Source organism: Bacillus sp. JJ1566 (assembly GCF_036962685.1).
GTDB lineage: Bacteria > Bacillota > Bacilli > Bacillales > Bacillaceae_L > Ferdinandcohnia.
Map to the genome: position 1 here is coordinate 8,412 of NZ_JBALOP010000059.1, position 51,638 is coordinate 60,049.

The window sequence follows — 51,638 nt, forward strand, 5'->3', positions numbered from 1 at the left end:
TGGCATCCGCCGGAGGCATAAAAATACACAGTCGGGGTTTGAACCCTGACTGTGTATTTTTATCACCTACTAAAACTAGTGGGCTATAAAACTTCTTTCTTCTCTTTTAATTGCTTTGAGGAAACTAAAAATTCGTATGACAAAATCATAAACTCAATCGCAAGTCTTTTTTCGTGACTCATAAAATCTGAGCCTAAGAGTTTTTCAATTTTTTGAATACGGTGATATAATGTTTGCCTCACAACAAATAAGCGCTTTGCTGTTTCTTGCTTAGAGCCGTTACATGATAAATAGGTTTTAAGAGTTTCCATTAGTTTTCCATTATATTTTTTATCATAGGCAATGACCGGTTCCAAATACTCTAAAACCACCTCCTGCAAATCAATATGTCTATGAAGCAAGGAAATAAGCCGGAAAATATGTAAATCATCATAAAAATAACTCTGTGCTGGAATGGATAGCCGATTTTGGATTCTAATCGTTTCTAACGCAGTTTGATAGCTTTTATGTACATCTGTTAAGTCTTCTACAAATTTTCCAATGCCGAATACCGGTTGGGCTTTGTTATTTCTACGTTGCAATTCGGAGTTCGACAATCTTCTGATTCCCTCCTCAACTCTCGTTTTCCATGTTGTCGTGTTTCGTTCATTAAGAATGATCAAAACGATTGTGTTTCTTTTTTCTGCGACAAAAAGGGTAAAGCCCTGTTGTTCAAAAATGGCCCGAAGAAACATCTTAAAATACGTAAAATCACTTGTTGAATACTCATTAATTGGGTCAATTTTACAGATACAAACAACGGCTCCTTTTGGTTTCCTTGTTGAAGTCAGGGCTAAATATTCATTGATTGACTCTTCGCTTTGTTCGCCTTCTAACCAATCATTAATCCATTCAGTAGCTTCTACCCTTTGTTTTTCCTCCACATAAAGGTTACGAAGGAAAAGCTGTGCAAGGGCAGTTGCTGTTCGATCTAATATAAGGTGGTCAAATTCGGTTAATTCTCTTTCCTCAGAAATAATCGCTAATTCTGCATAATGATCCCCTAATAAATGGATCGGAATCTTCGCCACACAGGTAGAATCGTCTGGCTGAGACCTCATTAACTCTAGTAGTTTGATTCGTTTTTGTTCGTTAGCTTCTGGAATAAATTGATTTTCATTGTTTTTAAAGAGGATGATTATTTGGACTTGGAGGTAGCTTCTAATAAATTTCAGAATGTCAATATAATGATCGATTGATAATAATCTTTTATTTAATGCTTGTGAGTAATTTTCAAGATTGGTTATCATTTGGTATTGGCGGTTAATAAGGAGTCCATGGATGTCTTGTGTAATTTCAACAAACGGTACTTCTTTTAAAAAAAGGATGATTGGAAAGTGTGACTTGTTGGCGATGTCAATAATTTCTGGTGGGATCGATGAGGTGTATATTCCTAATTCAATACAAATTCCTGCTGCATGTGATTCAATTAATTGCTCGATGACTGAGATAAATTTCTCCTTATTGTCCCTCCAAGCTACACCTGTTGATAGAATTAATTCATTTCCATTTAAGAGATTTCGAATATTTGTTACTTCAACTACGTGGACCCATTTCACTTGTCTTCCGAGTCCCTCTTTACCAGCAATCACTTTACTATTTTCAAAGTGCTTTCGACCTAAAATATCTTCAACGGTAATAGATGATTTCAATCTACAGCTCTCCTATATTGAATTTTCAGACTAATACCATTATAAACGATAATGTGAATGAAAGGGGCGTTTTTCCAAATATTTTTCATGAGAAAGCCAGTATCCTTTAAATTGCGATACTGGCTTCCCTTCATTTTTCGACGTCAATAAACGCTTAAGCACCCTCCTTTTGTTGCTTGATGAGCATCACCGCAAAATATTTTCGCCCTTCTGGTGTAATAATGTGTAAGGTCTCCTTTTCATCGTTATTCTCAAATTCTACGAATGCCCCACTCAGGTTTTCGATTATATTTGTCATTTTATAGCCTTTTTGAAGTAAAAAATCTATTTTGTCTCTCTCTTGTAAAAAAACTTGATATTCTGACATAGATTAACAACTCCTTTGATCACATCTTATTGAGCAGTGGTTTTATGATTTAGCTCAACCTCGTACATATTAATGTCTTCTTCGACTGCTCCACCAGGTATGGCCCAATTTAAAAGAACTCCCAAAATTGCTGACAGTGCCATTCCATGAATTTCAAAGTTCGCTGAAAACTTCATGATGGCTCCACCAATCCCAACAACTAAAATAACCGATGAAATAATCAGGTTACGCTTATCATCCAAATCTACTTTACTATCAACGAGCATCCTTAATCCGGAGGCAGCAATAATCCCGAATAATAAAAGGGAAATTCCACCCATTACGGCTGTTGGTATAGAACTAATGAGTGCTGTTATTTTACCGATAAACCCAAACAGAATTGCAAACACGGCTGCTCCACCAATGACGAAAACACTAAATACTCTCGTAATGGCTAGTACTCCAATATTTTCACCGTATGTTGTATTCGGAGGGCCACCCATTAACGCCGCTAGCATCGTGGCAAGACCGTCTCCCATAATCGATCGATGTAAACCAGGTCTTTGGATTAAATCCTTATGAACGACTTTACTTAATACCATTTGATGTCCAATATGCTCAGATAATGTAACGATTGAAACAGGAACCATTAACGCAATAATACTTAAAGTGACACCAGGGGAATAATGAACAAATGGAAAAAGAAAATCGGGCATTTCGAAAAATTTCGCAGCCTTCACACCGGAAAGATTAACTAACCCAACTATGGCAGCATATATATATCCTCCAACAATCCCAATTAATACAGGAATTAAATTTAAAAAACCTTTTAGAAAAATTGAGCTTAGTATCACAATCAGTAAGGTTACTAGTGCTACGGAAAAATGAAGAAGGCTATATTCTCCAGTAGCGTTATTCATTGCCATACCTACTGCTGTTGGAGCTAGGCTAAGTCCGATTACGATGATAACGGGTCCAACCACAACTGGTGGCAGTAATTTAATCAGCCATTTATGACCAGTTGCTTTGATGGCTAAAGCAACAATTCCATATACAAGACCTGCTAAAAAACTTCCAATCATAGCTGCACCTGGACCATCTGCCGCCGTTGCGGCTATGATTGGTGCAATAAATGCAAATGAGGAGCCAACATAAGCAGGAACTTGCCCCTTTGTAATAATGAGAAAAGTGATCGTTCCGACCCCACTTGAAATAAGTGCTACACCCGGACTTAAGCCAACAAGATAAGGAACTAAGATGGTTGCACCGAACATGGCAAACAAATGCTGGATACTTAAAACTAAAAACTTACCTGGCGGCGGAGTCTCATGTATATCCAAAACAACCTTCTTCGAATCTACACTGCTCATTTTCCAATCCCCCTTTACCTTTGTTATTGCTAAAAAGGTTTAACTAAAGTTCCTGTGGATACTTCCTTTTCCGAAAAAACTACATTTTCGAATCTACTGTTCCTTCTGCTACTATCACATCTTTTTCATTCTCTGTGATTTCCCAATCTCGCCCCACTGTGATACCTAAATATTTTTCATCATCTGGGTCTACTATTTCAGCTTGTGTATACTTTTTGAAATACCAATGCTTTGCTAACACATAATAAATAATCGCTCCAACACCGAATCCGACAAAGAAAGAATAGGCAGAGAAGAAATAGGATGCAATCCCTCCAATGATCCAAGCAATCATACCTGCCCAGTTGATTCCATTTGAATATCTATACTGTCCCTTTGTTTCATAAAGCTCTGGAACATTAACCCTTCTTTTTCTTAGAAGATAGTAATCCGTAAATAAAATACCGACTATGGCTGATAGAATTCCCCCAATAATAAGAAGAGCTGGAATGATGACTCCAAATAATTTCCAAGGTTGAACGAGTAAACCTATAATACCTGCTGTAATGACCCCTGCCCAAAATGGAAATTTTGGTCCTCCAACGTTCGAGAAGATGGTTGCGGCAGGTACTACGTTGGCAGCAGTGTTTGTGGACCATTGTGCGAGTATAATCATTAATAAGAGGATGACTAATACGAATCCTCCTGCTGCTTCCTGTAATGCAACAACAGGGTCATAATTTAAAACTGCCACGTATGCAACCGCACCAATGATAATCATTAATAAGTTAACAATTGGCATAACGACTACATTACCTGCAATTTGAGCCTTGTTTCGTTTAAACCAATTTCTTTCATACTTTGGAGCTTTAAAGAATCTGGATAACGAAGGCATATCAGCAGCAAGTGTGGCCCAAAAACCCATGTTTGCCATTACAACAACCATAAATGCAGTTAACGCAGCAGTTCCATTTACTGGACTTTCCACCCATGTCCAAATATCTCGACCTTGGTCAGCTGCTTTTCCTGAAAGGGAAATGAACATCCAAAACGAGATGAGTAAGATAATTGGAGCAGCTAAATCTGCAAATCTCTCAATTGCTTTCATTCCAAGAGCGGTGTTCACTAACTGGGCGGCGGCAAATAGTAAAAAGCAGATAAACCAGTTATCAAATCCAAAAAGAATGTTTAAAATCGCATTCATGGCGGTTGCACCAAAATAGGTATTAATTCCAAACCAACATGAAGCTGTGACACCCCGTACTACTGAAGGTATATGAGTTCCAATTGTTCCGAAGGGAGCCCGCATATAGACCGGAAACGAGAGTCCATGCTCGACTCCGATATCACCTATAAACGTCATGAAAAGCCCAATTAACACAGAGCCTATGATAGTTGCAACAATCACCCATCCAAGTGGTAAATGCCTAATGCCGTCTCCACCGATTGCAAAAGCCGCTAGTACTATCGCCATCCCTACCCAAATTAAGGAGAAACCAAACGCACTTATCTTCCTAGCGCCATGCCCAATTGGAAACAAATCCGGAGATTTCAAAGAATTACTACTTTTTTTCATTACAACACCCTCTCTTGATATTATTTTAAATATTCTGAATTATTCGTGTCCAGACTCACCTCATTTCCTATTCTTAAATAAAGGAAGGAGTTCTTACTCCTTCCTTCCTAACTCTTGCACTACATTGTGGCCGTTTTATCCTTCGCAATTTCATAACTTTCACCGTATTTCGCACGTTTAATAAATTGACCTGCTCCTAGTTTTCCAACGAACTGTTTATCACGGACAACAAATTCCCCTCTAGAAAGAACAGATACTGGTTCGCCGGTAAACTTCATACCTTCAAATGCATTGTAATCGACTGCCATATGATGGGTTTCAGCTGAAATTGTTCGCTCGACATTAGGGTCAAAAATTACAATATCAGCGTCCCCTCCGACCGCTATTGTACCCTTCTTCGGATACAATCCAAATAGCTTAGCAACTCTAGTAGAGGTTAAGTCCACAAACTGATTTAATGAAATTCTCCCTTTTTTGACACCTTCTGAAAATAGAACCGTTAGGCGATCTTCAATCATTGGTCCTCCATTAGGGATTTTCGAGAAATCACCTAAACCAAGCTCCTTTTGTCCTTTAAAATCAAACGAACATTGATCTGAACCAAATGTTTGAAGCTGCCCTGTTCGAAGTGCATTCCATAATACATCTTGATTCCATTCCTCACGTAATGGTGGTGACCAGACGTATTTTGCCCCTTCAAAATTTGGCCTTTCTAGATAGGATTGATCGAGAACTAAATATTGTGGACATGTTTCTCCCCACACATCAAAGCCCTTTTCTCTCGCTTCGGTAATGGCTTTAACAGCGTCTGCACAGGTAACATGGACAACATAAAGCTGAGAGTTTGCAAGTCCTGCAAAGGTTGCGGCTCGCTCTGTCGCCTCCCCTTCAATTTCCTGTGGTCGAGTCAACGCATGATAAATTGGTTCCGTCTTTCCTTCTCTCAAAGCCTTTTTCACAAGATAGTCAATGACATCTCCATTTTCAGCGTGAACCATAACAAGGGCACCTAAGTCTTTAGCGGCAACTAGTGTTTTAAATAAGGTTTCATCATCTGCCTGAAGCACATTTTTATAGGCCATAAACACTTTAAAAGATGTAATCCCTTCATTTTCAATAACGGATGGAAGTTCATTTAAGACGGTATCTGTTACTTCTCCAATTGAAAGGTGAAAGCCGTAGTCAATAACTGCTTTGCCCTGTGACTTCCCATGCCACGTATTAATAGCATCCTTTAGAGGCTCTCCTTTATTAGATAAGCAAAAATCAATAATCGTCGTTGTTCCTCCAAAGGCGGCAGCAATCGTCCCAGTTTCAAAATCATCCTTTGTAACAGTCCCTCCGAAAGGCATTTCTAGGTGGGTATGAGGATCAATTCCCCCTGGAAAAACATAACAACCTTTTGCATCAACTACTTCTGCACCTTCAGTAGAGAGATTCATCCCGATTTGACTGATCACACCATTTTCCACAAGAATTTCTGCTTGATAAGTATCTGTTGCAGTTACAATTGTTCCATTTTTAATGACCTTCTTCATCATAGCCCTCCCCTAAAAATACGATTATTTTACTGAGTCTATTTTACAGCTCACTGCACCTAGAGCAGCCTGACGCTCATTCCATGTCATTGGAGGTAACCCGCTTGGGACTTCAACCATATCAATCGCACCGTCTACCGGACATACAATCGAGCATAGGTTACAACCTACGCAGTCTTCCTCTCTGACTTTTAAAATGTTGTAGCCATTTCCGTCCTTAAGCATATCGATACATTGATGTGAAGTATCTTCACATGCAATATGGCATTTATTACAATTGATACAAACATCATTATTGATTCGGGCAACAATTTTATAGTTTAAGTCAAGGTCACCCCAGTCAGAATACCTCGGAACCGTTTTTCCAACAATATCCATGACAGAAGCAATCCCTTTTTGATCGAGATAGTTATCTAACCCTTCAATCATGTCCTCAACAATTCTAAATCCATGATGCATAGCAGCGGTGCACACCTGAACACCGGATGCACCCATTAACATATATTCAACAGCATCCTGCCACGTCGAAATTCCACCAATCCCGGAAATTGGAATATTGATATGAGGACTTCTTGCACAGTCAGCTACCATATTGAGTGCGATTGGTTTTACGGCAGGGCCACAATATCCACCATGTGCCCCTTTACCTCCGACATGTGGAATGGTGTTCCACGTATCCAAATCAACTCCTGCTAAACTATTAATTGTATTAATCATACTAATTGCATCAGCACCGCCTCTAGTGGCAGCCTCTGCAGTAGCCGTGATATCTGTAATATTTGGCGTAAGCTTTACAATGACTGGTGTTTGCGCAACTTCTTTTACCCAATAAGTTTGCTGTTCTACAAGTGCTGGCACTTGCCCAGATGCAGAACCCATTCCTCTTTCAGCCATTCCGTGTGGACATCCAAAGTTGAGCTCTAAGCCATCAACACCCACTTCTTCAACTCTTTTTACAATCTCATGCCATTTTTCCTGTTTAGGCTCTACCATTAAAGAGGCAATAATCGTATGGTTCGGAAAAAGCTTTTTCGTTTCTTTAATTTCTTTTAAGTTAACCTCAAGTGGACGATCAGAAATTAATTCAATATTGTTAAAACCCGCTACTCGTTGCCCATTAAAACTAACTGCTCCAAATCGTGAGGTTACATTTAAAATGGGGTCACCTAATGTCTTCCACACTGCTCCACCCCATCCAGCATCAAATGCACGTTGGACTTGATAACCGGAATTCGTTGGAGGTGCAGATGCTAACCAAAACGGATTAGGGGATTCTATACCTGCTAGATTAATACGTAAATCTGCCATTGATAAACCTCCTTTTCGATTTTTTATGCGATTTCTGAAACTGCACCGAACATTACCTTATGAATGGCATATGCCGCATCCTTTCCCTGTTGTGCAGCAGAAACTACCATCGCTTCACCTTGACCCTTTCCAAAAATCACATCCCCACATGCAAATACTTTTTTATTGGAAGTTTGGAGGGTCTCTTGATTAATTTTCACAACTCCACCGTCATGCTCAAGACCGAATTGTTCAATAAGCCCTATAAATCTTGTTTGCCCAATTGCCTTTATAACCGCATCAACCTCTAAAATGAACTCCGAGCCCTCAACTGGTACAGGACGTTTTCTGCCATCTTTCCCTGCCTCACCAAGCTCCATTTTGATGCATTCGATTGCTTTAACACGTCCCTGCTCGTCACCAATAATTCTCTTAGGTGCGGTTAGCCATCTAAATTCAACACCGTCTTGTTTAGCAAATTCATATTCAAAATCGTAGGCCGTCATTTCTTCAATCGTTCTTCTATAGAGGATTTTTACATTTTCAGCCCCTAATCTGACTGAACATGTCGCCCCATCAATAGCTGTATTCCCAGCTCCTATTACAACAACCCGACTTCCTAAGAAACGGTCTGAAATTGGTTTTGTTTTTGTTTCTTTTACAAAATCGATCGCATCATACACTCCTTCGAACTCTTCACCTTCAATACCAAGGGAAGGGACCTTGGACATTCCAATTGCTAGAATGACAGCATCGAAGTTTTCAAGGATTTCATCTACTGAAATATCCTCTCCGACTCTAGTATTCGTTCTTATTTTCACATCTACACTCTCTACCTGCTTAACCTCCCAGTAGGATATTTCCTGCGGAAGTCTGAAAGAAACAATACCGTAAGTGTTTAGGCCACCAGCCTTTTCCTCCGCTTCAAAAATAGTAACATCATAGCCAAGTAAACCGAGTTCTCTGGCTGCGGAAAGTCCAGCAGGGCCGCCCCCGACAATGGCAATTGTTTTTCCATTTTTCTTACCTGGCTCAAATAGCACCTGTTCATTGCGGATTGCCCAGTCCGTTGCAAATCTTTGTAAATCACCAATCATGATTGGTTTTGTGGAATGATTTAAGACACAAGCCCCCTCACAAAGCTCCTCTGTTGGGCAAACGCGGGCACAGCTTGCTCCGATAGGATTGGAGGTCATAATGGTTTTAGCTGATCCTTTTAGGTTTCCAGAAGCGATTTTTTTAATAAATGTAGGAATGTCAATACCAGTAGGGCATGCAGTTATACAGGGGGCATCATAGCAATAAAGGCAGCGATTGGATTCTTCAATGGCTTCACGGTTCGTTAGTGCTGGATTCACTTCTTTAAAATTCAATTTTAAATCTTGATACGAAATTCTTGCGCTTGAATGACTCATAGTTTACCTCCTTCATATAGTAAAAATTGCAAATTACAGAGGCACTCTATTTGCAATTTTATAATCCTTTAAACGGAAAGCGTTTTCATATTTATTTAGGATTTTCTACCACTTATTACTAAAACATGAATATTGTCCTAAAAATATGAACTTTGTGTCTATTTTACTTTCTTCCTGCTACGATTGCATTATACAGAGTGTTAAAAGATATAAGCTGTTAACCATTCACAATGTAAAAAAGAGCGTTAAATTTGAATCACGATCACTGTGATTTCAAATCTACGCTCTTTCTACTTTTAAATGTTCATTTTCAATTTGTATTTTTTTCGAAGAACTACTTTGCTTTTGATTCCTTATAAATCAATTTATTTACAGTCGAACTATATTTCTCAAAGAATTCACTCTTAAATGATTCCCACTCACCTAGAGAATCATAATATTTAGCCATGGTATTTTTCTTGCCTATGTTTTTTCCTCTAACCGTAAATTCCTTTGAAGGATAGTAATGAATCTCTCCATTCTTTTGGAGTTTTAAAGGAATGATTACAGAAAAATCAAATCCCATTTTTTTATCCCGTACCACCATCTTCTTGGTCACATTATTTTCCGTTCGCTTGATTACCTGTGTCAAACATAGAGCCCTCTCATTTTCAAATGTAAATCTGTTGGCACCCTTACTTTTTACGTTAGTCATTTATTTGTCCTCCTCAGGTAGTTACTCCTTTAATCATAACACATAAAAAATATTTAGCTAATTTATGTAAAAATACCCATTTTTGACAAAATGAAAAAGGATGAAATCGAGTTGATTTCATCCTTTGAATAATCGTCCGTCACTTTAGTGATTAGTTTTTGCCGTTACCATTGTTGCCTTGGCCATTTCCGTTGTTACCTTGTCCATTGCCATTGTTACCTTGACCATTACCATTGTTACCTTGTCCATTGCCATTGTTTTTACCGGCATTTTGATTTTGCTTATGTTCTTTAGCTTTTTGTTGGTTCTCAGCTTTTTTCTCTTGTGCTTGTTGTTTCTTTTCTTGTGCTTTTTGCTGAGCAGCTTCACGCTTTTCATTTACCTTTTCTTGTTTCTTTTCAACTACAGGAGTAGCTACTACTGGCTGTACCTCTGCTTCAGTTGTTTCTGTCTCTTCAACTACTGGTTCTGTCGCTACTTCTTCCACTACCACTTCTTGCTCAACAACTGGTTCTTCTGTTGTTTCTTCGATAGCTTCTTCTTCATGCTTAGCTGCAAATTTCGCTGCTTTTTTCTCTAGTTTTGCAAGCTTTTTATCTAATTTTGCAAATGATTTTTGAATGTTTTTCATTAATGCTTGCTGAGCAGTTGGATTTTTCACCTTTGCCAACGCAGCAGATAATGCATCAATGTTATTTGCAAGCTTTACTTCTACTTCTGTTTCCTCAGAATCCTCAACTACAGTTTCATCTTTTACATCATCTTCAGCCACTACTTCTTCAACATCAACAGTTTCTTCTTCAACTGCCTCTTCTTCTGTTACTTCTGTTTCTTCAGTTGCAGGCTCTTCAGACTCTGTTAAACTTTCAGTTGCAGCTTCTTGAGTTTCGATTGCTTTTTGAAGAAGTTCTTCAGCCTCTTCTGTTTTACCTTCAGCAAATAAAGCATTTGCTTCTGCGATACGCTCAGCCGCAAAATCAGCTAATAGCTTTGCTTCTTTATAATCATCAACAGTTACTGCAAGTCGTACTTTTTCAATCATAAGTTTTACAAAATAAAAGAAATCTCCAGGTACCAAAGAAGGTACTTCTTCAGCTTGAATTTCTTCTTCAGTTGCCTCTTCTTCAGTTACTTCTTCTTTTTCTTCTGATTCGACTTCTTCAGTTGGTTCTTCCTCTACTACTTCTTCACCTTCAACTACTTCCTCAGTAGCTTCTTCACTTACATTGTCTTGGACTACTTCTTCTTCAGCAACAACGTCTTCAGCTGTACCGTAATTAACCTGAATTTCTTCAACACCTGTTTCTTGTGTTACGTCTTCGTTAGCAAAAGCAGCAGGTGTTGCTAATGAAAGAATAAGTGCTGATGCTACAGTTCCGCTAATGATAGACTTCTTGAACTTACGTTTTGTCATGTACTAGTTCCCCCTAATTTTGAATTACGCTAAAGCATTCGACGAAAGCTGACAGGAATATGTCCGTCTATTACTAAAAAAATAATATATGATTCATAAGTCTAATGAAATGCTAAAAAATTTCCAAAAGACCTAGTGCAAAGGGCACTAGGTCTGATTAGTTTATTATTATTTTGTTGGGGCTTTTGTTATTTTTTCCGCAATAAGTTCTTCGATTAATTTTGTTGCTTCATCTACACTTTTCACGTGTAAGACTGTGCTGCGATCTTCTGATACTTGTTCCGCTGTATAATGATACCTCGGGTCGTAATAATATTCCAATAGTAATTTAACAGCCGATTTGTAATCACCGGTTTCTAGATCTTTTTCAATCTGTGTTGCAATTGGAGTATGAATTCTTTTTTTGATGCGTTGGAAGGCTGCCATACATTCATTCGGAAATTCCCACGGGCGGTAATCCTCTAAAATGTTTAAGACTCTTTCATCCATCGGCAAGTCAACAAAAATATGATATCCCTGTTCTTTTATTGTTAGTAAAAAATCCGGGATTGTTGCTCTACCAACTCGTTTGCTCTCCGCCTCTAGCAAAACATACGGAGATTCCTTTAGCTGAAGTACCCGCTCCACAAACATCAAATCAAACACCTTTTGATTATGCGGCTTTTTCCCAATCATTCCGAACACTGACCCACGATGATTCGCCATGCCTTCTAAATCAAGGACGGGATATCCCTTTTCCTGAAGCGTAGTTAAGATTTTCGTTTTTCCCGATCCTGTATACCCATTTATCACCAATGCCTTCGGCTTAAATTCTCTTGCAAGCTCTTCTAATGTTTCAACGACCCAGGTCCGATATCCACGGATTCCGCCAATCAGTCGTTTCGCATTGATTCCCATTAAATCAATGAGCGTTGCGGATGTTTTACTACGCATCCCTCCGCGCCAGCAATATACTATCTTCTCGTCCTCTGGGAGTTTTGCAAACTCTTTAATAAAGTTCGGCAGCTTGGCCGAAACAATTTCGAGGCCTTTTTCCTTTGCTGCATCAGGACTCACTTGCTTATAAACCGTACCAATTTCCGCCCGTTCTTCATCCGTAAAAATTGGAATATTCACACTGCCTGGTATATTGGATTCGGCAAATTCAGAAGGGGATCGCACATCAACAATTGCGAGTGGTTTTTCCTTCTGCAATTCTCGTAATTCATCAACAGATATATCTTGAAACATCTAATTTTCTTCCCTTCAATAGTATCTATCTACACTATGTCCACATTCTCTATCCTCTATTATAAAACACAAATACTTCCTTCGCATAAAAAACGCAATTACAACCATATTTAGAAATGATAGAATGGATATTATGCTTGAGAACGGAGGTTTTTTTATGCTCTTACCTTCACTTGCTAAAAAAATTATTAGCGAAGTACGAAGATTAATCGATGAGGATATTATTATCGTTGATATTTCAGGAACAATTATTGCAAGTACTGATACAAGTCGAATCGGAAGTTTTCATGAAGGTGCACTCCTTGCAAGTCGTGACCATAAGAAAATAATCATTACAAAAGATATGAAGAAAAACTTAAAAGGGGTAAAGGCGGGCATCAATTTACCTATTCTGTATCAGGAAAAGGTTGTTGGTGTTATTGGGATAACCGGAAATCCTGAAAAAGTTTCTGCATATGGAGAACTTTTGAAAAAAATGACTGAACTTTTAATTAAAGAGAGCTACTATGCTGAGCAGATGGAACTGGAGTCTCGTACCCTTGAAACATTTGTTTTTGATTGGCTTCAAATAAAGGAAAAATCAGAGGAATTTAGTAGTCGTGCAGAGCATTTAAATATCGATATAGATATGAATCGTCAGGTTATAATCGGGTCCATTAAGAGTGAGACAGAAATCCCACTTCGAGAAATATCCAATCAACTACTAAAAAGTTCATTTTTAAAAGAGAAAGAAATTTTTGTAAGATGGGGAAATGAACGCTTTCTCCTCCTTTTAACGGACCGTTCAAAAGAACGAATTCAAAAAATTCTTCGAAAACTAAAAATGGAATTAGAAAGTATTTATTCTGTGCAAGTATCTTTTGGCATTGGTAGTGAGGTTACAGGCTACACACTAAAAAATTCATTTGATGAAGCCGAACGTGCCCTAAAGGTTGCAAAACGGACTGGCTCGATTCAATTCGATAATGACTTAAAATTGGAGATGCTTGTTCATGAAACAAGTGGCAAAGTCCAATTAGAATATGTTAGGCGTACAATCGTTATGCTTCTGGATGATACCGAGCTGGTTAGGACCCTACTTGAATATATCAAACAAAATCAGTCTATCAAAGAAACCGCAGAAGCCCTTCATATTCATGTCAATACATTATCCTACCGTTTTAATAAAATCGAAGAAAAAACTGGCCTTCACCCAAGAAATTTTGTGGACCTTGTAACACTTTATCTTGGCATTTTACTATTAGATAAACCCACAAAAGTGTTTGAATAAAACTAATAATTTTTGTAGGTTTCTATATAGCGGAAATTTCCGCTTTTTTTTATGCTTATAAATAAGAAGATTTAATTGGAGGCGTTCACATGATTGATGCAAATGCAAAACAGCAATTTTTAAAAATTGTCGGTTCACAAAACTATGATGATTCAAATACAGGGCGACTCGTGTACTCCTATGATGCAACCCCGCAATTCCAGTCCATGCCTGATGCTGTGATTTCTCCTCGAAACAAAGAGGAGATAGCGGAGGTCGTCAAGGTTTGTAATGAAAATAAAATTCCAATTGTTCCCCGTGGTTCTGGGACAAATCTTTGTGCTGGCACTTGTCCAACGGAAGGTGGAGTTGTCCTTCTTTTTAAACATTTAAATCAGATTTTAGAGATTGATGAGGAAAATTTAACAATCACAGTCCAACCTGGCGTGATTACACAGGAAGTAACAAATGCTGTTGAGGCTAGAGGATTATTTTATCCACCTGACCCTGGTTCGATGAAAATATCCACTATTGGTGGCAATATCAATGAAAATTCGGGTGGATTACGCGGCCTTAAATATGGTGTAACACGTGATTATGTGATGGGGCTTGAAGTTGTGTTAGCGAATGGAGAAATCATTAAAACAGGTGGTAAGCTTGCGAAGGATGTAGCGGGATATGACCTTACCCGTCTATTTGTCGGATCTGAGGGTACTCTTGGCATTATTACTGAAGCAACGCTCAAACTCATACCTATGCCTGAATCAAAGGAAACGATTCTTGCACTTTATGAGGATTTGGAGGCCGCTGCCAAAACAGTTTCAAAGATCATCGCCAGTAAAATCATCCCGATTACGCTTGAATTCCTTGACCAGCCAACTATAGAAGCAGTCGAGGCTTTTGCACAAATCGGGCTACCGACTGATGCAAAAGCAATTCTTCTGATTGAACAGGATGGTCCTCCAGAAATTGTAAAACGGGATATTAAGAGAATCATCGAGATATGTAAGGAGGAAAATGCCGTTTCCGTGAAATCGGCTGAATCTGAAGAAGAAGCTGAAAGCTTGAGAACGGCAAGACGGGCTGCTCTTTCTGCTCTTGCACGGTTAAAACCTACAACTATTTTAGAAGATGCTACTGTTCCTCGTTCTGAAATTGCAAACATGGTAAAAGCGATTGGTGAAATCGCAAAAAAATACGATTTAAATATTTGTACCTTTGGTCACGCGGGAGATGGAAACCTCCATCCAACCTGCTTAACAGATGTTAGGGACCGTGAAGAAATTGAGCGAGTAGAAAAAGCATTCGAAGAAATTTTTGAAAAAGCAATCGAGCTGGGCGGAACAATCACGGGTGAACATGGGGTTGGCGTAATGAAAGCACCTTACCTAGAAATGAAGTTAGGTGCCTCCGGGATTGCGGCGATGCAAGCAATCAAAACGGGTCTTGATCCGAATAATATTATGAATCCAGGGAAAATGTTTGCGAAGGATTCAAGAAAACGTGTGGTGGTTTCAAAATGACAACAGCTCTCGAACAACAAAAAATCAAAGACGAATTCCAAACACGCATGGATCAGAATGAGCTATTAAATTGTATGCGTTGCGGGTTCTGCCTTCCAACCTGCCCAACCTATATCGAATCTGGCTATCAGGAATCTCACTCACCACGCGGAAGAATCGCATTAATGAAGGCTGTTGTGGATGGTCTCATTGAGCCCGATGAGGACTTCGAAAAGTCATTGAATATGTGTTTAGGCTGTCGCGCTTGTGAGCCTGTATGTCCATCTGGAGTCAATTACGGGCACCTTTTAGAGGAAGCGAGAGATATCGTCAATCAAAATAAAAAGCATTCCCTACCTGTAAAAGCTGTAAGGAAAACGGTCTTTGAAGGACTCTTCCCTCATCAAAATCGTATGCGTACCCTAACAGGATTACTTGGCGTCTACCAGCGTTCTGGGATGCAGAAAGTCGTTCAAAAAAGTGGGCTAATGAAGTTTTTACCCGATAGCTTGGCTACCATGGAACGCGTTCTGCCGGAGGTACCAACCTTAAAAGAACTAAAAAATCGTCCATACCATCTTGAGCCCATTGGAGTTCAAAAGAAAAAGGTTTCCTTTTTCACAGGCTGCTTGATGGATACGATGTTCATGAAAACAAATGATGCAACAATGAAGCTGCTTCAATTAGCTGGTTGTGAGATTGTGATTCCTAAAACACAGGCTTGCTGTGGGGCATTGCATGGTCATAGCGGTGAAAAACAGAAAGCAAAGGAACTTGCGAAACAAAATATTATCGCGTTTGAAGAAATCGAGGCAGATTATATCATTACAAATGCGGGTGGCTGCGGTGCATTTTTAATTGATTATGGACATCTTCTAAAAGATGAGCCCGAGTGGGCAGAGCGGGCGAAAGCATTTTCGAAAAAGCTTAAGGATATTTCTTCAGTTTTAGTAGAATTAGAGTTTTATAAACGGAAGCTTTCTCTTCCTGCACAGTTTATCACTTACCAGGATTCTTGTCATTTACGAAATGTAATGAAGACATCATCTGAGCCTAGAAAGCTCCTTCAAGCCATTCAGGGCGCAACGTATATGGAAATGAAAAATGCGGATAGCTGTTGTGGGTCAGCCGGAATCTATAATATCGTGGAGTCTGAAATGTCGATGAAAATATTAGATTCGAAAATGAAAAACGTAAAAGATACTCAGGCAAAAACGATTGTTACAGCCAATCCGGGTTGCTTGCTCCAGATGAAACTCGGCATTGAACGTGAGGGATTATCCGCTAAAATGCGGGCTGTCCATATTGTTGATTTATTACTTGAAGCAGTTGAAGGATAAATAAAAAACAAGAATCGTCAATGGGAACAGGACGATTCTTGTTCAGTAATAAACTTAATTCGTTTGAGTGGTATGAGTCCGAAATAACATTTCTGAAACAGTTACAAATTCATATCCGTCCTTTTCCAGTTTAGTGAGTATTTGATCTAGTGCTTTAATGGTTTGAGTTCGATTTCCGCCTGAATCATGAAAGAGGATAATGTTTCCTGGCTTTATACCCGAAATAACCCGCTTTGTTATTGTGTTAACCCCTGGATTTTTCCAATCTTCCGTATCTTGATGCCATGACCATAAAACAACATGATAGCCATTCTCGGCAGCAGTGTTAATAATGATATCATTATAATTCCCACCCACCGGTCGAAAAAGAGTTGGACTAAACCCTGTTATTTCCTTAAGTGAGTCAGTAGTTTTTACGATTTCATTTTCAAGTTTTTGGGAGTCTCTGATAATATTTGAATGATTGAAGGTGTGATTAGCAATTTCATGCCCCTCCAATACTTCTCGACGAATAATCTCAGGGTAAGAATTTGCATGTTTTCCTACAACAAAAAAAGTTGCTTTTGCTTTATGCTTTGCTAAAACATCTAAAATATCAGGTGTATAGACTGGATTTGGTCCATCATCAAAGGTGATAGCCACCATTTTCTCATTTGTCTTCACTTCCCACGTAATTTTCCCCGTTTTTTCATAGTCAAAGCGTTCTTTTGCCAATGTAGGATTATGATTGAAGGACAGTAAAAGGACAATCAATAATATGCATCTTCCCACGGAAGTTCCTCCTTTTCTCATAAGGATGTATTGGGTAGTTTATGGATTTTTTTCGATAATTATTTAAACTGAATCATTTTATTTCATAAAAAAATGACGAGACTTTACTCGTCATTTGGTACGTGTTTTATTTAAGGAAATATTTTTCTACATAATATTTCGTGACTGACAAATACTCACGACCATATGCTTTTAGCAATGTAATTTGTGGCGTTTTTGCTGGCAGCCCCTCCACTTCTAATCCGGCGTCTCTTGCAATTTGGGTCGAACGATAAAGATGATAATCGTTTGTCACAATAATCCCAAGCTTTGCATCCGTAGGAATAAATTCTTTCGAGAATTTAATATTTTCATAGGTGCTTGTTGACCGGTCCTCAAGGAAGATTCTTGCTTCCGAAATCCCTTTGTCCACTAGTTCTCGTTTTATCGCTTCAGCCTCAGTGATATCCTCCCCTGGACCCTGACCGCCTGAAGCAATCAAAATGGTATCCTCATTCTCCTTTGCATAGTCTGCAGCCGCATCAATTCTATATTGCAACGCAATGGATGGGATTTCACTGTTCACCTTTGCCCCGAGAATAATCAAATAATCAGCGTTTCGGGGTGGCGTAGCATCCGCATAATGTGAAATTTTATAATGAATTCTTCCGAAATATCCAACACCAATAATGAGTAAAATTCCAATTAGTAGTAGCATCATTTTCCTCTTTTTCAAAAAGTAACAACCCCTTTAGGGATATTCTACCATTATACCAAATAGACAAAAAAGGAAAACTTTAGGCATCAGATCAAAAATGATGCCCTGTGAAGTGCAGATGTTTAGTTAAGCCAATTTTGATTTTCCAAATCGTAGGATGGGATTGAGGGATTCAACGCGATTTCGGCCAGACCCATTACGTCCTCCGAATTCAGCTTTGAGATAAATCCAAGCTCACGTGTAGCATTTTCTGTTGACCATGGTTTATCTTTGTTATCTGAAACGCCATAATACGTACCAAACTTGACGGTGGATTGGATGGCTAAATCAAATAACTGGATCACATCCTCGTGACTTAATAATGTTTTATTAGTGCGTGGGATTGTTTGTAAATCTTTCACTTCATCCCTTCTAACACTGCCAATTCGCAAATTTATAACAGACAGATTGTTTTCTTCCTCAAAGGCTAATATATGGCCGATGTTTTCAGATGCCAATTTTAGCGTGCCATATAATGACCTTGAGTAGGGATAATCCTCAACTGTGATTTCACGACTGAGTGCTGAAACTCCATCTTTTTCATAAAAATCGGTCACATGATTGCTGCTTGCATAGACCACTTTTGGAATTCCAAGCTCAATTGCGGCTTTTAAAATGTAAAAGGATGCAAAAAAATGAATTTCGGTCTTTTTTCGAAATTGAGCTATTTCTTTAAAATCATTTTTAGTGTTTACATTAAGTAGGTTAATAAGCGCGTCACAGTCAGATGGAATTTTTCTTAAAAGATCGTCAAAATTTGTTGCATCGACCTCGATGTGGTTTGGGTGTTCGCCTACCTTTTTATCAAGAATGATGATTTCGTGTTTGTCGTTTAGCCCTTCTTCAAGGATGGAACCAATTAGACCAGTTCCACCGATGATGGCAACCTTCTTTTTCAATGTATTGCTCCCCTTTTTAACGAGTCATATTTTTTAAAGTTTGTAGTTTTTAGGAAAACATACATGAAATTAATTTGCTTTGTGAGCATAAAGGACGTTTTGACTGTGGTTTCGGTCTGTTTTGGTCTTCATCAGGCTTATGAAGGACATTTCAACTGTGATTTCGAACTGTTTTGGTCTTCATCGAGCTTATGAAGGACATTTCGACTGTGATTTCGATCTGTTCAGGTCTTCATCAGGCTTATGAAGGACATTTCGACTGTGATTTCGATCTGTTCAGGTCTTCATCAGGCTTATGAAGACCTTACCCATCATCATTTCGTTGCGTTCGGGCTTTCAACTTGCATCCACTTCAACTTTTTCCAGCTAAACCCCGACAATTTTATTCGGAGTGACGAAGTAAAGCTGTTTATCCGCCACACTTTCACCCGTCATTCGTTCCCAAATTTGCTGGTACAGGTCGATTTGCTTTCGATAGTAATTCGTAAGTTCAGGTAGTTGTCCAATGTCCTTTGGGCGATCTGTTTTGTAATCAACAATCTTCCATGCGCCATTTAGCTTGTACACGAGATCAATAATTCCACTTACAAAGATCGATGCTGCATTATCTCCTTTTTCAATCAACTCAAACAAAGAATCACCAGCATCCATTTTTAGCATAAACGGAACCTCTGTTAAAACATGGTCCGCAATTTGAAGCTCTGCCCAAATCATCGATTGTTTAAATCGGTCGACAGCTTGAGCAACTTCATCAAGTCTGCCTAATGAAATTTCATGATTTTTTAACGTTGAGATCATCACTTCTTCAGCTTCTTCCCCTTTGACAATCCTTTCAAACACCTCGTGGATAGCAGTTCCCCATGCCTTTCCCCCGCCTTCTTCACGCTCAATCCCAAGCGTGAAAATATCCTGTTTGTCTTCAGTCGGACTAAATGTTGAAAAAGATGGTTGTTTCCGATCATCAATCCAGTCAAGTAATCCCTGTGTTTCTTCTATGAATTCATCGCGCGTTATTATTGAACTCACTACATCTTTTTCCTCATAAAACAGCTCAGGTACTTCAATATCCCGAAGTCCAGGTATGCCATCAAGAAGTAGATTCCACGGGTTTTTATTATTTTTTGATTCGAATGCACTGATAATCATGGCTTTCTCCGCTCTTGTTGCTGCAACATACAGAACGCGGGTTTCCTCGGCAAGCAGATACGCTTCCTCTTCATCGAGGTAATCCTCCCAATGTCGCGGCTGTGCAACAGTTTTTCTCGCGAAGCCTTGCTTTCTTTCGAACATATAATAACCCGTTGATGATTGTTCTTCACGTCTAATATGGGACCAGATTTTATTGCGAATTTCTGGTTTTTTCCCAGGATGAGCTAAGAAAACGATAGAAGCCTCCAAACCTTTTGCTTTATGGACATTCATGATTCGTACCGCATTTTCATCTTCCTCAAGATTGATGACCTTTGTTTTTTCTTCAATTTGCTTTTTAACAAATTCGACAGCATGACTGAAGGTTGTTGCCTCGTCTTCCTCTTTACCACGCATTGCTTCAATAATTTGCAAAAGATTCGTAGCTTCTCGTTTTCCATAGCTTTTAGCTAGAAACAATGGGTACAGCCCGATATCCTCGATTATTTTTTCAATGACCACTACTGGTGAAAAGGATGTTTTCCACTTTGCATATTGTTTGAGCTTTGATAGCGCCCCTTCAATATGCCGCTTCGTACCCTCATTTACGTTTTTCGGAGTCTGGGCATACATGAAAAAAGCTCCCCCTGTTTGACCCCATTGATAAAGCTCTTCATCACTAATGCCAAACCAAATACTTCGTAATGCCGCTACCAAAGCAACTTGATCGGTCGGATCAACCAGAGCTTCAAGAAGTCGAATAAGATCCTGAAATTCAAGAATTGTACCAATTTCCATTTCCCCGCTGACGCTAACGGGGATTCCCGTTTCTTCAAGTTTTTTGGCATACACATCCATTCCGTCTTTTTGCCTTGTTAAAATCATAAATTCTCGTGGCTCATGACCTTCATTTATTAATTTTTGTATGTATGCCGTGATACATGTTGCATCTTCCTCAACCGTGATTGTTTTATTTTTCGCGAATTCGTCTGCTAAAACTAGCCTTTTAATCCCAGTAAAATCAGAGCTACTTGCTTCCTTATAGGAAGAGAGCGGTCGATAGGCAGCCTGGTGAACCGTCTCTTCTGCTGGCAGCTGCTCCTGAAATACTTGATTCAATAAGCTTGTTACGGTATCAACAGTTCTAAAATTCATGATTAACTGAAGCACTTCTCCGCCATGGGCTTCAATCAATTCCTTCACGAGATTGTAAATATCAATATCCGCTCTTCGGAACCGATAAATCGCTTGCTTCGGGTCCCCCACAACAAATAGCGAACCGGGACGTGGTTTGCACTTTGTCCAATTTTGTTCCGTGATATCCTCGCCCGTTAAATAAAACATAATCTCCGCTTGAATTGGATCGGTATCTTGAAATTCGTCCACAAGCAGCCTTTTATATTTACCTTGAAAATACGCACGCACTTCTGGATTATCTTTTAAAAGTGCAGCAGTTCTCATTAACAAATCCTGAAAATTCATTAACGAGCGTTCCTGCTTTATTTTTTCATACTCTGACAATGCTCCTTGAAACAAATCAATCACAAATGGGTGGCAATATTCACTCCATCGTACAAGCAATGGCTGGATATGAGCCTCGAAAAAATCTGAGATTCGCGCATGATATTCCTTTGCATCCTCTTTTGACGACCATTTATACTGGGTAACCGTCAATTTTTTATCAAACAACTGAAAAATCTTAATCTTTAATGCATCCGTTTTGTCATCGTATTTCACATGACGGAGGGCATCTTCAATTGCTTCCTGAAGATTATCAGGACCTTTTGGAATATCCTTCGGAATGCAGCGACTTGCTTCGTTTAATAGCTGAATGAAACGACGAAACACCTCATCGAGATTTGGCTTTTCAATCACTTCACTCGCCCATTCCACATCAGGGTAGTTCTTCATTTGGCAAAAGCGCTCCAATAAATCTTTTTCCTGAAGCCCTAAATCCTTCATTATTCTTGATTTCTGTGGATGATCCTGTTCGAGCTTCTGCGTATAAACAAACCAAGCTGCTTCGGCAATTTTATCATCCTCCGTATCCTCAAGCTCTGAAAAATGGACATCAATCCCCGCTTCAACAGGCCGCTCCCGTAGTAAACGTGCACAAAAGGAATGCACCGTTCCGATAAACGATTGTTCGATGTTTTGTAAGGCTTCCTCGAGTAGATATTTCAAGTCAAGATCTGTTTCTTCTTTAAAATTTTTCTCAAGAACGGTTAAAAAACGTGTTTTAAGCTCATCTGCTGCTTTTTTGGTAAAGGTAATCGCGACAATCTCATCAATTTTTGCAGAGCCTGTGTAAATCAGGTTCACCATTCGGTCAACAAGACTCGTTGTTTTTCCCGATCCAGCCCCAGCTTCTACAAGAAAATTTTTACCTAGAACAGTTGTTATTTTATCTCTTGCCTCCTGATCGACAATCACTTTAGTCATAGGCGCGCACCCCCTTAAAGCTTTTTAGTCCCTCAGCTGTTTCATCTTGTTGCTTTTGTTTTAATGCATCTTTATCATACGTAGAACGTCTGCATATATTTTTAAACTCACAGAATTTACATTCCTTCTCATCATCTGTCATCGTAAAATGACCATGCTCCACAATCGAAAGAAGCTTGTCTAAAATGTCTTTACCATTAGTCCGAGTTGTTTCCTCTTGCTCACGTACAAAGCGTTTTCCCGCTCCTTTTCGGGTTGGAAATAGATAGGAACTCTTTCTAACCGCGCCCGTCTCCATTCCCAAATGGGCCTCGATCGCTAACGTATAAAGGAGATGCTGCAGCTGTCTTCCACCTTTAAAAAATCCCCTCGTGTGATAGCCCCAACTGCTTCCCGTTTTATAATCAATAATATGGTAGAAGCCATCAGGAAGCCGGTCGATTCTGTCGATAATGCCCCTTACATGAACCGTTCCAGATGGAAGCTCAATCACAGCTGGTGCGTCTTCTCCAAACGAATATTCAAAATACAATGGTTCACCCAGCTCACTATTCTCCTCTTCAATTTTCAAAAAGGTCTCACACGACTCGATGATTTCCTCTGACTCTAGTCTTTCCGTTCGTAGATTTGGTGGTGGAACAACTGTTTTTACATATTCCAGCCTTTTTTTCGCAATCCTGGTTAGAAGGTCAATATGCATTGAATAGGAAGGCCTTTCCTGACGTTCTTTGATCTTTTGATAAAATTTCTCAAAAATTTCGTGCAGCAACGTTCCCCTCGTTTTGGCGTCTAACCATTTCGTCGGGTCATAGGTAACATCCTCATTTACTTTTAATCGCAGCACATTTTCTAAAAAATAGGCATAGGGACATTTCGCGATTTTCTCTAACTTCCCGGCGGAAATTGTAATCTCCGGATTTTTGCGGGGATCAAACCCGGTCGTATCACTTTCAATTTTTCCTTCATACACTGTAAATGCTGGATCCTGCCTCATTTTCTCCGCATGAAGGCCTCTCGTAATATTCTTAAAATCGGCTAAGAAAGATTTGTCCAGCTGGCTATTTTGAAAGTTTGTGATTTTTCCATACCACCAGTCTTTGTTTTCGAGTGGATGGTTTCGGTTTGCAACTGGGACGTTCTGTAGTAGCGTCTTAAAATCTGCTGAAAGATCACCTGTTTGAATCCGATAGCATTGCAAAAATAAATAAGCGGGTGTAATGGCTCGGTTTTCATTTAAATCGAATCTACAGTAACTAGCAGTAATCTCATTTTTCCCTGCAGAAGCTAGTAGCTGTAACAAGGAATATAGATTGCTTTTTGACCTTTCTTTTTCTAAAGGCAGGAACCGTCCTAGTTTTTCTCTTTCAGTATCAAGTAAAAGTGGATCTTCTCCTGACTTTCCCGGAAAACGCCCGTTGTCCATCCCCACTATAAACAAATGCTCACGATTCAAGTAGAGCCCATTTTTATAGGATGAAATATGTAAATAACCGGGCTTTGGACCCGACTGGCCAATGCGAATGGAAAGAAAATCTTCCTCGAATTTTTGTAGGGCATTTGTTATGGCTTCATTGGTATATGGAAGCACAGCCTCGATTCGTTCAAGCAATGCTTCTTTCGCCGCTTGGTCAAACCCTGAAGAAACCTTACAATAGTTCTCCAGAAAATACTTGATTGTTTTTAGCAGGTCTCCATAAATAATGGTCCCGTCGGATATGGTATTTGGCGTATTTTTCAAAGTAGTCGAAAACCATTTTAATAACCATTGATATTCACCAATGCGGTTATCTGAATCAGGTAGTTCAGTGATTTTAGCCTTGATTTGTGTAAGATAACGCTCCTTTCCCCAGCCGATGTTTGCTCCACGGAGTAGCGTCGCCCATTTTCTTTTTGATGGTGCTTCCTCTCCCATATCTAGCAAATTTTCCTGCAGAAGCTTTAAAAAAGCTTGTACACTATAAAAATCTTTCATCCAAGCTAAGATTCCAGCAACCATTTTTCCGGGTCTCGTAAATCCAATCGGTATCCCTTCCCCAAAGGTCACAGGTATTTGTAATCGTTCTGCTTCGTGATACATGGCTGTTACATATTTTGCGCTCGAGGTGTAAAAGATTGCAGCCTCATCAAACCGAATCCCTTTTTCCTTGATTCGAAATATAACCTCCTTAAGTTCCATTTCCTCTGTTTTTGCAGAAAAAAGCGACAGTGTCGGAACGGTTGTAGGTGAATTCTCCACATCAAACAAATAGCTTAGTGGCGTTTCATCCCTGAAAATCACCTTTGAAAATGGTGAACTCTCAGGCACAGCAATACCTCGTACTACTTCCATTGGTAAATAAAAGTAGTTTGTTGGAAGGGCAGTTTTTAAAAATTCAACCTGAACGTACGCTAGCCTTAAGTTGCTTTGCAAAATAAAGATCTGATTTCTAGAATGATATTTTCCTAGGACATTCCGATAAAGATCCGCTTCATCGACCAGTTTATATTTTTGAAGCAGTTGTTCGTAAGCCTCTAAAATGAGGATCATATCTTCGCCTTTATCGGACGAAACAAATTGTTCTCTTGAAAGTGTGCTGCCTATGTATCCAGCAAGGCGAAGCAGCTTTACAGTCTGATACATGCTTTGACTTAAGGCTGGTGTGATTTCGACCTCGTGAAAATATTTTAGGCTTTGCTTACGTTCAGTTAATAGGGTATACATCAAATGAGCGCCAAGTGGGTCGCTTATCAGTTGATTTTGTTGGTATGATGTCGTATCGAGCGCAAGATCCTTGACCGTTTTGATTTTGATATTAATGGCATGATTGTTTTTTTGAGAAAACTGCCTTAAAATTTGTTCACCTATCATATATGAATCCACAAGTAGAATTTTTTCTGTTAAAAAGTGCTGTTTGCATATGGTTTCGAGTTGTTTGATAAGAACTTCCATTGGTTTCACTCTCCTTTTGGGTGAATTTGGGGCGTCATGGTTGCGCATTTTTGTTTCTATCTGCGTGAACCGTTTTTGCAAAAATAAAAGGACGTCCAAATCTACATTCAGACATCCTTGTTGTGTTAGTTTAAAATTTCTCTTATCTTTTTTATAGTATTCCCATTTATTGGTTCACTAAACTTCCCATTTACACGTACCGCCGATCCGAAATGGTATTCAGTTGCGTGAACTTTTTCATGAAGCTCTGCTATATTGTCTGGTGATAGACCAGAACCTGGCATAATCACCGGTGATGGGTTTTCACCCGAGAGTGCCAGCATCGCCTTTAGATTTTCGACACCATCTAATGCCTTTGGCGCTCCCCCCGATGTTAACACTGTTTGAATCGAATCACTGTATTTTTGAAGGGTTTTATAGGCTTCGAGAATATCCTTCGCCTCATCAACTGCACGATGGAAGGTAATCTTCATTCCACCAGCAATCTCAATGACCTTTTCAAGAAAAACTTCATCAATTTCTCCATTTTCAGTTAAAGACCCAAACACAATTCCAGCTGCCCCAAGTTCCTTACATACTATTACATCCTCTAAAATAACTCGCTTGTCATCTTCCGAGTACGTAAACGAGTAGCCGTGAGGACGGACCATGACATGAACAGGAATTGACACCGCTTGGACAACATCTTTAATAACACCATAGGAAGGTGTTAAACCTCCTTCCGTCATCGCGGTTACCAACTCCAAACGGTTTGCACCATTCTGCTCAGCTAGTTTTGCATCCTCGCTATTTTGTACAATAACTTCTATTAACATTGTTGTCTTCCTACTTTCGTTCTGAAACCATGGGGACGATTCTTGTGGTACCTATTAAGGAACCGAAAGAACCGTACCCATGGTAACTCATTTTTTACGTTACTTAATCATCTTGTACATATAATAACCCATTGGTCCAAAAATAGACAGGAGTAGTCCAATCATATACCCCATGCCTAACCCTTCTTTACCTTGAGCGACATTTACCATTTCCCAAGCACCAATTGCCAAAAAGAAAGTAAGAAAAAAATTCATCACAATAAGCATTTTTCGAGAGATTCTATACATACCTTCCGCATTTTCATTCGTAATCTTTACAGGGTAATTATGAATATGTGGAAACTTACTTAAAATAAACATCAATTTAAATAAAAAGGTTGCGATAATTGGCAGAATGAGGGCACTCGCTTTTCCACCCCACCTGTCAGGCTCCCCCGCAAAATTAAAATGGGTCGGTACTCGGTCTGGAATCTCATTCCAATTCACGATGATAAATACATATATGCCTACTAAAAATAGGATTGAAAGCAGCTCCAATATTTTTTCTGATATGGTTTTCGGTAACTTCAATACTGGCTTGTCAGACAAAAAAACCACCCCTTCATACCTTTTAATACGAAGAAGGAGTGGGATGGGTTTCATTTTATGAGAATAATTTCAGCAATTTGTTCAATGTTGTTTCTTCAAAATCCTTAACAGCTGTCAAATAAGGTAAGGTCATCTCTTCTATTTGATTATCCCAGCTAAGAACAAGTGGGATTGGACCTGTTATTGTGCCATCCTCTAGAATAATCGTTTCAAGATAGTTTAATAGCAGTGTCCGGTCGATAACGGCTTCACCTGTGCCATCGGTTGTTAATTCAATTGTCCCCGAAATTGAAGTCCCTTGAATTTGAAAGGCAACCTCACTTGGAATCGGAGATCCAACCTCATTGTATGTAAGTTTGAGAATGTCAGGTGGTGTCTCTATCATTTCACTATAATTAATGTACTGAAGTTGAGCAGACCATGTCTTGATTGTTTCCGGTGTCTCCACAGGTTTAAACACAACCATTTCATACCATTTCATCTCTTCCTTATTACACCCAGCAAGTAAAATCATGATGAGAACGAACGATATTACCTTTAACAGTTTCAATTTCTCATCCCCCTTTTGAAAAGCTTGGAACCACGGGAACCATGAGGACGGTTCCTGTGGTCCCCCAACATAGAATTCCTTAAGGAACCAGGAGAACCGTCCCTCTGGTCCCTGTTACACTTCTCTTCTCATAGCTTTTAGGACATCGATTTTTGTAGCGCGTTGTGCAGGTCTCATACCTGAAATGATCGTGACGAGTAGGCAGATTGCAATACAAATCAATGGTAATGAAACTGGAATATGTGAGAACATTAAGCCTTCAGGCATTTCCTCTCCAAATGCTGTTTGAATGATTAATGGGATTGCTAGATTCACTGCAAAGCTTATTCCATATGCTACAATTGTTCCAAATAAAGCCCCTAAAATCCCAATGTAGCTGCTTTCAATTAAGAAAATTTTCTTAATGACTCCAGGATTTGCGCCAATGGCCTTCATGATTCCGATATCTGGCGCGCGTTCTGTGACAGCCATTGTCATCGTATTATAGATTCCAATTGAGGCGATTAAAATGGCAATAGTTCCGATGAAAATCAATCCTGCCTTTGCAATCGCAAACACCATGTTAACTTCCTTCAATTCATTTAAAACGGAATATGTTAAGTAATGGTCTTGGTCTAATACTTCTGTGATACCTTCAACTGCTTCCATATTGGTCGCATAAACCTTTATTTCATCATAGTTTCTTGACCCTTCAATTTGGTAGTCTTCAGCTATTTCATTCGGTCCAAGCACCATCCCTCGTGCTGTTCCAGTAAACTCTTCAATTTCTCCTAAAGTGCCTTCAGAAATAAACACGGATTGGTCGTAAATCCACTCTTTTGTTGGTTTCTTACTAACCCCTACAACCGTTAGTGGAATTTCTTTTTTTACTTCTTCGCTATCTTTATTTTGCATAACAGTTAAAGTTAGCGTTTTTCCTAGTAAGCTTTCTTTATATCGAAACTCTTCTTTTAGTTGACCATTCTCATTATAAACGTCAACATTTTCTCCAGCACCTTCTTTTTGAAGGCTTTCCACGAAATGATGCCCGACTACTATTTCATTTTCTTTTTCAGGCAAACGACCCTCAGATAATTCAAAGCCAGCTTTTACTTCAGATGGAAAATGAGTGACAAGTGTTTGTCCCCAAGCACCATAATCATCAATCTTGTAAATCCCTTCTTGGCTAAGCTGTTGCCTGCGCGTAACCGCCTTAACATCTTCAATCTTCTCAAAATGTGCAACATCTTCATCTGTTAATTCAAGAAATTTTTCATTACTGTCTAGTTTTCCGTGCACTTCAATTTGAGTCACAATTTGGCGCTCTGTGATATCTTTTACAATTGATTTATGCAAACCGAATCCTACTGACGCCAATACAATTAGGAATGCACAGCCCATCGCGGTCGCTAAAACGGTCATAAAGATTCTTGTTTTATTTTTCTTCATATTTTGTCTCACAAAGCGAAATTGATCGATGAATTTCATACCGCTACGACCTCCTCGACAAGATGACCATCGGCAATTTCAATCGTGCGATGTCCAATTCTAGCAACCTTTTCATCATGGGTGATAATTAAAAAAGTGATGCCAAGTTCCTTGTTTAGTTGTTTAATAAATTGTAGGAGATCATCCTCTGTCTCACTGTCCAAACTTCCAGTTGGTTCATCTGCAAGAATAATGGGTGGATTGACAATTAAAGCTCTTGCAATACTGACCCGCTGCTGTTGACCACCAGAAAGCTCGCTTGGATAATGGTCCTTACATTCTAATAAACCAACTTTCGCGAGCATTTTTTCGGTCTTTTGAGCACGCTCTCTTTCTCCTAATCCTTTTAAAATAAGGGGTAATTCTACATTTTGAAAAGCTGTCATGCTTGGGATAAGCTGAAAGCTCTGAAAAATAAACCCAAGATGCTGAAGCCTATAATCAGCAAACTTTGCTTCATTAAATTTAGTTACGTCAGTGCCGTCAATAAAGATTTGCCCTTCCTTTGGATGGATGAATCCACTGATAACATTCAAAAGAGTCGACTTCCCTGAACCACTCCGCCCAACAATCGTGACAATCTCACCACGATTCACCTCAAACGAAACATTCCTCAAAACTGGAATAACAGTCTTATTCTCCCTCTTCCCTATCTCAAAATCATGACTTACATTTTTTATCTCGATCATTGTTTTATCTCCTTTAATTTAACCAGGACCATGGGGACGGTTCTTCTGGTCCCAAAATGCCCTAAAAGCCTAAAATACTTGCTGCGAGCACCAAGGGGAACCAAGAGAACCGTCCCTCTGGCCCACCACTGGTTCCCTTTATTTTTTTCCGAATTGCATCCTGACTCCCGCTAATTTAGTGAGGATGAGATAGGCAATGATGCTGAATCCAAGTCCTCCGAGATGATAGGATAGAAGGCTTGGGGGTTCGTCGTACCTATGAGACGAGCCAAATACCATTCCACCGAATAGGTAGAAACAGATGAATACGCCCACTTTTAGGTAAGGAAACAGCTTCTCATAAGCCAAGATTTTACCGTTATTTTCACTTTTTATTCGGATTGATAATCGCTTTATCAAATATAACGAAATAATCGTTACAACAATCGGAATGATGATTACTGATAACGAACCTATAAAAGAAGCTTGTTTCCACACAAAGATTTCATTGATATCCCGTTCAAAATCCAATAATAGTAATGGAAAAGAGAGATTCTCAGCATAGGCATCAAACCTTTGGATTCCGAAGTTTTCTTTTATAAAATGAACACCTGTGATTGCTCTGTAGTGATCAGATATTCCTGACATGACTAAGTTATAGAGTCCGTATGGCAAAAACAGAAAGATCACACTAAACGCAAATTGTGAAACAAAACTTGCTCCAATTAAGCCAATAAACAGACTAAACGTAAAAACCCCTATTAAAGTTGCCAGTGCAATTACAAAGTAATACCCAAGTGCACCTAATGAAAGATATTCATGTAATACTGAATTCCCAAGTATGAACATTGAAATTAATACACTTACTACCAATGCTACTGTTAAATGAACAACTCCAAACATCCACTTTGAGAAAAAAATATCGCTTCTTTTGTATGGGAGTGCTAACGTAAAATCCAAGCTTTGATTTGTTCGTTCTAATCCAATTAAGGCTGTGGCCAATAAAATGGATGCAAGAACTTGAAACAATCCCACTTCTAAAAAGTTTCCAAAATATAATGAATATGGTTCAGAATTTCCCCATTCATCCCAATGTAAAAGCGAATTCTCCTCGATGCTTAAAAAATTATTTAATTTGTATGGAAAGTAAAGGCAAACCAACCAAAGTCCCCATACAACAAACTTTGATTGTTTATAATTCCTAAGCCAAAGTGCTTTATTAAACAATGTCATCCCCTCCTAATGCAGACACAAACATGTCTTCTAAGACAAAAGGCAATTCCTCTAGCAGCACTGGTTGCTGCTCTTTTAATCGTGATACTGTTTCTTCTATATTTCCTTTTATTAAAAGGGTGTACACACGTCCGATTTGAGATAGAACTTCAATATTTGGAAGCTGGTCCATTTCTATTGGCATACCGTTTTCTTTAAATACAATCTGTATTTTTTTATAATGGAGTCTTGCATCCTCCATTGTGACAATTGATTCAACCTCGCCATCTTTTAACATAATGATCGTATCAGCGATTTTCTCAAGTTCATCTAAATGATGGCTTGAAATTAGAAGTGAAATCCTTGATTCTGAAACTTCCTCTAAGAGAAACTGCAGGATTTTCCTTTTTACAATCGCATCTAGCCCATTTGTTGGTTCATCTAAAATAATCAGTTTTGCCCTCGTTGAAATGGCTAAAATGATAAATAACAAGGCCTTCATCCCTCGTGAGAAGGTCCGAATTTTTCGCTTTTCTGGAAGCTTGAAGCGCTGTAGAAGCTGATAAAAATAGGCTTTATCGAAATTCACATAAATTGCTTCATATAAATTCACAAGCTCTTTAATACTGTAACCATTAAATGTCGAGTTTGAATCTGGAACAAATACCATTTCCCCCTTAACTTCAGGGTGTATCACGATATTTTTATCTTGAAACACAACTTCCCCCTGATCCGCATCTAAAATGCCAACAAGGCTTCTTAGCAGCGTTGTCTTTCCGACTCCATTACGCCCGACCAAGCCAACGATTGACCCTTCTCCAATTGAAAAAGAAATATTGTTTAAAACCTTTTCTCCTTCAATGGTCTTTGAAAGATTATGAACGTTAAACATTGCTGTCCTTCCCCCCTAACTCATCGACATACTTTTCAATCCACTCAACAAATGTTTCTTTATTTATCCCTAGATAAGAAGCTTCTACGAGTAAAAGCTTTAATGATTGTTTGATTTCCTCCACTTTTTCATCATCCACCTTCTTTGGAAGCTGTTCGGAAACAAATGTGCCCTTTCCCCTTCTTGTTTCAATAATTCCCTGTCGTTCTAGCTCTTGATAGGCTTTGCTGACGGTGTTTGGATTTATAAGCAAGGTCGAGGAGAGCTCGCGAACACTTAATAATTTGTCATTCGGCTGAAGGACTCCTTTTAAAATGAGCTCCTTGACTTGGTTCACAATTTGTTCCCAAATTGGTGTATTACTACGTTCATCCAAATGAAAATACAAGCAAAACACCCCTTTCAGTTGTTCTTTATCACTCGTGTTTTAGGTGTATTACATCATGTAGTACACTTAATACATTAATAGACATTTACTTTTATGTCAATATACATCCGCCTATTTTTTGCAAACTTTGAACCATGGGAACCAAGGGGACGGTTCCTGTGGTTCCTTGGACTTTATTTAACCCTCAAACTTAATCAGGAACATTTGAAGGAACCAGGTGAACCGTCCCTCTGGTCCCTTCGAATCGTTTCTGTTACACTAAATAGGAAATATTTACACTTGTGCTAATTGTTTAGCACGTAATTAAAGGAGAATTCTTATGTCTAAGTTCGAACAAATGCTTGAAAAATATGCTGATTTAGCTGTACGTGTGGGTGTTAATGTTCAAAAAGGACAAAATCTTCTTATTAATGCACCTATTTCAGCTGCAGGATATGTAAGAAAAGTTGTCAAAAAAGCATATGAGGCAGGTGCAAGAAATGTATATGTCGAGTGGAATGATGACGAAATTACACGCACTCGCTTTGACCTTGCACCAGATGAAGCGTTTCTTGATTATCCGATGTGGAAGGCAAAAGGAATGGAAGAACTTGCGGAAAATGGAGCTGCCTTTTTATCTATCATTTCGTCCAATCCAGATTTATTAAAAGGCGTCAACCCTGAACGTATTGCCAACGCGAATAAAACGGCAGGTCTAGCTTTGGAAAAATACCGAAATTATTCTCAGGCGGATAAAGTCAGTTGGTCTGTCATTGCTGTCCCTTCAGAGAGCTGGGCTGAGAAAGTATTCCCTGGCCTATCCTCAGAGGAGCAAGTCGAGAAATTATGGGATGCCATTTTTCAAGCAACTCGCGTCGATGTCGAGGACCCTGTTCAAGCGTGGAAGGAACACAATGCAACATTACATGCCAAGGTTGAATATTTAAACAAGAAAAAATATAAAAAATTACATTATAAAGCACCTGGAACAGACTTAGTGGTCGAATTACCTGAAGACCATGTATGGATTGGCGGTGGTGGTGAAAACGAACAAAACATTGAGTTCGTAGCCAATATGCCGACTGAAGAGGTGTTTACCGTTCCTAAAAAAGACGGTGTAAACGGATTCGTGAGTAGTACAAAGCCGCTTAATTACGGTGGAAGCCAGATTGATCAATTTACATTAACTTTTGAAAATGGACGAATCATTGAGGTGAAGGCCGAAACAGGTGAGGACACGTTAAAACGTCTTGTAGAAACAGATGAAGGCAGCCACTATTTAGGTGAGGTTGCACTTGTGCCACATAGCTCACCTATTTCACAATCAAAAATTCTTTTCTATAACACACTTTTTGATGAAAATGCATCCAATCACTTCGCCATTGGAAATGCATATGCCTTCTGTATTGAAGGCGGTAAAACGATGTCACGTGATGAGCTTGTGAAAAAAGGTGCAAACTCAAGTATCACACATGTCGACTTCATGGTTGGCTCAGGTGAAATGGACATCGACGGTATAACTGCTGACGGCACAATTGAACCTGTCTTCCGCAACGGAAACTGGGCTTTTTAACAAGAAAAGTGCAAGGCGCCTTGAGAAGGAACATCGACTAAATACTGCCACGTCCTTAGGCAAAAATCGATGTCAGCACTTCCTCGAAAANNAAGTCAAGCATAAGACGACCCCAACCTTCCGAAGTGATTGGCTAGACCAGAGAGCTGATGGCGCCAGGAACTAGACAAACACTATGGCATCACCGGGCATTAGCTCCGAGTGGTGCCTTTTTTCTTCCCAATCCCCTATTTCCATTCAAAAATTTTCTCATTAATTCTATTGAAATTGTGTCAAGTTTGTGTAAATATAGATGACAAGACAGATGTATTTCCATCTTCTCGAACTTTTAACAAAGTAATCTACCTAAGTTTGTGAAGTTATTCTCAAACTTATTTATACTAGGAGGCAAACTATGAATATAGTAAAATTGCGAAAAATACTTCAGGAGTTTTTGCTTGAGGATATTGGTGATCAGGATGTAACCAGTCAATCGATTTTTCCACTTGAACAAACGAGTCAAGGTGTGTTCATCGCCAAAGAAAATGGAATCATTTCAGGATTAGCCATTATTAAAGAAGCGTATCACCTGTTAGATTCAACCATTCAAGTTGAGCTTCGTTTCACTGATGGAGATCTTGTTTCAGCGGGCGATACAATTGCAACCGTAAGCGGTCCAACTGCTCATCTGCTTACTGGTGAAAGAGTTATTTTAAATCTCCTACAACGTATGAGTGGTATTGCAACGGTCACAAACAAATGTGTAAATGCGTTAAACGACCCTTCCATCCAAATTTGTGACACCCGAAAAACAATTCCAGGACTTCGGATGCTTGATAAATATGCAGTCGTATCTGGAGGCGGTAAAAACCATCGTTATGGCCTTTATGATGGTGTCATGATTAAAGATAACCACATTGCCTACTGTGGCTCCATTACAAAAGCCGTTCAAGCCGCACGTGAAAAAATTGGCCATATGGTGAAAATTGAGGTTGAAACTGAAAATCTGGAAGAGGTATTGGAAGCAGTAGAAGCTGGAGCAGATGTAATCATGTTTGATAATCGGAGCCCAGAAGAAGTGAAGGAATACGCTCAACTAGTGCCTAAGGGCATCATCACTGAAGCCTCTGGTGGCATTACCTTGGATAATTTAGCTACCTACTCTGGAACAGGTGTCCAGTATATTTCATTAGGATTTTTAACTCATTCTGTTAAAGCACTTGATATTAGTTTACAGGTTAAAGAAGGAAACAAAAAAACTTCCTAACCAAATAAATCATGCCACTGCTCTAAAAGTCGGAGTATAAATTCGCTAATCTCATTTGAACATTAGCATAACCTTTGGGGGTAAAAGTGAAATGTCTCACAAAAATTGGACTTTATCTTTCATTTTATTATTATGTAGTTTATTACTAGCAGGTTGCATGAATAAAGTTGGCGCGGTTTCTGTCGGTAATTCAGACGATATTCGAACAACTATTATCGGGGGACGAACTGGTGGGGCATGGTCTGTTTTTACAGAAGGAATAGCTGAGTCGATTCGTCGAGAAAATGAAGGCTCGTTTATTACGGTAGAGCCAGGTGGAATTGTAGAGAATCCTGCGAGTGTAGGAACAAACACAGTTCCATATGGAATTTCGTACGCCATGACAGCTTATGCCGCATTCAGTGGAAATGAACCCTATAAAGAGGCTTATCCGGATATTCGGGCTATCAGTGTTGTGATTCCTGCAAACTATTATCAACTGATAGCACGGGGAGATGTAGATTTTGATTCATTAGATGAGGTTATTGAAAAAAAAGCGCCAATGCGCCTCGCTGTTGACCAAAGAGGATCAGCCGGTGAAATCATTACACGAGCCATTTTAAATGAGTACGGTGTAACCTATAAAGATATCGCTTCTTGGGGTGGTTCCGTTGATCATTTAAGTGGATCAACAACCTTTGAATTGATGGCGGATAATCGAATTGATACGTCTGGAGATGCAGTTTCAGTTCCTTCTAGTGATATTTTAGAAGCGGCTATCACAAATAAGTTGAAAATTATTTCTATGAATCAAGATATCCTTCAAGCTGTATCAGAAAAATTAGGAATGGAGCTAGGTACAATCCATGCAGGAAGTTATGATTTCTTAAATAAAGATGTAAATACCCTGTATACTCCTGCGATTTTGATTGTTCATAAGGATGTACCAGAAGAAGAAGTGTACCGTGTCACAAAATCGATCTATGAGAACTTTGAATACTTAAGCACTGTTCATAAAGAATTTAAAAATCTATCAGACGAAAACTTTAGCAAGGTTGGGAAGGTCCCGCTCCATCCAGGTGCAAAGAAATTTTTAAAAGAACAAGGACTAATTCACGAATTTTAGAAGGGAGTTCCCAACATAATGGGCTTTAAACATTATCTAACAAGAGCCTTCTCTGAAGGTGAAAAGCGCCACTTAGCAGGACCTCATTTGAAAATATTTATAGGCTTCGCATTCATTCTATCAGTATTCCAAGTTGGGTCCGTTGTTTGGGGAAAATTAGATCCGATTCAGCTGTTAGCGACGCATTTATCACTCATTCTCATCTTATCTTTTATGTATTATAGTTTTTCAAAAAATAATGGAACGAGCGTTTCCCCAACAGTAGTAGATTATATCTGTACTTTTTTAGCACTAGGTGCGGGAATCTATTTTAACATTCATGCGGTACGGATAGCAGAACGGATTCCGGTTGTTGACCCATTGTCTTCATTGGATTTACTGGTCGGTCTCGTATTTGTCGTATTAAGCATTGAAGCAGCTCGCCGGACGATTGGAATGCCAATTGTCATCATTGTCTTAATTGGAGTTGGCTATGCACTGTGGGGCCATCATCTAGGTGGACTCATTTGGCATCGGGAATTTTCGATTTCAGAAGTAGTTGAAGATTTAGCTTTCAGTTTTAATGGACTATGGGGTTCACCGATTGCTGTTGCTGCATCCTTCGTGTACATGTTCTTATTGTTTGGCGCCTTTTTACAAAAAGCAGGTGCGGGTGAGTTTTTCTTCCAGCTTTCAACTGCTTTAGCCGGAAGAACACGTGGCGGAGCTGCAAAGGTAGCCGTACTAGCAAGTGCGTTTTTTGGGATGATTTCCGGAAGTCCAACAGCCAATGTCGTGACGACAGGTTCGTTTACCATCCCGGTTAGTAAACGCTCTGGCTACAAACCATCATTTGCAGCAGCAGTTGAGGCAGCTGCATCTACTGGTGGTAGCATCCTCCCACCGATTATGGGATCATCCGCCTTTTTAATGGCAGCGATCACACAAATACCTTATATATCAATTGTTATTGCTGCAATCATTCCAGGAATTCTATACTACATCTCCTTACTAGCCATGGTTCATTTTGAGGCAGTAAGATTAGATTTACCAAAAGCAGAAAAAGAGGATATCCCTAAAGTCTCACATGTGTTAAAAGAAGGCTGGTACTACTTTATTCCCCTTGTTGTCCTGCTCGTTTTTCTATTAAATGGGTATAGTGCGTCAAGGACTGGTTTTTATGGTGTATTGGCTATTGTCTTAGTGAGTTGGTTCCGGAAAAAAACGCGAATGGGTGTTAAGCAAATTTTCGAAGCGATGGTTGATGGTGCAAGATCCTCCATCCCCGTTACAACGGCATGTGCAGCTGCAGGGTTAGTGATTTCTGGCATTATGTCGACAGGTCTTGGTGGAAAATTAACAAGTGTTGTACTTGGGTTAACTGAAGGTATGCTTATTCCAACCTTAATTCTAACGATGCTCATTTGTATTGTTTTAGGTATGGGGATGCCGGTAGCAGCTGCGTATATATTAACGGCAATGTTAGCTGCTCCAGCGTTGATGGAATTAGGTGTTTCGTTAATGTCTGCGCATTTATTTATCGTCTATTTCTCCATTTTTTCTGCGATTACACCGCCTGTTGCCGTTGCAGCCTATGCCGCGGCTGGAATTGCAGATAGCAATCCAAATCAGGTTGGGTTAGAAGCTGTTAGACTTGGAATTGTTGGCTTTATCGTGCCATTTATGTTCGTGCTCGAGCCTGCATTATTGCTAGATGGTTCACCGGGTGAAATCATTGTTTCTTTCTTTACTGCTGTAGTGGGAGTTGTAGCATTAAGTGGAGGAATTATCGGTAGACTTCGAACGAAAGCTAGCATTCCAGACCGAATTCTCTTAATCACGAGTGGTCTATTGCTCATCTACCCTCATGTTCTATTCAGTGGTTTAGGTATCATTTTATTCGTTTTCGTTTTTGTACTTCAGAAAAAGCGTCATATTCAATACACGCCTTTACAAAAAGGTGCCTAAGTAGAAAAAGTTCAGTGTTATAAAGCACTGAACTTTTTTCTTACAGCTCTTTTTTCTTTTTCAGTAAGGCTAGTAGTTTTTTATCTAGTTCCTCGTATTTAGGGTCATCCTTTGTTAACAATGATAATCGACCGATTGCTGCACTAATCTCATTATCAATGAGAAGCCTTTCCTCTTCCTTGTTTTGTTCAGTGACTGGTTCTTGCCTATACTCCTCTATCCCCATTTCAACCCTCTTAATGATACTATTTTCAAACACAAGCAGTTTGTTACACATTTTTTCAAGAAAATAATAATCATGGGAAACGGTAAGAATCGTACCTTCATAGGATTGCAGCATTTTTTCAAGTGATTCCCGACTTGCGAGATCGAGATGGTTGGTCGGTTCATCTAAAATAAGCAAATCTACTTCATCCAATAACAATTTTACAAGCTTCACCCTTGTACGTTCACCTAAGCTTAAAGTCGAAATCGTCTGATTGATTTTATCGGCATTAAATCCAATGTTTGCAAAAAACGTTCTAGCTTCACTTATCTCGTCTTTGACAGTGAGACCGAGATAATCAAGGATGGTCTCCGTTTCATCCATATCCGTTACATCCTGAGATAAATAACCGATTTTTAAGGAATCACTTTTCCAAAGCTCCCCAGTTGAAAGCTCTGATTCTCCCATCATTACACGAAGCAAGGTCGTTTTCCCACAGCCATTTTCACCAAGAATGCCAATTCGTTCACCAAATTTCACATAAAATTGGATATTCTGGAACAATTGCCTCTCACCAAAGCTCATTCCTCCATTTTTCACTTCAACAATACGTTTCCCTCGCTTCTTACTCTGTTTCATATGAAATTGGATGCCTTCCTTTTCCTTTGGCTTTTCGACCTTGTTTTTCTCAAGCTCTTTTTCAAGGCGCTTCATTTTTGATTTTATTTGTTTATCGATTTTCTTTGCCTTTACCCTGTAAAATTCCTTATAGCCCTCTTGCTTTGTCGATTGGCGATGCGCTTTGTCCGACCAATTTTGTAAGTTGCTCATTTGGTTTTCAATTTTCTCTTTATGCTTTTGTTGGATATCATAGTGATGGAGCTGGCTTTGGTATTGCCTTTCCTTTTCCTTATAAAAATCCGAATAACCACCTTGATAAATGAACGATTCGCCGTCTTCTAATTCAATAATTTTCCTTACAGTTTTATCAAGAAAATAACGGTCATGTGAGATAACAATGATTGCACCCGGGAAAGCTTTCATTTCTTCAATCAGCCACTCTACGCCTTTAAAATCAAGATGATTTGTTGGTTCATCAAGCAATAAAAGATCTGACCTTGATGCCCAGACCTTTGCAAGTGAAAGCTTTGTTTTCTCACCACCACTTAAATGTGCTCCTCGTTTTTGATCCAAGGTTTGGACTTTCGTTAACCCGAGCTGACTAGTTTGCTCCAATATATCACCTGAAATTTTTGCTTCTTCAAGGTCACGAAGCGCATCCACAGCAGCCTGCTTTACATACCCAATGGAAATCGGTCCAGCTGGCATCTCAATATTTCCTTTATCCATCTCAATTGTTCCTGTTAAGATGTTTGCCAATGTCGTTTTCCCTGCTCCATTATTTCCAACAATCCCGATTCGATCTCCTCTTTTGACGTCAAATTCAATATTATTCAAGATAACCTTATCTCCGTAGCTTTTGTGGACCCCACTTATTTTTAAAATCGTCATAAAAAAAACCTCCCTAGATTGTATCTAGAGAGGACGCATTATTCCCATCACAAAAAACGTACAAATGTATATTATACAAATGGACATGGATTTGGGCATACGAATCCTATTCTCTAGATACACGTTTTTCATTATTGAAAAAGTTGTACGAAAATAAGATTAGTTATCCATTACCCCTTACCCATTCCTTTCCAATTTTGTTAGTTCTAGTTTATGTGGATTCGAGATATCTGTCAACCCTACCCTACACATACTTGATTTTTCCCGTTTTCTTTTGCTTCATACAATGCTTTATCTGCACGATTTAGTAGCATTTGAATGGAATCATGTTCTTCTTCTCCTGTTACTCCAAAGCTTGATGTAACAAAACCTACTTGATCAAAATTTGTCTGTTCAAGTAATGACTGAATTTCTTTCGCTATTTCACAAGCGGTTAAAGGAGAGGTATTACTTAAAATAATCAGGAACTCTTCCCCTCCCCATCTGCCAAGTACTCCCTTATCACCAAGATATATTTTAATAGTTTCCGATAATTTGATTAATGCCAGATCACCAATATCATGACCGTATTGATCATTAATGTTTTTGAAATCATCGATATCAAACAAAATGATAGATACCCTGCTTTCCTTCTTTAATTCATGTAATAGCAGAGAATGCATATACCTACGGTTCGGCAAATCAGTTAAAAAATCTGTGTTTGACATCTTATCTAATGCATTTACTTGTAGGTATACCTGTTTGAGCTTTTGAAGAAAATAAAGGGCAATTACATAAACAATATTGGAAAGATGGAATTGTATGATCGGGCTTATACTAAAACGATCAAAATTCCCGAATAATATATAATCAATCGAGATTATAGTGGTGATAACAAGGAAGCCTAGTGAAACGACAAGAGCTCTTTTTCCGTCAAAAGTAAAATAGATAAAAATAAAAAATAACGGAATCCAATTAAAGAATTCACCAAACATATAGAGTCCATTGACCCCAAATTCATAATGAATGGCTACCCAAAACTTTCCCCCGAATAGACCACTAACAAATAAGAATGTTAAGTATTCGATGTAAAGAAACTTTTTCGGAGAAAGCCTAAAAATCAACAAGTAAACGAAAACCAACCATACAAGTAAAGTTGGTAAAGCAACACGATTAAAAAAGCTATTATAATCATTAAGATTCTCAAGAATGATGGCAATAGTAGACGCGATTATTAAAAACGGGAGCATGAATTTATATGTTTTCATTTTTAAATCAGTAAAAGAATAATTGGTTTGAAGTTGTTTCAAGACTGCTCCTCTTCCCTGTCCGCAATTATAGGCTATAATAGATTTGATTACCTTTATTATAAGAGAAAAGGGCAGTATATTTAAACATAAAGAATGAGGAGTTTTTATGGAAAAAGTTGAGGTTTTTATTTTATCCGGATTTTTAGGAAGTGGTAAAACCACTTTATTACAAAATATTCTTACGCAAGAAAAGGATTTAGGGCGAAAAGTAGCGGTTGTAATGAATGAGCTTGGCCAGGTATCAATTGATTCAAATGCGGTTTCAGAAAATACGCCTTTAAAAGAGTTGTTAAACGGCTGTGTTTGCTGTACGATTCAAGGCCAGCTTGAGGTTCATCTACAGGGGCTTCTCCAAGATCATGACCTTGATGCCATTTATATTGAAACAACAGGGGTTGCTCATCCAATTGAAGTGTTGGATGCATGTATGTCTCCACTATTTGCGGATCAATTATTTGTTCAATCAATTGTGACCCTTATTGATGTGAAGCGTTGGAAGGAAAGAGGCTTATTAAGTGCTCAGCTGCAAATGCTCTTACGCGAACAGGTTCACCATGCCGACGTTTTGTTACTTAATAAAGTAGATCAATTATCAGAGATGGAACAAGGACAAATGATTTTTGAAATTCAATCGATAAACAGTGATGCAAGATGTTTGTTGACGAAATATGCTTCTGTGAAGCTTGATGAACTTCGTACAGTTAAAAAGGCCCCTCGCAAGCAGCACGAACGTGCCCATGTCCATCTTGATTTGAAGCTAAAAACGTTTGTACATACATTTACAAACCCACTTGACCTCGATTTATTCGAGGATTGGCTAAGAAAGATGCCTGATACGATTTACCGAATTAAGGGCTATTTAAAGTTTACCCATTCCACTAACACTTATTTGTTCCAATACTCTTATGGAACACCGATTTACTTAAAAGAACTTATGAATTATAAGCCAACGTTAGTATTTATCGGTGAAAAATTGAATCCAGATTGGATGAAAGCGGAAATGGAGAAGCTCGAGGAAGAAAGTTTAAAGGTGGAATAGTTAATTTGGCCCTATTTTATGATAATTCTGCCCTAACTAGAAGGAATTGTTCCCTAACTTACATTGATTGTGCCCAAACCTGGATAAATTGTTCCCTATCCCACTACCTGCAAGCTTGGTCCAATTTCCCAAGCATCATTTCTCCGATGCGTGGCACCTTAATAATGAGTAATCGTCTGGTTACTCAAAAACTTTGTCGGGAGTGATGTATCATGGCAAGAAACAAACTATTGGTTCCTGGTGCTGAAAATGCTCTAGATCAAATGAAAGAAGAAATCGCCAATGAGTTTGGTGTTCAGCTTGGTGCAGATACGACCGCACGTGCTAACGGCTCCGTCGGGGGCGAAATGACGAAACGCCTCGTTGCCATGGCACAGCAACAGCTTAAAAATGGTTCGCAACAATAACCATATCTTTCTGGGGGCCCTCTTACGTGGCCCCCTTTTGTTGTTCTTCCATAAATCCACGAAAAAAACCGTCACCTTTTAGAAGTGAACGGTCTTTTGATCATCTATTATCTCAGTCGACATCATCACAGTTGGTTTTTCCTTTGCCTCAATCGATCTTACTCCGAATAAAATCATTCCCACAACTAATAGTGCAAACAACAACACAATGATACAATTTTTTACTAATGCCATCTGTCCCACCCTATCGTTTTTTAAACCTTTAATTTCCAACAAAACTATTCTATTCACGATTTTCGGTTTTATTCCCAAATATTAAAAAAATGAATCAAATGCGCAATTGCGTATTTGCGCCCAGATTTTTTCGAGCATGCTCGAAAAGTTTCCTTTGAAAATCTGTGGCATCCGCCGGAGGCTTTAACTTTACCAGCAAAATTGAAGATTTTTGCTGATAAAGTTAAAAACATCCTCGAATTTCTCACTTTTCAGTTAATGGGACATATAGTGTAGTAAAGGAGGGGAAACGATTGGATAAATTTGTATTTTTGTTTGTTGCGTGTATTTTAGCAGGTTTTGCCCTAATTAGAGTAACTGCGTATGACACTGTTTTAGTGAGCTTACACTCCGTATTTACTCTAGTGGGTGCTATTACAATTATTGTCTTTTCATTTGTTCTTATTTTTAAGGGAATTTTAGCATTATTAGGTAAATGATAAGCCACCCTTTGGGCTTATCCTTTTTTATTTCATAGGAGTTTGTACCTTTCAGATTTCCACTTGTGCCATATGCTAGTACTATGATGATTATGTAGAGTAGGTGCAAAGCATATGGCTTCTATCTTTTTAGGACCGATTGAAATTAATAGCAATGAGGGAATCATAATTACTGGTAATTCGTTTTACGTTTCTCCAACATCAAGTAGTAAAACCATTTCAGGATCGGGATCATTTAATACAGGGATCTATATTACAAATAATAATGGTGTAAGCACATCCATTACCTTTGATCAGGATGGTGCCGACTCAACTATTTCAGACACGTAAAAAACCGTCTCCCCAAAAGGATAGACGGTTTTTTCTAGACGTCAAACTTAAGACGTGGCAGATTTTAGTCGACGTTCCGCAGTTAAAGGCGCTTCCGCATTTGATTATTACGCATACATTGCTTCAACTTGTTTCTGAAGTTCAGCATTTTCAAGGTATTCATCATATGTCATTTGCTTATCAACAAGACCATTTGGTGTGATTTCAATAATGCGGTTCGCAATTGTTTGTACGAACTGATGGTCATGTGATGTAAATAACACGGAACCTTTAAATGCAATTAAGCCATTGTTTAACGCAGTAATGGACTCAAGGTCTAAGTGGTTTGTCGGGTCATCGAGCAATAGCACGTTTGAGCCACTTAGCATCATTTTTGAAAGCATACAACGTACTTTTTCTCCTCCTGAGAGAACACTAGGCTTTTTCAGTACTTCTTCTCCTGAGAAAAGCATTCTTCCTAAGAATCCACGTAGGAAGCTCTCACTTTGATCATTTGGGGAGAACTGACGAAGCCAGTCTACTAATGTTGGCTCATTTCCTTCAAAGTACTTGGAGTTATCTTTAGGGAAATAGGCTTGGGACGTTGTAATTCCCCATTTGAAAGTACCACTATCCGCTTCCATTTCACCCATCAAAATCTTGAATAAGGTTGTGATTGCAATTTCACTTTTTCCTACAAACGCGAGCTTGTCACCTTTGTTTATAATAAAATTCACATTATCAAGCACCTTCACGCCATCGATTGTTTTTGTTAAACCTTCAACGCGTAATAGATCATTTCCGATTTCACGCTCTGGTGTGAAACCGACGAACGGATAACGGCGTGAGGATGGTCTAATATCATCAAGTGAAATTTTATCTAAAAGCTTTTTACGAGATGTTGCTTGTTTTGATTTTGATGCATTTGCACTAAAGCGCGCAATAAAAGCTTGTAGTTCTTTAATTTTTTCTTCTTTTTTACGATTTGTATCCTGCACCATTCTGGAGGCAAGCTGGCTTGATTCATACCAGAAATCATAGTTTCCAACATAGATTTGAATTTTCCCATAATCAAGGTCGGCCATATGTGTACATACTTTATTTAAGAAATGACGGTCATGGGATACGACAATTACGGTATTTTCAAAGTTAATTAAAAATTCTTCTAGCCACTGGATTGCTTTTAAATCTAAGTTGTTGGTAGGCTCGTCAAGTAATAGGACATCTGGCTTTCCAAATAAGGCTTGGGCTAATAATACTTTTACTTTCTCAGAACCAGTTAGTTCTGCCATTTTTTTCGTGTGAAGCTCCTCAGAAATTCCTAATCCTTTTAAAAGGATAGCTGCTTCTGATTCAGCTTCCCAACCATTTAATTCGGCAAATTCTCCTTCAAGTTCAGCCGCTCTCATCCCGTCCTCATCGGAGAAATCTGCCTTCATATAGATTGCATCCTTCTCCTGCATTACTTCAAAAAGACGCGCATGTCCCATGATAACCACTTTAAGAACCTCATGCTCTTCATATTCAAAGTGGTTTTGCTTTAGGATTGCAAGACGTTCGCCAGGTGTCATGTGGACATCCCCAGTTTGGGCCTCAACCTCTCCAGAAAGGATTTTCAAAAAGGTAGATTTTCCGGCGCCATTTGCCCCAATCAGCCCATAGCAATTTCCCGGTGTAAACTTTATATTAACATCTTCAAAAAGCTTGCGGTCACCGTAACGCAAACCTACATTAGTAACTGTAATCATGTAGTGTAAATCCTCCATTTCGTGTTCACTGCTACTGATTATACCATTTTAATAGAAACAACTCTAGTTTAAGGTCGATATGATGTGTATCACAAAGATTTCCAGAGGTCGAGGGTAAAACAACAATAAAAATGACTCTTTTTACAGCTTTCCTGTAAAAAGAGTCGATTAGAAGACATCGCGTTTTTCTTTGTTTACTTTTTTTAAATCAGAGTGCATCATTCTTATTCTTGTTCTCCTGTTCTTGATTTGTTTCCGCTGGCAATTGGTTCGGTCGTTCAACTTGTCTGACTAAATCAACCCTCTGCATAATTCTTTCTCCCCCATAACCCGCTAAAATCGAGAGGAACACTACTCGAAAAATCGATTCTGTGTCACTTGAAGCTACGACTAATACTGCTGCGACGGTTCCGATAATCATTTCTTCTAAGAAGCCGAGGTAGATGAAGCGTTTTGTCACACGAGGTTTTTCGATTTTCCCCTGTTTTTTAGCATGTCCCAACAACCCCATAGAGCCACCAATAAAGATTGCTAGCACGAGATGTAACAACATGTCATCACCCCCTAAAGTCCAGATTTAGTAATGCTTGACCTTAGGCTAAAGAAAGAAGCTTCCTTATTCACATTATATGCCAAATGTGGGCAAGAAAGCTTGGGTATATTTTCCGAAAATTACAAATATTATTCCGTTACTATTATACCATTTCCTTCAAAAAATCGCTTCGAGCCCCGAAAGGACTACATATTCCTACCTATTTTACATCCCCCATTGTCATTACTTGGATAAACTCAGTAATAAATTTTTCATAATCCAAGCGCAATCCAATTCGATCTAATGTTTCAAGCGGTTCCTTATCTGGATTTGCACGAAAATCTGCAACGCTGACTCCTTTTAAAATCCCGGACATTTCTACCTTCACTCTAAGGTGTGCATATTGCACAAATGATGGATTCACGATTGCACTTAAGGCAACAACATCATGTAAGGGTGTCCCTTTAATTCCAGGCATGCTTTTTTTATAGAATTCATAATAATAATCGAAAATGGGTCGAATTAATGAACGGTACGGATTATGGATTCCACGGCGGACAATTTCCTCAACGTCATCTGAGGTTAGAAGGGCTTGGATTGTAATATTAAGCGGATGAATCGCAAGGTTTCGTGCATGCTCACAGACAAGATTTGAGGCGACCGGATCCCCATGAAAATTTGCCTCAGCTTCGGCAGTGACATTTCCGGGAACAAAAAATGCCCCTCCCATTACATAAATACCTTTCACTTTGTTCATAACGTCTCCGCCAAGTAGAAAGGCAATTCCAAGTGATGTTGATCGCCCAACATCAACGATATAGAGGTCATTTTCGTATTTTTTTATAATATTAAATATCTCATCAAAGTTTAATAAATCCGCAGTTGCTAATGTATCAGGTGGACGAATGGGGCCAAGCCCTTCTTCCCCATGAATCTCAGGATAAAAAGGGGTAAACTCCCCCGTAAATGGACCCTTTGCCCCTGCTATAATCGGGATGTCTCTTTTACCAGCCAGGGATAATATATATGCCACATTTTGAGTCGCTTGTTCCTGTTCCACATTTCCATAGCCTGGCACGATTCCGACAAATTCAATATTGGGGTGAAGCAATCCATACATAATCGCAATGGAATCATCAATTCCAGGATCTCCAAAAAATAGTACCTTAGCTGCCAAAAATTTCACTCTCCCTTCAATATTTTCGCATAATACTCAATATATGTTTTTATCACACAAAAAAACACCCACTTCGATTTGAACCGAAATGAGTGTTTGGAATACGCATTATTTTGCAAATCGGTGATTACCGATAATAGTTGTTACTTCTCGTGACATCATGAATGGTTGTGATGACTTGTCTGGATTAAAGAAGAATAATGAGCCATTCCCTTGTCCACGGAACGTAATGGCCTCATCTACAGCACGTTTTGATTCTTCATCAGCAGGTTGATTGATTGAACCATCTGCCACTGGGCTAAATGCATATGAACCACCTGGTGTCTTTTCGTAAATTACATCTTTAATAGTATCTGGGAATTCAGGTGAATCAACACGGTTTAACACTACTGTAGCCACGGCAACTTTGCCCGCATACGGCTCGCCTTTTGCTTCAGCATGTACGATTCGAGCAAGTAATTCTTTATCTTGTGCTGTCACTGATTCAGGAATTTCAAGTTCTTCTCCCGGATAGATCATATCACTTGTTCGGTTATTAACTTCTTTTAGCTTTAGTACCGACACACCATACTTCATGCCAAGATTCCAAAATGTATCACCTGATTTAACTGTGTGAGTTGCTGCCGATGCACTCACACTAGATGCTAATATCGAGAATGTTAATGCAGTTGCAAATCCAATCTTTTTAAGGTTTTTCATGTTTTTTCCTCCTAATAGTCGTCGTTTTTGTCTCTACTAGAAGGGTAACAGCTGTAATATTTCGTTTCATGGTCCAAAAAATGGTAGACTGCGAGAGCCTTTGTGACACATTGACTGAAAATATACATGGAAAAAAAATCCTGACCTAGATTTTCGCCTAAATTTTGGACATGCATGAAAAATACGGTTTGATTTTTACAAACATCACAGAGATGTAATATAGGTTGATAAGTTATTTCATAATCATTTTTATCCACTTTAATCCATGCTTTGTTGTTGGATAACGGAATGGTAAATCAAAACGTGTTGTTTGCTTCATGATTCCTTTTTGATGCGAAAATACATCATAACTTCCCTTTCCATGATAAGCACCCATTCCGCTTTCGCCCACACCGCCAAACGGTAAATGTGGCGAAACAAAATGATAGACCGTGTCATTTACACAGCCGCCACCGAAGGAAATTGACTCAAGGACCTTGTTTTGCAAACGTTCAACCTCTGAAAAAATATAAAGGGCAAGTGGTTTTGGACGTTCATTCATTTCATCGATGATTTGTAAAATATCCTCGTATTCCATCACCGGTAAAATCGGCCCAAAAATTTCATCCTCCATGATGGGGTCCTCCCATGTAATGTTAGTCAGGACCGTTGGTGCAATCAATTGCTTTTCGGCATCCGATTCTCCGCCATAATAAATGGTTCCACTATTATATATAAACGTTTTTAGACGTTGAAAATGCCGATCACTTACAATTTTAGTAAATTCACTATTCTCACTAAGTGCATTTCCATATAGTTCTTGAATTGCTTCTGTTAACAGCTTCAAAAATTCATCCTTCACCTCATGATGGACATATAAATAATCTGGTGCGACACAGGTTTGCCCAGCATTTGTATACTTCCCCCACGCTATCCGCTTTGCCGCCAACTGAAGATTAGCATCCTTGTGGACAATACATGGACTTTTTCCTCCAAGCTCAAGGGTAACCGGTGTTAAGTGCTTCGCAGCAGCCTCCATAATCACCTTCCCAACAGCAATACTTCCTGTAAAAAAGATATAATCTGTTTTTTCATCTAATAGGGCGGTACTCGTTTCAACCCCACCCTCAGCAATTGCGATGTATTCCTCTTGGAAATTTTCACGAATCAGCGTTGTCAATAATTCCGAGGTCTTTGGTGTTAATTCTGAAGGCTTTAAAATCGCACAATTCCCTGCAGCGATTGCTCCAATCAAGGGGGCAAGCGCAAGTTGGAACGGATAATTCCAAGGTGAAATAATTAATACCACTCCATATGGTTCAGGATAGATATAATTTTTGCCGCCAAAGCCTGTTAGGCTTGTTTTTACCTTTTTAGGCTTTGCCCAGTTTTCAATATTCTTTAAGGTGTAGCGCAGTTCCTCCAATACAAACCCAATCTCCGTCGTATAGGACTCAAACTCCGATTTATTTAAATCTTTATGTAAGGCGGACATGATTTCTTTTTCGTGGGTCTTTATTAGATTTCGAAGTCTTTTAAGCGTATCAATTCGAAAAGGAACTTCCTTCGTTTTTCCTGAAGAAAAGAATTCTCGTTGCTTTTTTATTAGCGTCCCATAGCTTTCCACTACTGTTTCCCCCATTTCAACAAGACTCTACCATATAAATAGTACAAGACTATACATTTCTCCTCTATTTTTTGCAAAAAAATATTAATACTAAAAAGGTAAGCCCCGAGTCTGAGGCTTACCTTTGTAAAGGAATATTAGATTGTTGTCATTTTTTCTTTAACCGGAATATGGCCAGATTTTTCAACCTTTGTTGCTAAATACTTTTCGTTGTATTCAGAGATATCCCCCCATAATGGGATATGGGTCTCCGATAATAATCCATATTCTTGTAAAGCAGCTAATTTTTTCGGATTATTTGTAATTAGCGTAACTGGCTTCGCACGTAGCTCACTCAACACGCGGATTGCATCTTCATAATTGCGGGTATCGTCTTTAAAGCCTAATGCAAGATTAGCTTCAACCGTATCAAACCCTTCTTGCTGAAGAATGTAGGCAAGTGATTTTGAAAATAACCCAATCCCTCTTCCTTCGTGATCGGCTAAATAAAAGAGTGCACCACAGCCATTTGAGACAATCATTCTCATCGATTCACGCAATTGGAATCCACAATCACAACGTTTGCTACCGAAAATATCACCTGTATGACAAATACTATGCATGCGAATAAGGGCATCATTTTCAATATCAAAATCCCCATACACAAGGACAGATGATTGCTGCATGGCAGCTAGGTTGGTTTTAGAAAGTGAATCCAGCACATCCTCTGTGCTCATTTTCTCCTCAACCTTTAACCAGGTATACCATTTAAATGTCACTATCTTTTCATCTAACTGAACAGGTAATGTAACAGGTCCAACTAAGCAGATATCCTGTTCACCAACCTTTTCAATCCTTTTCATTTTATTCAAAAGAAGGTCTTTCACCTTATTTGAAACCATACTCAAACTCCCTTTCATAAAACAACTACTATTTAAGAATTCTCTCTTCTTTGTCTTGAAAGTATAGTATTTTTATAAAAGGGAGGTCAAGTAAAATACATTTTCAATCCTTTTATAATTTTTCAGCGTGAAAACCTAGCTTTTTTAGGAGAACCATCATTTCTTCTTTTTCAGAATCAGATATCCCCCCGACAATTTCTTCAATCGCTTCCTGATGCTTTGGAAAAATAGTATCCATGAATTGTTTACCTTCCTCCGTAATGGACGCCCATGTAACTCGTCGGTCCTTTGGACAAGGATTTCTAACAAGGTAATTCTTTTTTTCTAATTTATCCACAACATAGGTTATACTTCCGCTCGATAACAAGACCTTTTTACCAATATGTTGAATTGGCTGGTCACCTTTATGATAAAGAAGCTCTAACACGGCAAATTCAGTTAAGTTTAATCCGTATCCTTTTACATCCTCTTCAACTCGCTCATTCACAGATCGGAATGCTCGAGACAATATGACAAAAAATTTCAAGGAGAGGTTAGGAACATTAATCGATTCATTTGCTTCCATACTTTCCACCCTTTTCATTATCTTGAATTCAAGATAATTTTACTAAATTGTAACGGTCTTTGTCAACACCTTGTCTATGACTTATGTACCATTAGCTTCTTGCGACCTCCAAATATCGATACAGCACATCTCCACCATGCATGGCAATCCCGCGAAAATGCTTGAAATCTTCCCTTTTGACCAATGTAGTTCGAAACTCTAAAAATTGATCATTTTTTACCAAATATTCACTAAGTTCTCCATCTCTTAATTTATTTAAAATTTCATTTACAAATTGTTCATTCATTCTATACACCTCTAGTTAAAATAAATGTTACAAAAAGCTGGATGAAAAGGACCGCGTCCTGTGCATCGAAATTTCAAGGCGGTGCAGCTTTGAGGACCGGGGCGAGGCAACTGCTTGAGTTAGCATCCTTGCAGCCTTGTGCTGAGGAATTGACTTCATGAATAAACTAGTAGACGAGAAGCGCATTACCTTGTTATTCACCGTGTACCTGGAGCAGTGTTCGCAGAAATTCGATGTGTCATTTTCACCGGACTTTTTTAACCTTCATTAAAATTATAGTAGTTCGCAGAATGAGAAACAAGGCTAATACCCATTTATCCTGTGATTCTACACACAATCGCCCTTTAGGCATATGATGTGGGGGAAATATCTAGTAGGGATTTATGATATAGGTAGAAAAATGAAAAAGTCATTTTGCAAAATAATATTTCGGTCTTTCACTGAAATTTTTCACTTAGCTACTGGCTTTTGATTCGTCTTATGACAAAAGAGAGGTGGATTCTATGAAAAATTATCAAAACCCAATGTTTATGAATCCGAATATGTATGGAGGCCAGCCTGGTGCGGCACAAAATATGATGGTTCCACATGGACCTCATGGACCTGGCTGCACCTGTGGCGGACAGCATGGACCAATGAGCGGACCAGGAATGATGGGCAACTTTGACCCTCAGGATCCTGATGTTGGACCTATGATGGGTGGG

The 51,638-nt window shown here is 38.9% G+C and carries 46 protein-coding genes; 12 read left to right on the top strand and 34 right to left on the bottom strand.

What is annotated here, in order from left to right:
• Window positions 1–83: 83 nt before the first annotated feature.
• From V7112_RS20740 to mnmH, 10 genes are all read right to left on the bottom strand, one after another.
• On the bottom strand, window positions 84–1,691 hold the full coding sequence (locus V7112_RS20740) for a PucR family transcriptional regulator (protein ID WP_335423362.1): 1,608 nt from the start codon (window positions 1,689–1,691) through the stop codon (window positions 84–86).
• A gap of 154 nt (window positions 1,692–1,845) precedes the next feature.
• Window positions 1,846–2,058, bottom strand: a complete 213-nt coding sequence (locus V7112_RS20745; RefSeq protein WP_335423364.1) for a hypothetical protein — start codon at window positions 2,056–2,058, stop codon at window positions 1,846–1,848.
• 26 nt (window positions 2,059–2,084) lie between these two features.
• Entirely contained in the window at window positions 2,085–3,407 is a 1,323-nt protein-coding gene (locus V7112_RS20750) for a solute carrier family 23 protein (RefSeq protein ID WP_335423366.1), read from the bottom strand.
• A gap of 79 nt (window positions 3,408–3,486) precedes the next feature.
• Window positions 3,487–4,962, bottom strand: coding sequence for an NCS1 family transporter (locus tag V7112_RS20755; RefSeq protein ID WP_335423368.1), 1,476 nt, complete (start codon window positions 4,960–4,962; stop codon window positions 3,487–3,489).
• A gap of 119 nt (window positions 4,963–5,081) precedes the next feature.
• Entirely contained in the window at window positions 5,082–6,500 is a 1,419-nt protein-coding gene (gene hydA, locus V7112_RS20760) for a dihydropyrimidinase (RefSeq protein ID WP_335423370.1), read from the bottom strand.
• Window positions 6,501–6,524: 24 nt separating this feature from the next.
• Window positions 6,525–7,808 (bottom strand): NAD-dependent dihydropyrimidine dehydrogenase subunit PreA, encoded by a 1,284-nt coding sequence (gene preA, locus V7112_RS20765; protein ID WP_335423372.1) that lies wholly within the window; start codon window positions 7,806–7,808, stop codon window positions 6,525–6,527.
• Window positions 7,809–7,831: 23 nt separating this feature from the next.
• A complete protein-coding gene (locus V7112_RS20770) occupies window positions 7,832–9,202 on the bottom strand; it encodes an NAD(P)-dependent oxidoreductase (RefSeq protein WP_335423374.1) in 1,371 nt (456 codons plus the stop codon).
• A gap of 334 nt (window positions 9,203–9,536) precedes the next feature.
• Complete coding sequence (locus V7112_RS20775) at window positions 9,537–9,896, bottom strand: hypothetical protein (RefSeq protein ID WP_335423376.1); 360 nt, start codon at window positions 9,894–9,896, stop codon at window positions 9,537–9,539.
• 151 nt (window positions 9,897–10,047) lie between these two features.
• Window positions 10,048–11,310 (bottom strand): DUF5667 domain-containing protein, encoded by a 1,263-nt coding sequence (locus V7112_RS20780; protein ID WP_335423378.1) that lies wholly within the window; start codon window positions 11,308–11,310, stop codon window positions 10,048–10,050.
• Between the two features lie 168 nt (window positions 11,311–11,478).
• Window positions 11,479–12,540 (bottom strand): tRNA 2-selenouridine(34) synthase MnmH, encoded by a 1,062-nt coding sequence (gene mnmH / locus V7112_RS20785; protein WP_335423380.1) that lies wholly within the window; start codon window positions 12,538–12,540, stop codon window positions 11,479–11,481.
• A 157-nt stretch (window positions 12,541–12,697) separates the two neighbouring features.
• Here mnmH and V7112_RS20790 point away from each other — a divergent pair, with 157 nt between their 5' ends.
• The 3 genes from V7112_RS20790 to V7112_RS20800 all read left to right on the top strand — a co-directional run bounded on the left by V7112_RS20790 (window position 12,698) and on the right by V7112_RS20800 (window position 16,631).
• Window positions 12,698–13,810: a CdaR family transcriptional regulator gene (locus V7112_RS20790; protein ID WP_335423382.1), complete on the top strand. Its 1,113-nt coding sequence runs from the start codon at window positions 12,698–12,700 to the stop codon at window positions 13,808–13,810.
• An 89-nt stretch (window positions 13,811–13,899) separates the two neighbouring features.
• Window positions 13,900–15,312 carry a glycolate oxidase subunit GlcD gene (glcD, locus tag V7112_RS20795; protein WP_335423383.1) on the top strand — a complete coding sequence of 471 codons (1,413 nt, stop codon included), beginning with the start codon at window positions 13,900–13,902 and terminating at the stop codon, window positions 15,310–15,312.
• Window positions 15,309–16,631, top strand: coding sequence for a (Fe-S)-binding protein (locus tag V7112_RS20800; protein ID WP_335423386.1), 1,323 nt, complete (start codon window positions 15,309–15,311; stop codon window positions 16,629–16,631). The genes glcD and V7112_RS20800 overlap by 4 nt, the downstream gene beginning before the upstream one ends.
• Window positions 16,632–16,685: 54 nt before the next feature.
• On the opposite strand, the gene V7112_RS20805 is transcribed toward V7112_RS20800, so the two are convergent.
• The 13 genes from V7112_RS20805 to V7112_RS20865 all read right to left on the bottom strand — a co-directional run bounded on the left by V7112_RS20805 (window position 16,686) and on the right by V7112_RS20865 (window position 32,116).
• Window positions 16,686–17,402 (bottom strand): polysaccharide deacetylase family protein, encoded by a 717-nt coding sequence (locus V7112_RS20805; protein ID WP_335423387.1) that lies wholly within the window; start codon window positions 17,400–17,402, stop codon window positions 16,686–16,688.
• 127 nt (window positions 17,403–17,529) lie between these two features.
• Window positions 17,530–18,117 carry a YdcF family protein gene (locus V7112_RS20810; protein WP_335423388.1) on the bottom strand — a complete coding sequence of 196 codons (588 nt, stop codon included), beginning with the start codon at window positions 18,115–18,117 and terminating at the stop codon, window positions 17,530–17,532.
• A 104-nt stretch (window positions 18,118–18,221) separates the two neighbouring features.
• Window positions 18,222–19,037, bottom strand: a complete 816-nt coding sequence (locus V7112_RS20815; RefSeq protein ID WP_335423389.1) for an NAD-dependent epimerase/dehydratase family protein — start codon at window positions 19,035–19,037, stop codon at window positions 18,222–18,224.
• Window positions 19,038–19,403: 366 nt separating this feature from the next.
• Window positions 19,404–22,607: a UvrD-helicase domain-containing protein gene (locus tag V7112_RS20820; RefSeq protein ID WP_335423390.1), complete on the bottom strand. Its 3,204-nt coding sequence runs from the start codon at window positions 22,605–22,607 to the stop codon at window positions 19,404–19,406.
• On the bottom strand, window positions 22,600–25,536 hold the full coding sequence (locus V7112_RS20825) for a PD-(D/E)XK nuclease family protein (RefSeq protein WP_335423391.1): 2,937 nt from the start codon (window positions 25,534–25,536) through the stop codon (window positions 22,600–22,602). Before V7112_RS20825 ends, V7112_RS20820 begins: the two co-directional genes overlap by 8 nt.
• A 125-nt stretch (window positions 25,537–25,661) precedes the next feature.
• Window positions 25,662–26,351: a copper homeostasis protein CutC gene (locus V7112_RS20830; RefSeq protein ID WP_335423392.1), complete on the bottom strand. Its 690-nt coding sequence runs from the start codon at window positions 26,349–26,351 to the stop codon at window positions 25,662–25,664.
• A 99-nt stretch (window positions 26,352–26,450) separates the two neighbouring features.
• Window positions 26,451–26,939, bottom strand: coding sequence for a DUF1648 domain-containing protein (locus tag V7112_RS20835; RefSeq protein WP_335423393.1), 489 nt, complete (start codon window positions 26,937–26,939; stop codon window positions 26,451–26,453).
• Window positions 26,940–26,994: 55 nt separating this feature from the next.
• Entirely contained in the window at window positions 26,995–27,489 is a 495-nt protein-coding gene (locus tag V7112_RS20840; protein ID WP_335423394.1) for a hypothetical protein, read from the bottom strand.
• 114 nt (window positions 27,490–27,603) lie between these two features.
• Entirely contained in the window at window positions 27,604–28,956 is a 1,353-nt protein-coding gene (locus tag V7112_RS20845) for an ABC transporter permease (protein WP_335423395.1), read from the bottom strand.
• The gene (locus V7112_RS20850) at window positions 28,953–29,645 is read right to left on the bottom strand and encodes an ABC transporter ATP-binding protein (protein WP_335423396.1); all 693 of its coding nucleotides are present in this window, start codon (window positions 29,643–29,645) and stop codon (window positions 28,953–28,955) included. Before V7112_RS20850 ends, V7112_RS20845 begins: the two co-directional genes overlap by 4 nt.
• 138 nt (window positions 29,646–29,783) lie before the next feature.
• A complete protein-coding gene (locus V7112_RS20855) occupies window positions 29,784–30,851 on the bottom strand; it encodes an ABC transporter permease (RefSeq protein WP_335423397.1) in 1,068 nt (355 codons plus the stop codon).
• Window positions 30,844–31,728: an ABC transporter ATP-binding protein gene (locus V7112_RS20860; protein ID WP_335423399.1), complete on the bottom strand. Its 885-nt coding sequence runs from the start codon at window positions 31,726–31,728 to the stop codon at window positions 30,844–30,846. Before V7112_RS20860 ends, V7112_RS20855 begins: the two co-directional genes overlap by 8 nt.
• Window positions 31,721–32,116, bottom strand: coding sequence for a GntR family transcriptional regulator (locus V7112_RS20865; protein ID WP_335423402.1), 396 nt, complete (start codon window positions 32,114–32,116; stop codon window positions 31,721–31,723). The genes V7112_RS20860 and V7112_RS20865 overlap by 8 nt, the downstream gene beginning before the upstream one ends.
• A gap of 319 nt (window positions 32,117–32,435) precedes the next feature.
• Between V7112_RS20865 and V7112_RS20870 the strand changes: the two genes are divergently transcribed.
• The 4 genes from V7112_RS20870 (at window position 32,436) to V7112_RS20885 (ending at window position 37,966) form a co-directional block, all read left to right on the top strand.
• Window positions 32,436–33,668 (top strand): aminopeptidase, encoded by a 1,233-nt coding sequence (locus V7112_RS20870; RefSeq protein ID WP_335423404.1) that lies wholly within the window; start codon window positions 32,436–32,438, stop codon window positions 33,666–33,668.
• 394 nt (window positions 33,669–34,062) lie between these two features.
• Window positions 34,063–34,914, top strand: coding sequence for a carboxylating nicotinate-nucleotide diphosphorylase (nadC, locus tag V7112_RS20875; protein ID WP_335423407.1), 852 nt, complete (start codon window positions 34,063–34,065; stop codon window positions 34,912–34,914).
• A 91-nt stretch (window positions 34,915–35,005) separates the two neighbouring features.
• Window positions 35,006–36,019, top strand: coding sequence for a TAXI family TRAP transporter solute-binding subunit (locus V7112_RS20880; RefSeq protein WP_335423409.1), 1,014 nt, complete (start codon window positions 35,006–35,008; stop codon window positions 36,017–36,019).
• A gap of 18 nt (window positions 36,020–36,037) precedes the next feature.
• A complete protein-coding gene (locus tag V7112_RS20885) occupies window positions 36,038–37,966 on the top strand; it encodes a TRAP transporter permease (protein WP_335423412.1) in 1,929 nt (642 codons plus the stop codon).
• A gap of 40 nt (window positions 37,967–38,006) precedes the next feature.
• Here the strand turns inward: V7112_RS20885 and abc-f are convergent, their stop codons facing one another.
• Together abc-f and V7112_RS20895 are read right to left on the bottom strand one after the other, a co-directional pair.
• Complete coding sequence (abc-f, locus tag V7112_RS20890) at window positions 38,007–39,683, bottom strand: ribosomal protection-like ABC-F family protein (protein ID WP_335423413.1); 1,677 nt, start codon at window positions 39,681–39,683, stop codon at window positions 38,007–38,009.
• Between the two features lie 239 nt (window positions 39,684–39,922).
• Window positions 39,923–40,972, bottom strand: coding sequence for a GGDEF domain-containing protein (locus V7112_RS20895; RefSeq protein WP_335423416.1), 1,050 nt, complete (start codon window positions 40,970–40,972; stop codon window positions 39,923–39,925).
• Between the two features lie 106 nt (window positions 40,973–41,078).
• Between V7112_RS20895 and V7112_RS20900 the strand changes: the two genes are divergently transcribed.
• Both V7112_RS20900 and V7112_RS20905 read left to right on the top strand, forming a co-directional pair.
• A complete protein-coding gene (locus tag V7112_RS20900; protein WP_335423417.1) occupies window positions 41,079–42,011 on the top strand; it encodes a CobW family GTP-binding protein in 933 nt (310 codons plus the stop codon).
• A 212-nt stretch (window positions 42,012–42,223) separates the two neighbouring features.
• Window positions 42,224–42,418, top strand: coding sequence for an alpha/beta-type small acid-soluble spore protein (locus tag V7112_RS20905; RefSeq protein WP_057996587.1), 195 nt, complete (start codon window positions 42,224–42,226; stop codon window positions 42,416–42,418).
• Window positions 42,419–42,496: 78 nt separating this feature from the next.
• Here V7112_RS20905 and V7112_RS20910 read toward each other — a convergent pair whose 3' ends face one another.
• Window positions 42,497–42,652 (bottom strand): hypothetical protein, encoded by a 156-nt coding sequence (locus V7112_RS20910; RefSeq protein WP_335423418.1) that lies wholly within the window; start codon window positions 42,650–42,652, stop codon window positions 42,497–42,499.
• Window positions 42,653–42,945: 293 nt separating this feature from the next.
• Between V7112_RS20910 and V7112_RS20915 the strand changes: the two genes are divergently transcribed.
• Window positions 42,946–43,131: a hypothetical protein gene (locus tag V7112_RS20915; protein WP_335423419.1), complete on the top strand. Its 186-nt coding sequence runs from the start codon at window positions 42,946–42,948 to the stop codon at window positions 43,129–43,131.
• A gap of 114 nt (window positions 43,132–43,245) precedes the next feature.
• Window positions 43,246–43,461, top strand: a complete 216-nt coding sequence (locus V7112_RS20920; RefSeq protein WP_335423420.1) for a spore germination protein — start codon at window positions 43,246–43,248, stop codon at window positions 43,459–43,461.
• 107 nt (window positions 43,462–43,568) lie between these two features.
• Here the strand turns inward: V7112_RS20920 and V7112_RS20925 are convergent, their stop codons facing one another.
• The 8 genes from V7112_RS20925 to V7112_RS20960 all read right to left on the bottom strand — a co-directional run bounded on the left by V7112_RS20925 (window position 43,569) and on the right by V7112_RS20960 (window position 50,934).
• Window positions 43,569–45,188 (bottom strand): ABC-F family ATP-binding cassette domain-containing protein, encoded by a 1,620-nt coding sequence (locus tag V7112_RS20925; protein WP_335423421.1) that lies wholly within the window; start codon window positions 45,186–45,188, stop codon window positions 43,569–43,571.
• Between the two features lie 208 nt (window positions 45,189–45,396).
• The gene (locus V7112_RS20930; protein ID WP_335423422.1) at window positions 45,397–45,741 is read right to left on the bottom strand and encodes a DUF4257 domain-containing protein; all 345 of its coding nucleotides are present in this window, start codon (window positions 45,739–45,741) and stop codon (window positions 45,397–45,399) included.
• A 199-nt stretch (window positions 45,742–45,940) separates the two neighbouring features.
• Window positions 45,941–46,897 carry a nucleoside hydrolase gene (locus tag V7112_RS20935; RefSeq protein ID WP_335423423.1) on the bottom strand — a complete coding sequence of 319 codons (957 nt, stop codon included), beginning with the start codon at window positions 46,895–46,897 and terminating at the stop codon, window positions 45,941–45,943.
• 108 nt (window positions 46,898–47,005) lie between these two features.
• Window positions 47,006–47,596 carry a cell wall hydrolase gene (locus tag V7112_RS20940; RefSeq protein ID WP_335423424.1) on the bottom strand — a complete coding sequence of 197 codons (591 nt, stop codon included), beginning with the start codon at window positions 47,594–47,596 and terminating at the stop codon, window positions 47,006–47,008.
• Between the two features lie 232 nt (window positions 47,597–47,828).
• Window positions 47,829–49,202 carry an aldehyde dehydrogenase gene (locus V7112_RS20945; protein WP_335423425.1) on the bottom strand — a complete coding sequence of 458 codons (1,374 nt, stop codon included), beginning with the start codon at window positions 49,200–49,202 and terminating at the stop codon, window positions 47,829–47,831.
• Between the two features lie 137 nt (window positions 49,203–49,339).
• Entirely contained in the window at window positions 49,340–50,083 is a 744-nt protein-coding gene (locus V7112_RS20950; protein ID WP_335423426.1) for a GTP cyclohydrolase II, read from the bottom strand.
• Window positions 50,084–50,195: 112 nt separating this feature from the next.
• A complete protein-coding gene (locus V7112_RS20955; RefSeq protein ID WP_335423427.1) occupies window positions 50,196–50,648 on the bottom strand; it encodes a MarR family winged helix-turn-helix transcriptional regulator in 453 nt (150 codons plus the stop codon).
• A 91-nt stretch (window positions 50,649–50,739) separates the two neighbouring features.
• Window positions 50,740–50,934, bottom strand: a complete 195-nt coding sequence (locus V7112_RS20960; RefSeq protein WP_335423428.1) for a hypothetical protein — start codon at window positions 50,932–50,934, stop codon at window positions 50,740–50,742.
• Window positions 50,935–51,437: 503 nt separating this feature from the next.
• Here V7112_RS20960 and V7112_RS20965 point away from each other — a divergent pair.
• Window positions 51,438–51,638, top strand: a 201-nt coding sequence (locus V7112_RS20965) for a hypothetical protein (protein WP_335423429.1), incomplete at its 3' end; no start/stop codon positions are given.

Excerpts from the sequence above, each read along its gene's own strand:
- mnmH (WP_335423380.1), bottom strand. The coding sequence starts at position 12,540 with ATGTTTCAAGATATATCTGTTGATGAATTACGAGAATTGCAGAAGGAA.
- V7112_RS20850 (WP_335423396.1), bottom strand. The coding sequence starts at position 29,645 with ATGATCGAGATAAAAAATGTAAGTCATGATTTTGAGATAGGGAAGAGG.
- V7112_RS20950 (WP_335423426.1), bottom strand. The coding sequence starts at position 50,083 with ATGGTTTCAAATAAGGTGAAAGACCTTCTTTTGAATAAAATGAAAAGG.
- hydA (WP_335423370.1), bottom strand. The coding sequence starts at position 6,500 with ATGAAGAAGGTCATTAAAAATGGAACAATTGTAACTGCAACAGATACT.
- V7112_RS20880 (WP_335423409.1), top strand. The coding sequence starts at position 35,006 with ATGTCTCACAAAAATTGGACTTTATCTTTCATTTTATTATTATGTAGT.
- V7112_RS20775 (WP_335423376.1), bottom strand. The coding sequence starts at position 9,896 with ATGACTAACGTAAAAAGTAAGGGTGCCAACAGATTTACATTTGAAAAT.
- abc-f (WP_335423413.1), bottom strand. The coding sequence starts at position 39,683 with ATGACGATTTTAAAAATAAGTGGGGTCCACAAAAGCTACGGAGATAAG.
- V7112_RS20825 (WP_335423391.1), bottom strand. The coding sequence starts at position 25,536 with ATGGAAGTTCTTATCAAACAACTCGAAACCATATGCAAACAGCACTTT.
- V7112_RS20925 (WP_335423421.1), bottom strand. The coding sequence starts at position 45,188 with ATGATTACAGTTACTAATGTAGGTTTGCGTTACGGTGACCGCAAGCTT.
- V7112_RS20845 (WP_335423395.1), bottom strand. The coding sequence starts at position 28,956 with ATGAAATTCATCGATCAATTTCGCTTTGTGAGACAAAATATGAAGAAA.
- V7112_RS20920 (WP_335423420.1), top strand. The coding sequence starts at position 43,246 with ATGGCTTCTATCTTTTTAGGACCGATTGAAATTAATAGCAATGAGGGA.
- preA (WP_335423372.1), bottom strand. The coding sequence starts at position 7,808 with ATGGCAGATTTACGTATTAATCTAGCAGGTATAGAATCCCCTAATCCG.
- V7112_RS20750 (WP_335423366.1), bottom strand. The coding sequence starts at position 3,407 with ATGAGCAGTGTAGATTCGAAGAAGGTTGTTTTGGATATACATGAGACT.
- V7112_RS20905 (WP_057996587.1), top strand. The coding sequence starts at position 42,224 with ATGGCAAGAAACAAACTATTGGTTCCTGGTGCTGAAAATGCTCTAGAT.
- V7112_RS20885 (WP_335423412.1), top strand. The coding sequence starts at position 36,038 with ATGGGCTTTAAACATTATCTAACAAGAGCCTTCTCTGAAGGTGAAAAG.
- V7112_RS20870 (WP_335423404.1), top strand. The coding sequence starts at position 32,436 with ATGTCTAAGTTCGAACAAATGCTTGAAAAATATGCTGATTTAGCTGTA.
- V7112_RS20790 (WP_335423382.1), top strand. The coding sequence starts at position 12,698 with ATGCTCTTACCTTCACTTGCTAAAAAAATTATTAGCGAAGTACGAAGA.
- V7112_RS20745 (WP_335423364.1), bottom strand. The coding sequence starts at position 2,058 with ATGTCAGAATATCAAGTTTTTTTACAAGAGAGAGACAAAATAGATTTT.
- V7112_RS20860 (WP_335423399.1), bottom strand. The coding sequence starts at position 31,728 with ATGTTTAACGTTCATAATCTTTCAAAGACCATTGAAGGAGAAAAGGTT.
- V7112_RS20755 (WP_335423368.1), bottom strand. The coding sequence starts at position 4,962 with ATGAAAAAAAGTAGTAATTCTTTGAAATCTCCGGATTTGTTTCCAATT.
- glcD (WP_335423383.1), top strand. The coding sequence starts at position 13,900 with ATGATTGATGCAAATGCAAAACAGCAATTTTTAAAAATTGTCGGTTCA.
- V7112_RS20955 (WP_335423427.1), bottom strand. The coding sequence starts at position 50,648 with ATGGAAGCAAATGAATCGATTAATGTTCCTAACCTCTCCTTGAAATTT.
- V7112_RS20820 (WP_335423390.1), bottom strand. The coding sequence starts at position 22,607 with ATGACTAAAGTGATTGTCGATCAGGAGGCAAGAGATAAAATAACAACT.
- V7112_RS20930 (WP_335423422.1), bottom strand. The coding sequence starts at position 45,741 with ATGTTGTTACATCTCGTGCTAGCAATCTTTATTGGTGGCTCTATGGGG.
- V7112_RS20770 (WP_335423374.1), bottom strand. The coding sequence starts at position 9,202 with ATGAGTCATTCAAGCGCAAGAATTTCGTATCAAGATTTAAAATTGAAT.
- V7112_RS20900 (WP_335423417.1), top strand. The coding sequence starts at position 41,079 with ATGGAAAAAGTTGAGGTTTTTATTTTATCCGGATTTTTAGGAAGTGGT.
- V7112_RS20780 (WP_335423378.1), bottom strand. The coding sequence starts at position 11,310 with ATGACAAAACGTAAGTTCAAGAAGTCTATCATTAGCGGAACTGTAGCA.
- V7112_RS20960 (WP_335423428.1), bottom strand. The coding sequence starts at position 50,934 with ATGAATGAACAATTTGTAAATGAAATTTTAAATAAATTAAGAGATGGA.
- V7112_RS20830 (WP_335423392.1), bottom strand. The coding sequence starts at position 26,351 with ATGTTAATAGAAGTTATTGTACAAAATAGCGAGGATGCAAAACTAGCT.
- nadC (WP_335423407.1), top strand. The coding sequence starts at position 34,063 with ATGAATATAGTAAAATTGCGAAAAATACTTCAGGAGTTTTTGCTTGAG.
- V7112_RS20910 (WP_335423418.1), bottom strand. The coding sequence starts at position 42,652 with ATGGCATTAGTAAAAAATTGTATCATTGTGTTGTTGTTTGCACTATTA.
- V7112_RS20940 (WP_335423424.1), bottom strand. The coding sequence starts at position 47,596 with ATGAAAAACCTTAAAAAGATTGGATTTGCAACTGCATTAACATTCTCG.
- V7112_RS20800 (WP_335423386.1), top strand. The coding sequence starts at position 15,309 with ATGACAACAGCTCTCGAACAACAAAAAATCAAAGACGAATTCCAAACA.